This is a genomic window from Actinomadura gamaensis (assembly GCF_042652125.1).
GTDB classification, from domain to species: Bacteria; Actinomycetota; Actinomycetes; order Streptosporangiales; family Streptosporangiaceae; genus Spirillospora; species Spirillospora gamaensis.
Genome location: NZ_JBHSIT010000010.1, coordinates 280,920 through 337,614, shown reverse-complemented (window position 1 = coordinate 337,614; position 56,695 = coordinate 280,920). Strand labels below are relative to the sequence as shown.

Sequence of the window (56,695 nt, the reverse complement as noted above, 5' to 3'; positions counted from 1 at the left end):
TGGACGGCCCGTCGGCGTGCTCGACCAGCAGCCCGTGCGCGATCAGCTCGGTGACCCGCGCGGCGACCGCCGGGCGGGACAGCCCGGTGACGCGGGCCAGCTCGGCGCGGGTGGCGACGCCGTCCTCGCGGACGAGGCGCAGCACGTCGCCGCAGGTGGCGGGGCGCCGCGCGGGCGGGTAGACGGGCCGGTGGGGCATTCGGTCATCCAAGCATGCGGACGGGGCCGGGGCGAGCGGACGGACAGACGGACGGGCCGACGGACGGGCCGACGGACAGACGGACGGGCCGACGGACGGACGGACGGATGAGCCGCCGGGAAGGTTCGCGGCCCGGCCGGGCGGCCGGCGCCGGTTACGGCGTCGAGTTGGCTCTAGCGGGGAAACTTCTGTAAAGATTACTGCGTAAGTCTGATGACTCGGATGACCTATCCCCGCTAAGTTGCGTCTGTCGATGTCCGTCCCCTCGGCCTGGAGTCTCACATGAGCGCCTCCCCGCACCCCGTCGTCGCACGGGTCACCGAGCGGATCGCCGCACGCAGCGCCGACCGCCGCGCCGCCTACCTGCGCCGCGTCGCCGATGCCCGCACGCAGGGCCCCGCCCGCGGCGGCCTCGGCTGCGCCAACCTTGCGCACGGCTTCGCCGCCTGCGCCCCCGACGTGAAGCTCCAGCTCCGCGGGGACGTGGCGCCCAACATCGCGATCGTGTCGTCCTACAACGACATGCTGTCCGCGCACGCGCCGCTGAAGGACTACCCCGACCTGCTCAAGGCCGCCGTCGCCGAGGCGGGCGGCACCGCGCAGTTCGCCGGCGGCGTCCCCGCGATGTGCGACGGCATCACGCAGGGCCGCGCCGGGATGGAGCTGTCGCTGTTCAGCCGGGACGTGATCGCGATGGCGACCGCCGTCGCGCTGTCCCACGACATGTTCGACGGCGCGCTGCTGCTCGGCGTCTGCGACAAGATCGTCCCCGGCCTGGTGATCGGCGCGCTGTCGTTCGGGCACCTGCCCGCGATCCTCGTCCCGGCCGGGCCGATGGCGTCCGGGCTGCCGAACGCGCAGAAGGCCGCGATCCGCAAGCGGTACGCGGCCGGGGAGATCGGCCGGGACGAGCTGCTCGCCGCCGAGGCGCAGTCGTACCACTCGCCCGGCACCTGCACCTTCTACGGGACGGCGAACTCCAACCAGCTGCTCATGGAGGTCATGGGCCTGCACCTGCCGGGAGCGAGCTTCGTCCCGCCGCACACCGAGCTGCGCGACGCGTTCACCCGCGCCGCCGGGCGCCGCGTCGTCGAGCTCACCGACCTGCGCGGGTCGCGCGGCGAGGGGACCTACACGCCGATCGGCGAGCTGCTGGACGAGCGCGCGTTCGTCAACGGCGTCGTCGCGCTGCTCGCGACCGGCGGCTCCACCAACCACACGCTGCACCTGGTCGCGATGGCCGCCGCCGCGGGCATCGACCTGACCTGGGACGACTTCGACGAGCTGTCCCGGATCACGCCGCTGCTGACCCGGCTGTACCCGAACGGCACCGCCGACGTGAACCACTTCCACGCGGCGGGCGGCACCGGCTTCCTCATCCGCGAGCTGGTCGGCGCGGGCCTCGTGCACGCCGACGCCCGGACGGTCGGCGGCGCGTCCCTGGCCGAGTACGCCGCCGTCCCCGCGCTGGCGGACGGCGAGCTGACCTGGACGGACGCGCCCGCCGAGTCCGGCGACGCGACCGTGCTGCGGCCGGTCGCCGACCCGTTCGACGAGCACGGCGGCCTGCACACCGTCGACGGCAACCTCGGCCGCGCGGTCGTCAAGGTGTCGGCCGTCGCGCCCGAGCGCCGCACGATCGAGGCGCCCGCGCGCGTGTTCGGCTCGCAGGACGAGCTCCAGGCCGCGTTCGCCGCCGGCGAGCTGGACGGCCGGGACGTCGTCGCGGTCGTCCGGTTCCAGGGGCCGAGCGCGAACGGGATGCCGGAGCTGCACAAGCTCACCCCGCCGCTCGGCGTCCTCCAGGACCGCGGGCACCGCGTGGCGCTCGTCACGGACGGACGGATGTCCGGTGCGTCCGGCTCTGTACCTGCGGCGATCCACGTCTCCCCGGAGGCCGCGATGGGCGGTCCGCTCGCGCGCGTGCGCGACGGGGACGTGATACGGCTGGATGCCGACAAGGGGCTCCTGGAGGTCCTGGTCCCCGACGACGAGTTCGCCGCGCGCGAGCCCGCCGCCATGCCGTCCGAGACGGTGCACGGGACGGGCCGGGAGCTGTTCGGGGCGTTCCGGCGGGCCGTCGGGCCCGCAGAGCGCGGCGCGGGCGTGTTCGGCTGAGCCGTCCGCAGTGCGAGGAGGAAGACTGATGACGACGCCGTGGCTGGTCGCCGACGTGGGCGGCACCAACGCGCGGTTCGCGCTGGTGGACGGCCCGGACGGCACGCCCGAGCGGGTGGTCGCGCTGCCCACCCGGGACTACTCGGGTCTGGCCGAGGCCGCGGCCGCCTACCTGGCCGAGCACGCCGGGGGAGTGCGGCCCGGGGCGGCCTGCCTGGCGATCGCCGGGCCGGTCGTGGACGGCCGGATCCACCTGACGAACGCGGGCTGGGCGACCGACACCGTCGAGCGCGCCCGCGCCCACCTCGGCATCGACCGCCTCACCGTCATCAACGACTTCGAGGCCCTGGCCTGGTCGCTGCCCGGACTCCGGGCGGACGACCTGATCGCCGTCGGCGGCGCCCTGCCGCCCGCCGACGGACCGCGCGCGGTACTGGGACCCGGCACCGGCATGGGGGTGGCGGGCCTGGTCCCAGTACCGGACGGCGCGGGCGGCGGCTGGGTTCCGGTCGCCGGCGAGGGCGGCCACGTGGACGTCCCGGCGGGCACCGACCGGGAGATCGAGATCATGCGGCTGCTGCGCGCCGAGCTCGGCGTCGCGAACGCCGAGTACCTGCTCTCCGGCAGCGGCCTCGCCCGGCTGTACCGGCTGCTCGCGATGCTGAACGGCGTCCCGGCGCAGCCGCTGGACGCCGCGGCGATCGTGGCGCGCCGGGACGAGCCCGCCTGCGCCGAGGCGCTCGCGGTGTTCTGCGGGCTGCTCGGCTCGTTCGCCGGGAACGTCGCGCTCACCCTGGGCGCGCGCGGCGGCGTCTACCTCGCGGGCGGCATCCTGCCGCGCATCACCGGCGTGCTGGAGGCGAGCGACTTCCGCCGCCGGTTCGAGGACAAGCCGCCGGTCACCGACTACCTCAAGGCGATCCCGACCGCCCTGATCGTCCACCCCTACCCGGCGCTGGTCGGCGCGACCCTCCGCCTCGCCCAGGAACGCCCATGACTTCCCTCCCGGACGCCCCCGCCCCGGCGGTGCGGACGGACCCCTCGCAGCCGACGCCCGTGCGGCCGATCCCCGTGGAGATGGCATGAACGCCCGCGAACTGCTCGACCTCGCCCCGGTCGTCCCCGTCGTCGTGCTGGACGACGCGGACGCCGCCGTCCCGCTCGCCCGCGCCCTCGTGGCGGGCGGCCTGCGCGCGATCGAGGTGACGCTGCGCACGGACGCCGCGATCGCCGCCATCGAGCGCATCGCCGCCGAGGTGCCGGACGCCGTGGTCGGCGCGGGCACCGTGGTCGCGCCGACCGACGCGGAGCGGTCGCTGAAGGCGGGCGCGAAGTTCCTGGTCAGCCCCGGCTGCACGCCCGCCCTCCGGGACGCGATGACCGCGACGGGGCTGCCGTTCCTGCCCGGCGTGTCCAGCGCGTCCGAGGCGATCGCGCTGCTGGAGCACGGGATCACCGAGATGAAGTTCTTCCCCGCCGAGGCGGCCGGGGGCACGGCCTACCTGAAGTCGCTCGGCGGGCCGCTGCCGCAGGTCCGGTTCTGCCCGACCGGCGGGATCACGCCGGAGTCGGCCCCGCGCTACCTCGCGCTGCCGAACGTCGGCTGCGTCGGCGGGAGCTGGCTCACCCCGGCGGACGCCGTCCGCGCGGGCGACTGGGACCGTGTCGAGTCCCTCGCGAAGCAGGCCGCCGCGCCGGCGTCCTGACCCAAGGCTCGCGGCCTTCCCGTCCCATGGGGGTGAGGGCGGGAAGGCCGCGATATCACCCGCCGCTCCAGCAGCACGTGCCGGTCGAGCAGCAACCGCCGGTCCAACAGGACCTGCCGGTTTGGCGTCACCTGCGGGGTCAGCGCAGCGCCCTGCGGTGCCGCCGCGTGTGGACGAGCAGGGCGACGGCCCGCAGGATCCACAGCACCATCACCACGTGGAACACGGTGAGCAGCGCCGTGCCCACGCCCGCGGTCAGCGCCACCGCGCCGAACACGATCGCGAGCAGGGGGAAGACCGCCCGCCGCCGGGCGTGGTGATGCCGCCACGCCGGATGCCCCGCGCCCACCCACGCGGGCGGACGGCCCGGCACCCACAACGGCCCCGGCGCGTGTCGCCCGTGCGGGCCGAAGGCCGCCGGGATCGCGGCGGGCTCCCGCTCGGGGGCGGGGAGCCCGCTCGGTTCCGGCAGGTCGCGGACGACCTCGCGCAGGTCGCCGAGCGTCTTGGCGGCGAGCGCCGCGTCGAGCCGCTCGTCCAGCTCGGCGCGGTCGAGCCGGCCGGCGGCGAAGTGCTCGTGCAGCGCCAGCGCGACGGCGTCCCGCTCGCCGTCACCCACCCGCAGCGCCTCCCGGCCGCGCGCGGTGTCGCCCGCGTGCCATGCATCCGGGGCGCGTTCGGGGTGGCCGCCGCGCGATGCGGCGCGGTCGTCGGGGGTGGTCACGGTCACTCCTCGGGGTCGGTGGGGCCGGACGCGCCGGGGGCGTCCTCGGCCAGGATGCGGTACAGGTCGCGGCGCGCGGTCGCGAGCACCTCGACGGCGCGGTTGACGCCGTCGGGGCCGCCGGAGCGCAGCACCTCCATCGCCGCCGCGCCGGTGCCCGCGACGGCCTTGAACAGTTCCGGGACGCCCTCGCCGAACTCGGGGGCCATCCGCGCCCACGGCTCGCGCAGCTCGTCGGCGTGCTCCTCGGCGTACGCGCGGCCCTCGTCGGTCAGGCGGAAGACGCGCCGGCCGCCGTCCTCCTCGGACGCGACGAGGCCCTCGTCGGCGAGCTGCTGGAGCGCGGGGTAGACCGCGCCGGGGCTCGGCCGCCAGGCGCCGCCGCTGCGCTCGCCGATCTCCTGGATCACCTGGTAGCCGTTGCGCGGCTGCTCCGCGAGCAGCGCCAGGATCGCCGCCCGCACGTCGCCCTTGCGGGCGCGCCCGCCGGGACCGCCCCAGCCGCCGCGCTTCCAGGGCGGCCCGCCGGGCCCGAACGGCCCCCCGCCGCCCCAGAAGCCGGCGTTCCCCCAGGACCGGGGGTCGCCGCCGAACGGCCAGCCGCCGGGGCCGCCGCCCGGCCCGCCGTGGGTCCGGAAGCCGTGTCCCCATCCCATCTTCACCACCGCCTTCTGAGAGATCTCTTTGATCCCTCGCGATACGCCAACGATATATCGAAGACGTACGGCGGTCCAGCGCGGTTCCCGTTCCGGGGCCGCGGCAATGTATGTTGATGTCGAGATAAATTCCAGATAGCTTGATGTCGAGAGAAAATCGGCGGAAGTTGGGCGGCCCCGAGTCCCGAGCGGGTTCCGGGGTACGGCAGGATCGGGGAGGGGCGAACACCCGTCCGACCGGCCCGAAACCGGCCCCGGTCGCGCTCCACGACCGGCCGGCCGCCGGCCCGGCGGCCCCGCCCCACATGACGAACAGTGAATTCGCCGCGCAGTCGCGTCCCGGACCGGACGCGCGGCGGTGACGGAGGAGGAGTCCGTGTCCGCGAACAGCTTCGGCGCCCGCAGCGAGCTGAGGGTTGGCGAGAAGTCCTACGAGATCTACCGGCTGGACGCCGTCGAGGGCTCGGCCCGTCTCCCGTACAGCCTGAAGGTGCTGCTGGAGAACCTGCTGCGCACCGAGGACGGCGCCAACGTCACCGCCGACCACGTCCGCACGCTGGCCGGCTGGGACAGCAAGGCGCAGCCGAGCCACGAGATCCAGTTCACCCCGGCCCGCGTGATCATGCAGGACTTCACCGGCGTGCCCTGCGTGGTGGACCTGGCGACCATGCGCGAGGCCGTGCGCGACCTCGGCGGCGACCCGACCAAGATCAACCCGCTCGCGCCGGCCGAGATGGTCATCGACCACTCGGTCATCGTCGACTACTTCGGCAGCCCCGAGGCGTTCGAGCGCAACGTCCAGGTCGAGTACGAGCGCAACAAGGAGCGCTACCAGTTCCTGCGCTGGGGCCAGACCGCGTTCGACCAGTTCAAGGTCGTCCCGCCGGGCACCGGCATCGTGCACCAGGTGAACATCGAGCACCTGGCCCGCGTGGTGTTCGACAACGAGGGCGTCGCCTACCCCGACACCTGCGTCGGCACCGACTCGCACACCACGATGGAGAACGGCATCGGCGTCCTCGGCTGGGGCGTCGGCGGCATCGAGGCCGAGGCCGCGATGCTCGGCCAGCCGATCTCCATGCTGATCCCGCGGGTGGTCGGCTTCAAGCTGACCGGCCAGCTCCCGGCCGGCACCACGGCCACCGACCTGGTGCTGACCGTCACCGAGATGCTGCGCAAGCACGGCGTGGTCGGCAAGTTCGTCGAGTTCTACGGCGAGGGCGTGGCCGAGCTGCCGCTGGCCAACCGCGCCACGATCGGCAACATGAGCCCCGAGTTCGGCTCCACCTGCGCGATCTTCCCGATCGACGAGCAGACCCTGTCCTACCTGCGCCTGACCGGCCGCTCCGAGGAGCACATCGCGCTGGTCGAGGCGTACGCCAAGGAGCAGGGCATGTGGCTCGACCCGTCGGTCGAGCCGGAGTTCTCCGAGTACCTCGAGCTGGACCTGTCGACGGTCGTCCCGTCGCTGGCCGGCCCGAAGCGCCCGCAGGACCGCATCTCCCTGTCGGCCGCCAAGGACACCTGGCGCCGCGACGTGCAGAACTACGTCAAGCAGGCGGACGAGGCGGGCCTGGAGTCCTTCCCGGCGTCCGACGCCCCGGCCGAGCAGTCCAACGGCGACCGTCCGCACCGTCCGACGCACGTGCGGATGGACGACGGCAGCGAGTTCACCATCGACCACGGCGTCGTCGCGGTCGCGGCGATCACGTCCTGCACCAACACGTCCAACCCGTACGTGATGGTCGGCGCGGGCCTGCTCGCCAAGAAGGCCGTCGAGCGCGGCCTGACCCGCAAGCCGTGGGTCAAGACCTCGCTCGCCCCCGGCTCCCAGGCCGTCACCGACTACCTCGAGCGCGCGGGCCTGACCCCGTACCTCGACAAGATCGGCTACAACCTGGTCGGCTACGGCTGCACCACCTGCATCGGCAACACCGGGCCGCTCCAGCCGGAGATCTCCAAGGCGATCAACGACAACGACCTCGCGGTCACCGCGGTGCTGTCCGGCAACCGCAACTTCGAGGGCCGCATCAGCCCCGACGTGAAGATGAACTACCTGGCCTCGCCGCCGCTGGTCATCGCCTACGCGCTCGCCGGGACGATGGACATCGACATCCTCAACGACCCGATCGCCGAGGACGCCGAGGGCAAGCCGGTCTACCTGAAGGACATCTGGCCCTCCACCGAGGAGGTCGCCGAGATCGTCGAGTCGTCCATCGGCCAGGAGATGTACGTCCGCACCTACGCCGACGTCTTCAAGGGCGACGACCGCTGGCGCGGGCTCGACATCCCGACCGGCGGCACCTTCGAGTGGGACGCCGACTCCACCTACGTCCGCAAGGCGCCGTACTTCGACGGCATGGGCATGGAGCCGGCCCCGGTCACGGACATCTCCGGCGCGCGCGTGCTGGCCAAGCTGGGCGACTCGGTCACCACCGACCACATCTCCCCGGCGGGCTCGATCAAGGTCGGCACCCCCGCCGCGCAGTACCTCCAGGAGAACGGCGTCGAGGTCCGCGACTTCAACAGCTACGGCTCGCGCCGCGGCAACCACGAGGTCATGATCCGCGGCACGTTCGCCAACATCCGGCTGCGCAACCAGCTGCTGGACGGCGTGGAGGGCGGCTACACCCGCGACTTCACGCAGGAGGGCGCGCCGCAGGCGTTCATCTACGACGCGGCCCAGAACTACGCCGCGCAGGGCATCCCGCTCGTCGTGATCGCCGGCAAGGAGTACGGCTCCGGCTCGTCCCGCGACTGGGCGGCCAAGGGCACCGCGCTGCTCGGCGTCCGCGCCGTCATCGCCGAGTCCTACGAGCGCATCCACCGCTCGAACCTGATCGGCATGGGCGTGCTCCCGCTCCAGTTCGCCGAGGGCGAGTCCGCCGCGTCGCTGGGCCTGACCGGCACCGAGACCTTCGAGATCACCGGTGTGGAGAAGCTCAACGAGGGCGAGACCCCGCGCGAGGTGACCGTGAAGGCCACGGATCCGGCCGCGCACGGAGCCGGCAAGGAGTTCCGCGCCGTCGTCCGGATCGACACCCCGGGCGAGGCCGACTACTACCGCAACGGCGGCATCATGCAGTACGTGCTGCGCAACCTGCTGCGCAAGTAGCGCATCGCCGCCCCGTCGCTCCGCGAACGGGCCGTCCCCAGTCGGGGACGGCCCGTTCCGTTATTTTCGGACGCCCGTAACAGATGATTTTCCTTTGAGGTCAAACGAGGCGTATGTGGCCTCATAGGATGTATGTGGCTTTTGTTATGAGTGGGTGTCAGCGATGGAGGTGGCATGGCCCGCCATGCGAATCACGGTGCGAACCAGGCCCTCGGGTCGCCGTGGGGCGATGAGACGGCCGTGGTGGACGCGCTGCTGGACTGGGCGCGGAACCGGGTGGTGCGCTCCAGCGACCCGAAGACGACGGCCCGCCCCGCCTCCGAACTGCGCAACGCGGCCGGGAAGACCGTGACGCCGTCCGGGATCGGCGCCCGCGAGGCGATGCGCGTGGTCGAGGAGGTCCTGCTGCCCGCCACCCGCGCGATGGACGACCCGATGAACCTGGCCTACATCGCCGCCGCGCCGTCCCGGACGTCCATGGCCTTCGACTGCGTGGTCAGCGCCGCGAACGTCTTCGGCGGCATGTGGGAGACCGGCGCGGGCGCGATCCACGCCGAGAACGAGGCCCTCGCCTGGCTGGTGGAGCTGCTCGGCTGGCCCGGGACGGCGGGCGGGACGTTCGTCTCCGGCGGCACGACCGGCAACCTGTCGGCGCTCGCGACCGCCCGCGAGACCGCCCGGCGCCGGCTCGGCGGACGCCCCGAGGGCGGCTGGCGGCTCGCCTGCACCTCCGAGGCCCACTCGTCGATCAAGTCGGCCGTCCGGCTCCTGGACGCCGACGTCGTCGAGGTCCCGACCGTCCGGGGCCGCCTCACCGGCCCCGCGCTCCGCGAGGTCCTCCGGGCCGAGCGGGATGCCGGCCGGACCGTGTTCGCCGTCGTCGCCACCGCCGGGACGACCAACGGCGGCGTCATCGACGAGCTCGACGGCGTCGCCGACGCCTGCCGCGAGTTCGGCGCCTGGATGCACGTGGACGGCGCCTACGGCGGCGCCGGGCTCGCCGCCCCGTCCGTCCGGGACAGGTACCGCGGCATCGAGCGCGCCGACAGCTTCATCGTGGACCCGCACAAGTGGCTGTTCTCCACCTACGACTGCTGCGCGCTGATCTACCGCGAGCCGCACCACGCCCGCGCCGCGCACGCCCAGCACGCCGGCTACCTGGACGAGATCGACCGGGAGCAGTGGAACCCCGCCGACCTCGCCGTCCAGCTCACCCGCCGCGCCCGCGGCCTGCCGTTCTGGTTCGGCCTGGCCACGCACGGCACCGACCGGTACACCGAGGCGGTCGAGACGACGCTCGCGACCGCCCGGCGGGTCGCCGACCACATCCGCGCCGCCGACCACCTGCGGCTGCTCCAGGAGCCGGATCTGTCGGTCCTGCTGTTCGAGCGGCCCGGCTGGACCGAGGAGCAGTACTCCGCCTGGTCGCGCCGGAACTCGGCGGAGGGCGTGATCCTCTGCGTCCCGACGAAGTTCGAGGGGCGCAGCGTGCTGCGGCTGGCGTTCGTCAACCCGCTGACCCGCGCCGACAAGGTCATCCCGATCCTGGACACCCTCGCCTGACCCGTTCTCAGACCCGGCCGCCCGGCGGCTCCGGCGCTCCGGAGCCGTCCGGGACGCCCTGGATCCGGGTGCGGGACGCCGGGTTGCGGCGTCCGACCACGAAGTACAGGACGATCAGCGCGCTCAGCGCCAGCGCGCCGACCGGGCTGGCCAGGGCGACCAGCGCCGCGGCCAGGTAGCCGGCCGGGCCGAGCAGGGACTGCCGCCGCGCCCGGGCGGCCGTCCCGCGCGCCGCCTCGTGCATCAGCTCGGGATGGCGCGCCAGGTGGTGCCAGAACAGCGTGAACCAGGCCGACGTGGCCGCCATGGACAGCGCGTAGAACACCGCCGCGTCGGCGGCGTGCGGGCGGGTCAGGTGCTCGCCGAGGGTGGCCGTCGGCAGCGGCAGGAAGCTGACCGTCGCGAGCAGCCCGAGGTTGAGGAACAGCAGCGTCCGGTCCACCCGGGCGACGCGGTGGAACAGGTTGTGGTGGTGGATCCAGGCGATCCCGATCACCAGGAACGTCACCGCGTAGGAGTCGAGCGCGGGCCACTCGTGCCGCAGCGCCGACCACACGGGCTCGTCCCGTCCGGGGCGGTGGACGTCCAGGATCAGCAGGGTCGCGGCGATCGCGATCACCCCGTCGCTGAAGGCCTGGAGCCGGGCCGGGCTGATCGCCAGCTCGGCGCCGGCCCGCTCCGGGGGAGAGGTGACGGACTCGGACATGGGGGGCTCCCGGGAACAGACGAGTGCGGCCTTGGTTGGATCAAAATATGGCTGACTCGAAGAGAATCGGATCCCTGGACGTCTTTCCGCTGTCGCTGGGCGGCAACGTGTTCGGCTGGACGGCCGACCGGGACGCCTCGTTCGCCGTCCTCGACGCCTATCTCGACGGCGGCGGGAACTTCGTCGACACCGCCGACGGCTACTCCGCGTGGGCGCCCGGCAACCGCGGCGGCGAGTCCGAGACGATCATCGGTGAGTGGTTGTCCGCGCGGCGGAACCGGGACCGGGTCGTGGTGGCGACGAAGGTCGCCACGCATCCGGAGCACAAGGGGCTGGCGCCCGCCAACATCCGCGCCGCCGCCGAGGACTCGCTGCGCCGCCTCCAGACCGACCACATCGACCTCTACTACACGCACTTCGACGACGAGTCGGTGCCGGTGGAGGACATCGTCGGCGCCATGGACGCCCTGAAGCGCGAGGGCAAGGTGCGCGAGATCGCCGTCTCGAACATCTCGCCCGAGCGGCTGGAGGCGTCCCTCGCCGCCAGCGACCGGGACGGCCTCGCCAAGTACGTCGCGATCCAGCCGCACTACAACCTGGTCGTGCGCGACAAGTACGAGGGCCCGCGGATGGAGATCGCGCAGCGGCACGGGCTCGCCGCCGTCCCGTACTACGCGCTCGCGTCCGGGTTCCTGACCGGCAAGTACCGTCCCGGGCAGACGGTGGACAGCCCGCGCGCCGAGGGCGCGGCCAAGCACCTGGAGAGCGAGCGCGGGCAGAAGGTGCTCGCCGCGCTGGACGCGGTCGCCGCCGAGCGGAACGTGCCCCACGCCACGGTCGCGCTGGCCTGGCTGGCGGGCCGTCCGACGGTCGCCGCGCCGATCGCGAGCGCCCGCACGGTCGAGCAGCTCCCGGCCCTGCTGGGCGTCGCCGATCTGGTCCTGACCGACGAGGAGACCCGGCGGCTGGACGAGGCGTCCGCGTGAACCGGAACGCGTGAACCGGAACGCGTGAACCGGAGCGTGTGAGCCGGAGCGTGTGAGCCGGAACGCGTGGACCAGGCGCCTGAAGGGCGCCGAACCGGTGGCGCGTGGACCGGGGGAGCCGTAAACCGGACGCGCGGCGGATCTTGGTGGATGTAGCGTTCCAGACCGTGCTTCCGTCCACCCTGTTCCTCGTCGTCGGCGGCCTCGCCGTGCTCGTCGGGGCGATCGTGCAGAGCAGCATCGGGTTCGGGGTCGGCGTGGTCGCGACGCCCGTCGTCGCGCTGCTGTTCCCGGACCTGATGCCCGGCGCGCTGCTCGTCGCGGCCACCGTCACGCCGATGTTCACGCTCGTCCGCGAGGTCCGGCACGCCGACCTCGGCGGGCTCGGCTGGGCCTTCGCCGGACGGCTCGCCGGGACGCCGCTCGGCGTGTGGGTCGTGGCCGTCCTGTCGGCGCGCGGGATGGGCCTCGCGGCGGGCTCGCTGGTGCTCGTCGCGCTCGCGGTGACCGTTTCGTCCGGTTCTGTCCCGCGCAATCCGGCCACGCTCGCCGCCGCCGGGGTCTTCGCCGGGCTCGGCGGCACCGCGACCGCGATCGGCGGGCCGCCGATCGCGCTGCTGTACCAGCGCGAGAGCGGGCCGAGGGTGCGCGGCACCCTCGCGATCTTCTTCACCGTCGGGACGCTGATCTCCTTGATCACCCTGGTCGCCGTCCACCAGATGCCGGGGCGGCAGCTCGTCGCCGGGCTCGCGCTCACCCCGTTCGTGACCGCCGGGTTCTTCGCCGCCGGGCCGCTGCGCCGCTACCTCGACGGCGGCCGGACGCGCCTGGCCGTGCTGGGCCTGGTCGCGGTGTCCGCGGCCGTCCTGATCGTCCGCAACCTGATCTGACCCGCATGATCCGATCCGGATCGTGCATAACCTGATCTGATGCCGAAGTCCCCGTCCCCCCGTCCCACGAAGGCCGACCTGGAGGCCGCCCGCGACCGGCTGATCCCGGACGTCCTGCCGCCCGAAGGCGTCCCGCTCCGGGTGCTGTTCACCGGGATCAACCCCGGCCTGTACTCGGGCGCGACCGGCCACCATTTCGCCCGGCCCGGAAACCGCTTCTGGCCCGCGCTGCACCGGTCCGGCTTCACCCCGCGCCTGCTGCACCCGTCCGAGCAGGACGAGCTGGGCGCGCTCGGCCTCGGCATCACCAACCTCGCGCCCCGCACCACCGCCCGCGCGGACGAGCTCACCGCCGAGGAGCTGCGCGCCGGGGGCCTGCGCCTCACCGAACTGGTCGAGCGCCGCCGTCCGCGCTTCCTCGCCGTCCAGGGCGTCACCGCGTACCGCACCGCGTTCGGCCACCCGAAGGCCCAGATCGGCCTCCAGGACGATACGCTCGGCCCGGCCCGGATCTGGGTCCTCCCGAACCCGAGCGGTCTCAACGCGAGCTGGCCCATCGACCGCATCGCGGCCGAGCTGGCGCGACTCCGCGAGGCCGTCGAGGCCGCGCAAGCCGCCGAGGCCGTCGAAGCCGTCGAAGCCGCCGAGGCTGCGGAAGCCGCCGAGTCCGCCGGAGCCTGACCGCATCCGGACGCCTCACCATGCGAAACAGGCTTATCCGCCCCCGCTCGCATAGGTGACAATCCCTCCGGGGGTACGACGAGTAACGGGGGGCGGCCATGGCCGACATGGTGTTCTTCACCGACAACTACCAGGACCACTCGACCAACGAGGGCTACCAGTTCGAGTTCTTCTGCGAGCGCTGCGGCAACGGCTACAGCTCGCCGTTCCAGCACTCGGTCACCGGCTTCGGCGGACGGCTGCTGCAACTCGGCGGGGAGCTCGTCGGCGGCGAGGCCGGGGACAAGGCGTCCCGGCTCGGCTTCGACGCGCAGTGGCTGCGCTCGTCCACGCGCGGCCGGACCCGCGACCGGGCGCTCGCCAAGGCCGTCGAGCAGATGGCGTCGAACTTCGTGCAGTGCCACCGCTGCGGCGACTGGTCCTGCAAGGCGATCTGCTGGAACGACGAGCGCGGCCTGTGCACGCGCTGCGCGCCCAAGCTCGACCAGGAGATCGCCGGAATGCAGGCGGCGGCGCAGATCGACCAGCTCGACGACCGGATCCGGCAGCAGGACTGGACGGCCGGGGTCGAGTACCGGCAGCAGGTGACCGCGCGCTGCCCGTCCTGCGGGGGCGACACGGGCGGCGGGAAGTTCTGCCGCGAGTGCGGGCACGCGCTGGCCGCCGCGTCCGCCGAGCACAAGAAGTTCTGCACGAACTGCGGCACCGACCTCGGCACTGCGAAGTTCTGCGGCGGCTGCGGCTGGCCCGCCGGCTGACCCCCGGTCAGCCGGGGCTGGGGCTGGGCGCGGGGGACGCGAGCATCGTGCGCACCTCGGTCACCAGGGTCGCGGACGGCTCCCAGAGGCCGACCTTGCCGAGCGCCACCACCGGACGGGGGAGCGGGGTCACGCCCGTCAGCCGCCAGTGGTAGGCCTCGGCGCCGGCCCACGGGCCGCAGTCGCACGCCCCGCCCGCGACGGCGGCGTCGCAGACGTCGTCGAGGCCGGCGACCGCGATGACCGCGCCGACGGTGGCGAGCGGGTCGCCCGGATCCCAGCCGGCGGCGAGGATCAGCGGGGAGTCGCACGCGCCGAGGTCCACCCGGAGCGAGGCGTAGACGAGCACCGGGCCCCGGTAGGCCGTGGGGGAGCCCTGGTTGAACACGTCCTTGCCGCCTCGCGCCATCGCGAACGCCCAGGGCTGCTGGACGCTGATCGCCCTCACTCAGGTCACCTCCCGTGCCCGCCCCGCCCGGGTCCTTCCGGCGGAAGCGGCGGACGTCGTGTGTGGTCGCCGCGAGTACCCGTCCTCGCCGAAGGTATCCGAACCGGCGCGGCAGGCGTGGGTGTCCACCGGGACAGCGGTTGCCGCCGTCCGGTCAACGATCGGGAGGGGCGGATGGTTCAGCTCTCCACCAGCCGCGTGTAGGCGATGACGTTGTCGACGTAGTGACCGGTGTCACTGTCGAAGTCGCCGCCGCAGGTCACCAGGCGCAGGGCCGCGTAGTCCAGGTCCTCCGCGTAGATCTTCTCACCCGGGAAGGCGGACTTGGCGACCCGCTCCACCCGCTGGACGGCGAACACGGCGGTCCTGCCGTCCCGGCGGACGACTTCCACCCGATCGCCCTCGCGCAGGTCCTCGAGCCGGTTGAACACCGCGGCCTTGCCGCGCGCGTCCACGTGCCCGAGGATCACCGACGGCCCCCTCTCGCCGGGCGTCGGGCCGTCCTTCCACCAGCCCGCGAGGTTGGGCCGGTCGAGCGGCGGGACCTCGATCGTGCCGTCCGGCTTGAGCCCGAGGCCGGTGACCGGCGCGCTCACGCGGAGCTTCGGGATCCTGATCGTCGCGGGTTCGGACCGCGGCAGCGAGGACGTCGCGTACCGCACGGGTCCGGCCGTGCCGGCCTGCTGCCGCGCGCCGGGATCGGTCGGCCCGTCCGCGTACGTCCCGTCACCGCCGCACCCGCCCACCAGCACCGCGACGAGCAGCACCGCCACGACCGCCACGACCGACCGCCCGCGCCCAAAGCGCCCATGCTTCAAGCGCCCGCGCGTGAAGGGGCCGCGCGTGAAGCCTCCGCGCGCAAAGCGCCCGCGCGCAAAGCCGCCGTGCGTACAGTGCCCGTGCGTGGAGCGGCCGTGCGCTGAGCGCTCGTGCGTGGAGCGGCCATGGGGCGAGCGCCCGTTCGCCACGAGGCCGGGCGTGGAGCGGCCGGGCGCGGGCGAGGACGGGAGGGGGCGGGGGCCGGTCAGGGCCGGGCCTTCGTCGCGCGGCGGCGCAGGGCGTAGCCGGCGCCCGCGAGGGCGACCGCGGCGGCGCCGGTGCCGACCAGGGGCGCCCGGTCGGCGTGCCGTCCCGCGGCGGTGCTGCCGTCGCCGGTCTCGGGCGCGCCCTTCGGGATCTGCGGGCCGGGCGACACCTCGTCCTTGCCCGGACGGGTGCTGAAGACGACGTGGCCGTAGTCGGCGCAGGTGATCGTCACGCGGACGATCGAGGGCAGCGACTTCTCGAACGTCGCCGTCGCCTCCCAGATGTCCTCGCCGGTCTCCTTGAACCGCGGGTCCGTGACGAAGGACGAGGAGGTCGCGGTCACCTCGGTCGGGCAGTGCACCTTCATGCCGAGCGTCCCGCCGGGCACGACCGTCCGGGTGGAGAGGTCCACGTCGTCGAAGCCGAAGTGGAACCCGCCGTCGCCGCCGTGCCCCTTGCCGGGCGGGGGCGGCGGGGACGGCGTGGTGGTCTTCTCCGGGACGGTCACGAAGAGCGTGAGCGTGCGCAGCCCGGTCGCCGTCGCGCACCGGAACTTGGTGATGTAGGAGTTGCCCGGCTTCAGGCTCGGCAGCGTCGAGGCGATCCCGCTCCACGACGCGGCGCCGGTCTTGTCGAAGTGCGCCGGGTCGCCCTTGACGAACGTCTCGTTCTGGTCGCCCACGGACGGCTCGGTCACGCAGCCGTTGATCAGCACCGTGACGTTGTCGCCGGGCGTGAACCGCTTCGGCCGGATCGTCACCGAGGGCGCCCCTGGCGCGGGCGCCGCCGCGGGGACCGCTGCCGGAACCGCCGCGGGTGCCGCCGCGGGTGCCGCCGCCGTGGGCGAGGCCGCCGCGGGCGCGGATGCCGCCGCCAGCGTTCCGATCAGGACGGCCCCGGAGGCGGTTCCGGCGGCCGCGATGCGTCGGACGGTGCTGCTGCCCATGGGTCCCCCTTGATGGAACGGCGTGGTCGGACGGCCGAGTGCCCCAAAGCGGCTCGTACCGGGGCAGTGTAGAGATCGAGATCACTCCTGTGCGGTCCCTCACAGAAGTGATCACTTATTGACCGGATGTGGCCACCTTCCTTGTCACTGCCTGCCAACGGAACCGCCGCCTCCAACGGAACCGCTGCCTGCCAACGGATCTCCCGCTCGGTCAGCCCTTGAGGGCCCCAGCCATGAGGCCTCGCATGAAGAACCGTCCGAGCAGCAGGTAGACCAGCAGCGTCGGCAGCGACGCGAGCAGCGCCTCGGCCATCTGCTGGCTGTAGTTCACCGCCGCCGCGCCCGACCCGGCCGTGTTGTTCAGCAGCACCGTCACCGGCCAGCTGTCCGGGGCGCCGAGGAACACCGCGAACAGGAAGTCGTTCCACATCGAGGTGAACTGCCAGATCAGCACGACCGCGAACGCCGGGCCGGACACCGGGCGCACGATCGACCAGTAGGTGCGCAGCATGCCCGCGCCGTCCACCCGGGCCGCCTCGATCAGCTCGCCCGGGATCGTGACGTAGTAGTTCCGGAAGATCAGCGTGCAGATCGGGATGCCGTACACGACGTGCGCGAGCACCAGGCCCCGGATCGTCCCGACCAGCTCCATGTGCGTGAGCAGCCCGGCGAGCGGGATCATCACCGCCTGGTACGGGATGAACATCCCGAACAGGAACAGCGTGAAGACCGCGTCCGCGCCGGGGAAGCGCCACTTGCTCAGCACGTAGCCGTTCAGCGAGCCCAGCACCGCCGAGATGACCGACCCGGACACCGCGATCTTGACGCTGTTCTCCAGGCCCGGCCGCAGCGACGTCCAGGCCGCCCGCCAGCCGCCAAGCCCCCAGTGCTTCGGCAGGTTCCACGCGGTGGACGGGTCGGCCTCCGACAGCGACTTGAAGCTCGTCACCACCAGCACGTACACGGGCATCAGGAACAGCGCGACGAACGCCAGCAGCACGGCGAACCGGAGCACGCGCACCGCGCGCGCCCCGGTCGAGCGGGACCGCGGCGCGCGCGTGACCGCTCCGGCAGTAGCACTCATCGGTTCCGCTCCGTCCGCACCGACCAGACCAGGTAGGGGATGACCAGCACCGCGACCGCCAGCAGCAGGTACGTCGCGATCGTCGCGCCGTTCGCCGGGTCGTGCCGGTCGAACACCTCGACATAGGTCGCGATCGCCGGGACGTAGGTGATGATCTGCTTGCCCGCGATCGCCATGATCAGGTCGAACACCTTCAGCGAGATGTGCCCGAGGATGATCAGCGCGGACAGCGTCACCGGCCGCAGCTGCGGGAACACCACGTACCGGTACACCTGCCACTCCGACGCGCCGTCCACCCGGGCCGCCTCGCGCAGGTCGTCGGAGACGCTGCGGAACCCGGCGAGGTACAGCGCCATGACGTACCCGGTCATCTGCCAGATCGCGGGGATCGCCATCGCGGCCATGCCCCACGTCTTGTCCTGCCACCACGAGTTCGCCAGGCCACCGAGCCCCGCCTTGTGGAAGAGCTGGTTGAGCCCCACCGCGCGGTCGGCCGGCGCGGGGTTCATCAGCCACCGCCACACCACGCCGGACGCGATGAACGAGATGGCCATCGGGAACAGGTAGATGATCCGGAACCCGGCCTCGCCCCTGATGCCCTTCTCCATCAGGAACGCCAGGAACGCGCCGAGCAGCAGCGCGCCGCCGACGAACACGACGGTGAACAGCAGCGCGTGCCGCACCGCCCCCGGCCAGGACGGCTCGTGCCACAGGTCGACGAAGTTCTTGCCCTTGTCGAACTTGTACGGCGACACCTCGTCGTGCTTGCCGCTCACCGCGACCCGCGTGTTCCAGAAGATCAGCCCGTACACGAACAGGCCGATCGCGACGATGGACGGCGAGACCAGCAGCAGTCCCGGCAGCCAGCCCGCCCGGCGGAGCCTGCGCAGCGCGCCCGGCGGACCGTCCTTCGGACGGGTCCGCCGGTCCGCGCCGCGCGTCGCGACTCGGGTCACTGCGCGTCGTTCTTGGCCGCGTCCGCCAGCGCCTTCTGGAGCTTGCCGGCGTCCTTGTTCTGGAGGAACAGGCCCACGGCGGTGTCGATGTCGGTGTGCCACTTGTTGTTGGCGACCACGCCGTGCCACATCGACCCGGCCAGCTTGGTGGACGGGCTGTTCCACTGCTGGAACGCGTACGCCAGGTAGCCGGTGTAGAGGCTCTTGTCGGCGTCCGTGCGGGCCGGGACCGAGCCCTTCTTCGGGTTGAACAGGTCCTGGCCCTGCTTGCTGCCGGCCTCCTTCAGCCACGCCAGCGCGCCCGCCCGGTGCGGCGCGCCCTTGGGCAGCGTGAAGCTGTCCGACAGCCACAGGTAGGTGCCGTCCGTGCCCGGCGAGGGCGCGTAGTTGAAGTCGGTGCCGAGCTTCTTGCCGAGGCCGTTCGGCGCGCTGCCGATGAAGTAGCCGTAGGCCCAGTCGCCCATGACGTTGAACGCGGCCTTGCCGTCCACCACGGCCTTCGCGGCGCCCTGCCAGTCGGTCGAGGCCGCCTCCACCGAGGTGTACTTCACGATCTCGGCGTAGTCGGTGAGCGCCTTGGTCACCTGCGGGCCGGACCAGTCCGCGCCCGGCTTCCACAGCGCGTTGTAGCCGTCGGTGCCGAGGTCGCCCAGCAGGACGCTCTCCAGCAGGTGGTCCGCGGTCCACTGCGCGCCGAGCGACAGCGGCACCTTCTTGGTCTTCGACTGGACCTGCTTCAGGTCGGTGACGAACTCGGCGACCGTCTTCGGCGGCCCGGAGATCCCGGCCTCCTTCAGCACGGCCGGGTTGTACCAGAGCATGTTGGACCGGTGGATGTTCACCGGCACCGAGTAGATCTTCCCGTTGTAGCTGATCTGGTCCAGCAGCTGCTTCGGGTAGACCTTGGTCATCCCGTTCTCGTCGTAGAACGAGTTGAGCGGCTCGATCTGCCCGGCCTTGATGTAGTCCTGCAGCTCGGCGCCCGCGTGCCCCTGGAAGGAGTCCGGCGGCTTGCGGTTCTGCAGGCGGCTGGCGAGCACGGCCTTGGCCTGGGTGCCCGAACCGCCCGCGATGGCCGCGTTGACGAACTGCGTGCCGGGGTTGTTCTTCTCGAAGTCGGCCTTCATCGCGGCCAGGCCGTCCGCCTCGCCGGGACCGGTCCACCAGGAGAAGACCTCGACCTTGGACTTGTCCGTGGATCCCTTGTTCTTGCTCCCGCCGCCGCAGCCGGCGAGGGCCAGCGCCCCGCAGAGCGTGACGGCCGTCATCGCGGTGAGACCGCCGCGCCCGCGGGCGCGGTGCCTGCGCACCCCTGATCCCAGCATCGCTCGTCCCTTCGGTTACCCGAGGAACAAGCGTCCGTTCAACGGTGTGATCAGGTCAACACTCTGCCCCGAATAGTGATCTTCCGGTGATCTGGGTCACCGGCGGCGAATCAGGAGGTCCCGGTCACCATGCGAGGGCCGGAGGGAGGCCGCCGGTGCCCGCGTCCGGCCAGTCGGGCGGCGCGCCGAGCGGCGCCAGCTCGGCCATCTGGAGCCGGTACCAGGGGGACGACTCGGGCCGGTCCGCCAGGGCGAGGCACTGCGCCCACGTCCACCACTCGGCGTCCTCGACCTCCGAGGGGTCCGGGGCGGTCGAGACGTCCGACACCGTCGCCCGGACGACCGGGCAGCGCTCGTGCTCGACCGTCCCGTCCGCGGCGACCGCCCGGTACCGGAACCCCGGCAGCACGGAGGTGATCGAGTCGGCGGTCAGGCCGAGCTCGCTGCCCAGCCGCCGCCGCACCGCGGCGCGCAGCCCCTCCCGCGGGGCCGGGTGCCCGCAGCAGCTCCCCGTCCAGACGCCCGGGAACGTCTTCTTCGCCAGCGCCCGCCGGGTGATCAGCACCCGGCCGTCCGGGCCCACGACGTAGCAGGAGAAGGCCAGGTGGTACGGGGTGTCCCGGTGGTGGCTGGCGATCTTGGGCGCGGTCCCGATCGCCTCGTCGGCGGTGTTCAGCAGCACGATCTCCTCGGTGTGCACGGACACGCGGTTCCTTTCGTCGACGGTGGTGACCCCGGTCGGATGTAGTGGCCCGATAGGCGGTTGTGGCGATTCGGTGCGGAAATCGTCCCAGGCCGCCGCCCGGGGCGCCGGGTCGGTCAAGCCGCACTAAACTCGGAACGGCCCGACGACCGGGGGCCCGGGACGGTCCCTGATGGAGGAGTTGACGAGCGTGACCCTGCTGGAGTCGATCAAGGGTCCGGAGGACCTCAAACGACTGGACGCCACGCTGCTGCCCCGCCTGGCCGGGGAGATCCGGGAGTTCCTGGTGGACGCGGTGTCCAAGACGGGCGGGCACCTCGGGCCGAACCTCGGCGCCGTCGAGCTGACCATCGCCCTGCACCGCGTCTTCGACTCGCCCCGCGACCGCGTCCTGTTCGACACCGGTCACCAGGCGTACGTGCACAAGCTGCTGACCGGGCGGCACGACTTCTCCGGCCTGAAGCGCCGCGGCGGCATCTCCGGCTACCCGAGCCAGGCCGAGTCCGAGCACGACGTCATCGAGAACTCGCACGCCTCCACGGCGCTGTCCTACGCCGACGGCCTCGCCAAGGCGTTCCAGCTGCGCGGCGAGACCGACCGCTCCGTGGTCGCCGTGGTCGGCGACGGCGCGCTCACCGGCGGCATGTGCTGGGAGGCGCTGAACAACATCGCCGGCGCGAAGGACCGTCCGGTCATCATCGTCGTCAACGACAACGGCCGCTCCTACTCGCCGACGATCGGCGGCCTCGCCAGCCACCTCGCCGACCTGCGCGTCACCCAGGGCTACGAGCGCGCGCTCGACCTCATCAAGCGGACGGTGCCGAGGGCCCCCGTGGTCGGGCACGTCGCCTACGAGGCGCTGCACGGCATGAAGAAGGGCCTCAAGGACGTCCTCCAGCCGCAGGCCATGTTCGAGGACCTCGGCATGAAGTACGTCGGCCCGATCGACGGCCACGACACCGAGGCCATGGAGCACGCGCTGCGCAGGGCCCGCTCGTTCGGCCGCCCGGTGATCGTGCACGCGATCACCCGCAAGGGCCAGGGCTACGCCCCCGCGCTGTCCAACGACGAGGACCACATGCACGGCGCGGGCGCGTTCGACCCCGCCACCGGCAAGTCCCCGAGCAAGCCCGGCGCGGCCCCCGGCTGGACGAAGGTGTTCGGCGAGGAGATGGTCGCCATCGGCGCCGAGCGTCCCGACGTGGTCGCGATCACCGCCGCGATGCTGTACCCGACCGGCCTCGCCCCGTTCGCCGAGGCGTACCCGGACCGCACCTACGACGTCGGCATCGCCGAGCAGCACGCCGCGACCTCCGCGGCCGGGCTCGCGCTCGGCGGGCTGCACCCGGTCTTCGCGGTCTACGCGACGTTCCTGAACCGCGCCTTCGACCAGGTCCTGATGGACGTGGCGCTGCACCGGCTGCCCGTGACGTTCGCGCTGGACCGGTCCGGAGTGACGGGCGACGACGGCGCGTCCCACAACGGCATGTGGGACCTGTCGATCCTGTCGCTCGTGCCGGGCATGCGGGTGGCCGTCCCGCGCGACGGCGCGCGGCTGCGCGAGCTGCTGCGCGAGTGCGTCGCCATCGAGGACGGGCCGTCCGCGATCCGCTACCCGAAGGGCGCGGTCGCGCCGGACGTCGAGGCGGTCGGCACGGTCGGCGGCATGGACGTCCTCGCCCGGCACGCCGGCGCGAACGGCACCCGCGTGCTGCTCGTGGTCGCCGGATCGCTGGCCGGCACCGCGCTGGAGGCCGCCGAGCTGGTCGCCGCGCAGGGCATCGGCGTCACCGTCGTCGACCCGCGCTGGGTGAAGCCGCTCGACCCGGCGCTGCCCGGGCTCGCCGCCGAGCACACCCTGGTCGCGGTCGTGGAGGACAACGGCCGCACCGGCGGCGTCGGCGACGCGGTGGCCCGCGACCTGCGCGACCACGCCGTGGACGTCCCGGTCCGCACCTACGGGATCGAGCAGGAGTTCCTGGAGCACGCCTCCCGCGAGCAGATCCTCGCCGACCTCGGCCTCACCCCGCAGGACCTGGCCCGCGAGATCACCGCCGCGACCGCCCGCGTCGCCGGGCACGGCGACGCGGCGGCGGCCGAGCACCACGCCGAGGCGGCCACCGACTGAGCCGCGCCGGCCGGGGGCGCTCACACGCCCTCGGCCGACAGGAGCTGCCAGAAGTGGTCGATGGACGCGGCGGCGGAGCCGAGCTCGCGGCCGGAGTAGGTCCATCGGCCGCGTAGGCGCCAGCGGCGCCCGGCCCCGTCGGAGACGAACACCTGGAGCGGGAAGGTCGCGTCGTGCGCGCGGATCAGCCCGGCCGGGTCGACGGTGGCGAGCAGCTCGGGTTCGCCCTCGCACCGCACGCCCATGACCCGCGTGCCCGCGTCCTGGCGGAGCAGCCCCTGCGTCAGGTCGTAGACGAGCACCGAGACGTAGTCGGGGCCGAGCCACCGCAGGTCGGGCAGCGAGGCTGGTGGGGGGAATCCGAACAGCTCTGGACCACCGGTCACACGACGCACGGTAGCCGCTCGATCACCGGCCCGCCATCGATTCGCCGCCGCATGTCGGGGCGCCGCAACCGTTTCGCCGGTTCTCGCCCGAGATGTTCGCCCGATTCGGAGGGCCGGAAGCCGCCTTTCCGGACTGCCGTGATCCGGTTCCGGTCAGGGCGCCGGACGGATTCGGTCCGGAACGGCGGCGCGAAGGCGGATCAGGTGCCCCGGCAGGCGGCGCGCATCGCGTCCCAGCGGGCCAGCTTGACCCGCTCGCCGCGGCCGAGCGACCGGGCGAGGGCGATCTCGGCGGCGTCCAGGTGGAGCCAGTCGGCGTACCGGACGGCGGGCAGCTCGCGCTTCTCCAGCAGCTCCTCGATCGTCCCGGCGGGCTCGGCTCGGCCCCCGTCCGGGCCGCCGCGGTCGTCGAGGTCGGTGCGGTCGCCGAGGTCGGCGAGCAGGTTGCGGACGGTCTCGGCGGCGTCGGACTTGTTCGTCCCGACGACGCCCGTCGGGCCGCGCTTGACCCAGCCCGCCACGTACTCGCGGGGGAGCGGCGACCCGTCCGGGCCGAGCACCCGGCCGCCGTCGTTCGGCACGACCTTGGTCCGCTCGTCGAACGGGAGCCCGGCCAGCGGGACGCTCTGGTAGCCGACCGAGCGCAGCACCATCCCGGCCGGGATGTCCTCGAACTCGCCGGTGCCGGTGACGCGCCCGTTCCCGTCCAGCCGGGTGCGCTCGACGCGCAGCCCCTCGACCCGGTCCGAGCCGAGGATCTCGACGGGCGCGCGCCAGAACCGGACGTCGATGCGGCGCGGACGCCCACCGGGGGAGTCGGTCCAGCCAGCCATGACCTTGATGTTGCCGCGCACGTGCCGGTCGTCCTCGGCGAGCGCCGCGCTCGCCGCGTCCAGGTCCATGTCCTCGGGCCGGACGTGCACCGACGCCGCGGCCAGCGTGCCCAGCTCGCGCAGCTCCTTGGTGGTGAACTTGGCGTGCGCCGGGCCGCGCCGCCCGATCATGTGGACGCGCCTCACCCGGCTGCGCGCCAGCGCGTCCAGCACCTGCTCGGGGACGTCGGTCGCGCGCAGCTCGTCCACCGTCCGGGAGAGGATGCGGACGACGTCCACCGCGACGTTCCCGACGCCGATGACCGCGACCTCCTCGGCGTCCAGCGCGAACTCGTGGTCGGCGGCGTCCGGGTGGCCGCAGTACCAGTTGACGAAGTCGGTCGCGGCGAAGCTGCCGGGCAGGTCCTCGCCCGGGACGTCCAGGTGCCGGTCGACCATCGCGCCGGTCGCGTAGACGACCGCGTCGTAGCGTTCGAGCAGCTCGGCGCGCGACACGTCCCGGCCGAGCTCGACGCAGCCGAAGAACCGCACGCCCGGCCGCTCCAGGACGCCCTGGAGGTACCGCGCGATCGACTTGATGGACGGGTGGTCCGGCGCGACGCCGTAGCGCACGAGCCCGTAGGGGGACGGGAGCCGGTCGAACACGTCCACCCGCGTCCCGTCCCCGGCCTGCTTCAGCAGCGCCTCGGCCGTGTACAGCCCGGCCGGACCCGAACCGACGACCGCGACCCGCAGGTGTCCCGTCATGCGGGCCATTGTGCCCACGGCGCCGCCGCGAAGGACAGCGTGAGGGCGGTCACACCTCCGTGCGCACCCGTACCAGCCGCGAGTGCGTCCGGCCGTAGGTGAAGTACAGGACGGCGCCGATCACCATCCACGCGAGGAACCGGTACCAGGTCTCCACCGGCAGGTTCAGCATGACGAACAGGCAGGCCAGGACGGACAGGATCGGCACGTACGGCACGAACGGCGTCCGGAACGCGCGCGGCAGGTCCGGACGGGTGCGGCGGAGCAGCACCACCCCGATGGAGACGACCAGGAACGCGAACAGCGTGCCGATGTTCACCAGCTCGGCGAGCTTGGCCAGCGGGATCAGCCCGGCGAGGACGGCGACGATGCATCCCATGATCAGCGTGGACCGGTACGGCGTGCCGAACCGCGGGTGGACGGCCGCCAGCCAGCCCGGCAGCAGGCCGTCCCGGCTCATCGCGAAGAACACCCGGCTCTGCCCGAGCAGCAGGATCAGCACGACGGTGGTGAGGCCCGCGACCGCGCCGATGCTGATGACCGTCGCGAACGCCGGATGCCCCACGGCCTTGAACGCGTCCGCGAGCGGCGCCTTGTCGCTGAGCTCGGTGTAGTGCTGCATGCCGACCACCACGAGCGACACCGCCGCGTACAGCACGGCCGTGATGACGAGCGAGCCGATCAGCCCGATCGGCAGGTCGCGCTGCGGGCGCCGCGCCTCCTCGGCCGCCGTCGCCACGATGTCGAACCCGATGTAGGCGAAGAAGACGATCGCGACGGCGGCGAATATGCCGAGCCAGCCGTAGGACACCGGGGTGATGCCGAACAGCACCTGCATCAGCGGCGCCGCCGCGCCCCCGACCGACGCGTTCGACTTCGACTCCGGGATGAACGGGTGGTAGTTGCCGCCCTTGACGAAGAACAGCCCCGCGACGATCACCAGCAGCACGATCGCGACCTTGATGGTGACGACCACCGCGTTCACCCGCGAGGACACCTTCACGCCCGCGACGAGCAGCCCGGTCACCGCGAGGACGATCAGCACCGCGGGGAAGTTCACCACGCCGCCGTTCTCGCCCGGCGGGTTCAGGACCGCGTTCGGCAGATGGAGCCCCGCGCTGGACAGTAGCGAGTCCAGGTAGCCCGACCAGCCGACCGCCACCACGGCCGCGCCGAGCGCCAGCTCAAGGATGAGGTCCCAGCCGATGATCCAGGCCGGGAACTCGCCGAGCGTCGCGTAGGAGAAGGTGTACGCCGAGCCCGCGACCGGGACGGTCGAGGAGAACTCGGCGTAGCACAGCGCGGCGAGCCCGCACACGACGGCGGCGAGCACGAACGAGATCGCGACCGCGGGTCCGGCCTTCTCCTTGGCGACCTGCCCGGTGAGCACGAAGATGCCGGTCCCGACGATCACGCCGACACCGAAGATCACCAGGTCCAGGGCGCTCAGATCGCGGCGCAGCCGGTGCTCCGGCTCCTCGGTGTCGCGGATCGACTGCTCGACCGTTTTGGTGCGGAACAGTTCCACCTGTGGTCCTCCCTGACAGTGACGGCGCTGTTACTGAGGGTTGCGGGCCTATAGAGGGTTTTCGCAGGTCCCGGCCCGCCGAAACCTGACCCGACCGGGATGCCCACTTAAAACGCGAAAATGCCGTCCCGAACTCTCGGGACGGCATTTCCGAAATCCGCCGGACCTGCCGTTAAGGGCAGGCACGCCCCGCCTGGCGGGCAGGGGCGGCCCGCCTGGCGGCCGGGAAGGCGTCGCCAGGCGGGCCGGGATGCGTAGTTAGGCGGGCAGGGATGCGTAGTTAGGCGGGCAGGGAGGCGACCCCCGGCTCCAGGAACCGGCGGCCGGTCACCTGCTCGGCGATGCCGCTGCGGTCCAGGTACGGCGTGATGCCGCCCAGGTGGAACGGCCAGCCCGCGCCGAGGATCATGCACAGGTCGATGTCCTCGGGCGCGGCCACGACGCCCTCGTCCAGCATGAGGCGGATCTCCTCGGCCAGCGCCTTGAGCGCCCGCGCGAGCACCTGCTCCTCGGTGGACGGGCTGTCGCCGCCGCCGAAGATCTCCACCGCCTCCGGGTCGAGGGTGAAGTCGGGCAGGTAGACGCCCCGCTTCCCCTCGGCGACGAACTTGGCGAACTTCTCCGACAGCGGGAACCGGTCCGGGAACGCGCCGTGCAGCGTCTCGTTGACGTGCAGCGCGATCGCCGGGCCGACCAGGCCCATCAGCACGAACGGCGGCATCGGCAGTCCCAGCGGCGCGGCGGCGCGCTCGGCCACCTCGATCGGGGTGCCCTCGTCCACGGTCTGGATGATCTCCGCCATCAGGCGCAGCAGGATCCGGTTGACCACGAACGCCGGGGCGTCCTTGACCAGCACGCAGGACTTCTTCAGCTGCCTGCCGACCGCGAACGCCGTCGCGAGCGCCGCGTCGTCCGTCTTCTCGCCCCGGACGATCTCCAGCAGCGGCAGCACCGCGACCGGGTTGAAGAAGTGGAAGCCGACGACCCGCTCCGGGTGCTTCAGCCCGCTCGCCATCTCCGACACCGACAGCGAGGAGGTGTTGGTCGCGAGGATCGCCTCGGGCGAGACGTGCTCCTCGACCTCGGCGAACACCTTCTGCTTGACCGACATCTCCTCGAACACGGCCTCGATCACGAAGTCCGCGTCGGCGAAGGCGTCCTTGGTCAGCGAGCCGGTGATCAGCGCCTTCAGCCCGTTGGCCTTGTCGGCGGAGATCCGGCCCTTGCCGAGCAGCTTGTCGATCTCGGCGTGCGCGTAGCCGACGCCCTTGTCCAGGCGCTCCTGGTCCAGGTCGGTCAGCACGACCGGGACCTCCAGGCGGCGCGCGAACAGCAGCGCGAGCTGCGAGGCCATCAGGCCCGCGCCGACGACGCCAACCTTGGTGACCTTGCGGGCCAGGGCCTTGTCGGGCGCGCCCGCCGGCCGCTTGGCGCGCTTCTGCACCAGGTCGAACGCGTACAGCCCGGCGCGCAGCTCGTCGCTCATGATGAGGTCGGCGAGCGCCTCGTCCTCGGCGGCGAAGCCCTCGTCGCGGCTGCGGTCCTTCGCGGCGGCGACCAGGTCCAGCGCGCGGACGTAGGACGGGGCCGCGCCGTGCAGCTTGCCCTCGATCGTCCAGCGGGCCATGTTGACGGCGTCGTCCCAGGCCTTGCCCTTGTCGACCTCGGGACGCCTGACCTCGATCTCGCCCTTGAGGACGCGGGCGGTCCAGGCCAGCGACTCCTCCAGGAAGTCGGCCGCGTCGAAGATCGCGTCGGCGATGCCGAGGTCGTACGCCTGCTGGCCTTTGAGCTGCTTGTTCTGGGCGAGCGGGTTGTCGATGACGACCTTGAGCGCCTTCTCCGCGCCGATCAGGTTCGGCAGCAGGTAGGTGCCGCCCCAGCCGGGGACGAGGCCGAGGAACGCCTCGGGCAGGCTCAGCGCCGGGACGCCGCGGGAGATCGTCCGGTAGGTGCAGTGCAGGCCGATCTCGACGCCGCCGCCCATCGCCGCGCCGTTGTAGTACGCGAACGACGGCACCTTCAGCTCGCCGAGGCGGCGGAACGCGTCGTGGCCGAGCTTGCCGATGGCGAGCGCGTCCTCGCGCTTCCGGATCAGCGGGACGCCCTTGAGGTCCGCGCCGACCGCGAAGATGAACGGCTTGCCGGTGACGCCGACGGCGACGATGTCGTCGCGCTTGGCGATCTCGTCCAGCGCGGCGTTCAGCTCGGTCAGGCCCGCCGGGCCGAACGTGCTCGGCTTGGTGTGGTCGTGCCCGTTGTCCAGCGTGATCAGCGCGAGCGTGCCCGCGCCGAACGGAAGCCGGACGTCGCGGACGCGGACGTGCGTGACGACCTCGTCCTTGAAGATCTCGGTGATGTCAGCGCTCACTTGGCGCCCTCCCAGTTCACGTTCTCCCACAGCACCGTTCCGCCCATGCCCATGCCGACGCACATCGTGGTCAGGCCGTAGCGGACGTCGGTCCGCTCCTCGAACAGCCGCGAGAGCTGGTTCATCAGCCGGACGCCGGACGAGGCGAGCGGGTGGCCGAGGGCGATCGCGCCGCCCCACGGGTTCACGCGCGGGTCGTCGTCGGCGATCTTGAAGTGCTCCAGGAACGCCAGGACCTGCACGGCGAACGCCTCGTTGATCTCGATGAGGCCGATGTCGTCCATGGTCAGCGAGTTGCGGGCGAGCAGCTTCTCGGTGGCCGGGACCGGCCCGACGCCCATCACCTCGGGCTCGACGCCGGCGAAGGAGAAGTCGATCAGCCGCATCCGCGGGGTCAGGCCGAGCTCGCGGGCCACGTCCTCGGCGGCGAGCAGGCAGGCCGTCGCGCCGTCGTTCAGGCCCGCCGCGTTGCCGGCGGTCACGTTGCCGTGCACCCGGAACGGGGTCTTGAGCTTGGCGAGGTCGTCCAGGGTGGTGCCCGGGCGCGGCGGCTCGTCCTCGGTGGCGAGGCCCCAGCCCTTCTCCACCGAGCGGATCGCGGTCGGCACCAGGTCGGGCTGGATCTTCCCGGCCGCGTAGGCGGCGGCGACCTTCTCCTGGCTGCGCACGGCGTAGGCGTCCGCGCGCTCCTTGGTGATCTGCGGGAACCGGTCGTGCAGGTTCTCCGCGGTCGAGCCCATGACCAGCGCGGACGGGTCGACGAGCTTGTCGGCCAGGAAGCGCGGGTTCGGGTCGACGCCCTCGCCCATCGGGTGCCGGCCCATGTGCTCGACGCCGCCCGCGACGACCACGTCGTAGGAGCCGAAGGAGATCCCGGCGGCGGTGGTGGTGACGGCCGTCATCGCGCCCGCGCACATCCGGTCGATGGCGTAGCCGGGGACGCTCTTGGGCAGGCCCGCGAGCACGGCGGCGCTGCGGCCGATGGTCAGGCCCTGGTCGCCGGTCTGGGTGGTGGCGGCGACGGCGACCTCGTCCACCCGCTCCGGCGGCAGGGACGGGTTGCGCCGCATCAGCTCGCGGATCGCGCGGACGACCAGGTCGTCCGCGCGGGTCTCCGCGTACAGGCCCTTGGGGCCCGCCTTGCCGAACGGCGTGCGGACGCCGTCCACGAACACGACGTCACGTGCGGTACGAGGCACGGGTCGCCCTCCCTGTCACGGTGGTACTGACGGTGGTTACTCACTGGTAACTCGCCATCTTACTCGCCGGTAATGGGCGTCCGGGTCATCGGCGCCGCCGCGCGGCCGCGATCGTGTCCGGGATCTCACTCCGCGCCGGGCGCGCGGGCGCGAAGAGGATCAGTCGCGGACGGCCACGCGCGGGACGATGCGGTCGAGGCCCCACGTCAGCGCGTACCAGCCCGCTCCGGCGACCGCCGCCCCGAGCAGCAGCCCCACGGCCACGTCGTGCGGGTAGTGGACGCCGATGTACACGCGCGAGCAGGCGATGAGGAGGGCGTTGGCCACGGCGACGGCCCCGAGGACGCGTCCGGCGGCCAGCCACACCGCGATCGCCGCCGCTCCGGCGAGGACGGCGTGGTTGCTCGGGAACGAGTAGTCGGCCGTCCCCGGGCAGGACACGGCGATGTGCACCGAGGGCATGGCGCGGCACGGCCGCTGCTCGGCGACCATCAGCTTCAGGACGCTGCTCACCGCGAACGCGACGACCATCGCCGTGGGCACCCACAGCGCGCCGACCGCCGCCCGGAGCCCCCGCTCCCTGACGTGCCACCAGGCGAACGCGGCGAGGACGACGAACAGGGCGAGCCCGTAGTCGCTCCACCAGTTCACCAGGCCGTTCAGCCAGCCGGTATGGCGGGCCACGCCCACCACGTCCCGGTACAGCCCCGCGTCGAACGCCTGCCCGCCGGCGAGCCTCGCCGCCGCCACCTCGATCACTCGGCCCCTCGTTCCCTGACGTTCCCCGGACGTTCACCGCCGTCCGGCCGAATCAAAATCTACAACTATGTAGAATTTGGTCGCTGTCAGGGTAGTCGAGAAGTCCGCCGACCCGGGTCAGTCCGCGGCCTGCGCGTGCTCGACCAGCTCGTGCAGGTCGACCACCGCGTCCTGGGCGGCGAGCAGGGACGTCACGACCAGCGCGGCCATGGCCGCGACCAGCAGCGGACGCCGCGCGGGCGGCGGTTCCAGCAGCGCCTTGACCCGCCGCGGCAGCGGCCCCGTCCGCCGGAACCGCGCCAGTACCTGCCGCCGCGCGAGGCCGTGCGCCCGGCCGGAGTCGTGGGCGACGCCCAGGGCGGCGGGCTGGGCCAGGCGGGGACGCCGGTTGTGCGCGAGAGCGGCGCGTCCGATCGCCTGCGCGGTCTGCGCCCGGTCGTCGATGCTCGCCGCGGCCCGCTCGTCCGCCCAGCGCTCGGTGGCGAACGCGACCGCGCCGCGCAGCGGCCAGAGCAGCGGGTTCGCCGCGACCGCGACGGCGGTGAGGGCGCGGAAAAGATGGTGCCGGTCGGCGAGGTGCGCGCGCTCGTGCGCGATCAGCGCGTCCCGCTGGGCCGGGGTGAGGACGTCCAGCATGCCGGTGGTCACGACGACGCGTCCGGGACGGCCGGGGAGCGCGAACGCCTCGGCCTCCGCGTCGTCCACCAGGGCGATGAGGCCGTGCCCGGGCAGGGCCCGCGCCGTCCGGGCGGACGTCACGAGCCGGTACCCCTGCCGGACGGCCACGCAGAGCGCCGAGACCAGGCACGTCAGGAGCAGGACGGTCGCGACGGCGCCGACGACCGGATCCGTCTGCGGCGCGTGCCGCAGGACGCGCTCGGACATGTGCCCGACCGCCGCGACCGGCGGCAGGCGCAGCGCGCTGCCCATCGCGGACACCGCGAGCGTCGCGAGGCTCGCGACGGCGAGCCCGACGGCCGTCCCGGTCAGCAGCCACGTCGCGGCGCGCGGCGCGAGCCGCCCGGACAGCGGCCGCGCGGCGAGGGCGGCCACGGCCGCGAGGACGAGCGCGAGGTAGGTGTCCGGATCCCTGGTCATACCGCACCCCCGGCCCTGCCGCTGCCGTCGCCCTCGCTGCCGATCATGCCGCCCGCCGCTCCGCCGTCCCTCCGGTTCGCGCCGTCCCTCCGGTCTTCGCCGCTCCGCGGGTCATTCGGAACGTCCTTCCAGGAGGTCGCGGAGGAGGCGCTCGTCGTGGTCGGAGAGGGTGTCGACGAAGCGGGCGAGCACCATGTCCCGGTCGGCGCGCTCCTGGAGCGCCTGGTGCATCCGGCGCGCGACCAGGCCGGGCTCGTCGCTGACCGGCGTGTACCGGAACGCCCGCCCGGCCTTCTCCCTGACCAGCAGGCCCTTGTCGTGCATGCGGCCGAGGATCGTGACGACGGTCGAGTAGGCGAGCTCGTCGGCCAGCAGCCGCTGGACCTCGGCCGTGGACAGCGGCCGTCCGGCCCGCTGGAGCACCGACATGATCTCGGTCTCCAGCGCCCCCGACGCGCGCCGTCCGTCCGCACCCGCCACCGCGGCCACCTCCCGGGATCGCCTCGCCGCCCTGTCGATCCAGTTTGCCATGCGGTCCGAGGTGCGGTCCGAGGTGCGGTTCCGGGCGCGGTTCCGGGTGCGGTCCCCGGGTGCGGGATCAGGTGCGGTTGCGGGCGCGGGGTCAGGCGTAGGAGCCCGCTTGCAGGTCGGTCACGGCGTCCGGGCGGGACGGGCGCCAGCCGAGCCGGTCGCGGGCCTGCCCGGCGCTGACGGACTGGTCGAGCGCGAGCGCCTGCGCGAACGGCTCGCCCAGCTCGGCGGCGGCCTTCTCCAGCGGCCAGACGGACGGCTCGCCCGTGACGCCCGCCGCCCGCGCCGCGGCGCCGGCGAGATCACCGACCGGGACGGCCGGCTCGGTGACGCCGTGCCAGACCGTCCCGGCGGGGGCGTCCGCGAGCACGGCGGCGTACAGGTCGGCCAGGTCGTCCACGTGCACCATCGGCCAGCGGACGGCCGGGTCGGCGACGACGCGGGGCGCGCCGTCCGCGCGGGCCCAGCCGACGAGCATCCCGGGGATGCCGCCGCCCCGTCCGTGCACGATGCCCGGTCGGACGACGGTCGCGCGCACGCCGTCCTCGGCGGCGGCCAGCACCCGCCGCTCGATTTCCGGCCGGTAGCCCACGATCGGGATCGGGTCGGTCGGGCTCGCCTCGTCCGCGGTCGCCGCGCCGGTGGCCCCGAGCACCCAGACGCCGCTGGTGTACACGAAGGCGCGCCCGGTGCCGCGCAGGGGAGCGGTGAGCGCGTCGATCGCGGCGGCGTCGGCCTCCGCGTCCCCGCTCGGCGGACCCGCGTGGACGACGGCGTCGATGTCGGGCGTCACGGCGGCCGTGAGCGCGGCCGGGTCGGCGAGGTCGCCCGTGCGGACCTCGGCGGCCCCGGCGACGGCCGTCCGGCCGGGACGCGCCAGCGCCACGACCTCGTGCCCCGCGTCCGCAAGCCGCTCCGCCAGCGCCGACCCGACGTAGCCGGTCGCGCCGATCACCAGAACACGCATCTCTACCTCCATCAAAAATTTCGACGTCGAAAAGTTAGACCTGAAGGGCTCGGTGCGTCAAACTTTCGACGTCGAAGCGTTAGCCTGGTGTCCGCACCCTCACCCGCCCCGAGGAGCCACCAGTGCCCGAACCAGCCCCCGCCCCCGCCGACGGCCTCGCGCGTGACGGGGTGGACGCGATCCTCGACCAGTGGAAGGCGGCCCGTCCCGACCTGGACTGCGCGCCCATGGGGATCGTCGGACGGCTGTCCCGCGCGTCCCGCCTGCTCGAACGCGCCCTCAAGGACGAGTTCGCCCGGCACGGGCTGGAGCCGTGGGAGTTCGACGTCCTGGCCACCCTGCTGCGCTCGGGCCCGCCGCACACGCTGTGCGCGGGCGACCTCAGCGCCGCCGCGATGGTCAGCTCCGCCGCCCTGACCAACCGCGTGGACCGGCTGGTCGGCAAGGGCCTGGTCGAGCGCGGCGTGGACCCGACGCACCGGCGGCGCGTCCTGATCACGCTCACGGACGAGGGCCTGCGGGTGACGAACGAGGTCCTGGAGGCGCACGTGGCCAACGAGCGCGCGCTGCTCGCCGCGCTGTCCGGTGACCGCCGGGATCAGCTCGCGGGCCTGCTGCGCGAACTGCTCCTCTCCCTCGGCGACACCGCCCCCGAGTGAGCCCCCTCGGCACGGCCGTCCATCGCGGCGCCGCCTCTTGTTCACCTCAACCCCCGTAGGTACCTTGACGGGGACGCACCGAGGAGGACGCCGGTGACGCACGCGAGGCCCGCCTACCGCCCCGGTCTGCGCCGCAGACTCGGGCACGCGCGCGACCTCACCGGCCTGCTGCTGCGCACCGGCCTGGTCGCCGGGCCGCCGAACCGCGTGATCGCCCAGATCGGCGCGCTCCGCACCTGGGGGACGACCCTCGCCGGACTGCTCGTCGCCGCCGCCGCGCGCGTCCCCGGCCGGGTCGCCCTGGAGGACGACGAGGGCACGCTCACCTTCGCCGAGCTGGACGACTGGTCGGCGCGCCTCGCCGAGGGCCTGCCGATCGCGGGGCCGCGCCCGCGCGTGGGGCTCCTCTGCCGCAACCACCGGGGCCTGGTGCTGTCGCTGGTCGCGTGCAGCCGCCGCGGGGCGGAGGTCGTCCCGCTGAACACCGGCTTCGGAACGGGCCAACTGCGCGCCGTCCTGTCCGAGCTGCGCATGGACCTGATCATCGCGGACGCCGAGTTCGTGCCGCTGCTGTCGGCGCTCCCGGTCACGCTGCGGCGCCGCGTCATCTGGTCCGACCACGTCCCGTCCGACCCGCTGCGCGGCAACAGCCTGCCGCCCGGCGTCGAACCCCTCTCCGCCCCCGTCCCGGCCGACGTCGCGCCGCTTCGTGCCCCGCCACCCCACGTCCCGCCGCCGACGCGGGTGGGCGGTCTGGCGACGACGCCCGCGGCCACCCTCGGACGGATCATCGCGGCGACCGGGTCCCGGCCGTCGGCGCCGCCGCAGGTGCAGAGCCGGACGATCATGCTCAGCTCCGGCACGACGGGACGGCCCCGGGGAGCGCGCCGTCCGCCCCGGCCCGGCCTGTGGCCGCTCGCGTCCATGGCGTCCCGGATACCGCTGCGGTCGCGGCAGACCATGGTCGTCGAGGCCCCGCTGTTCCACGTCTGGGGCTACGCGGGCCTTCAGATGGCCTGGGCCCTGCACGCGCCGGTCGTCCTGCACCGCCGCTTCGACCCCGAGCGGACCCTCGCGGCCGTCGCCGAGCACCGCGACGCCGCGGTCTTCGCCGTCCCGGTCATGCTCCAGCGCATCCTGGACCTGCCCGCCCCGGTCCGCGACCGGTACGACACCTCCGGCCTGCGGATCGTCGCGGTCAGCGGCTCGGCCCTGCCCGGCGACCTCGCCACCCGCTTCATGGACGCGTTCGGCGACCGCCTCTACAACGTGTACGGCTCGACCGAGACGTCCTGGGTGTCCATCGCGACCCCGCGCGACCTGCGGCTCGACCCGCGCACGGCGGGCCGTCCACCCGCCGGGACGTCCCTGTCGATCCTCGGCCCGGACGGCCGGACCGTGCCGCGCGGCGAGATCGGCCACATCCACGCCGCCAACGAGCTGATGTTCGAGGGCTACACCGGCGGCGAGCCGCTGCCCGTCCGCGACGGCCTGCTCGCCACCGGCGACCTCGGCCGCGTCGACCGCCGCGGCCTGCTGTTCGTCGCCGGACGCGCCGACGGCGTCATCGTCTCCGGCGGCGAGAACGTCGTCCCCCGCGACGTCGAGGACGCCCTGCTCCGCATGCCCGAGATCCGCGAGGTCGCCGTCGTCGGCGTCCCCGACCCCGAATGGGGCCAGCGCGTCGCCGCCTACATCGTCCCCCGGCCCGGCGCCCGCATCGACGCCGCCGCCGTCCGCGCCCACGTGCACGCCGAGGTCGCCCGCTACGCCGTCCCCCGCGACGTCCACCTCGTCCCCGACCTCCCCCGCAACGCCACCGGCAAGGTCGTCCCGAACCGCCTCACCCCACCCACACCCCCCGACCGCGCCGGCTACGCCTGACCGGAGCCGGAACCCGGCGGCTGGCCGTATCAGGCCAAGCCGTCGCGTCCCCGGCGACACAGGGTTACGGTTCCGGAATCGCCCGTCAGGGGCAGGGGGCGGGCCGACCGGGTCGGGTTCGGATGGCCATCACTGAGGAGCGGCGGCGCCTGCGCGGACGCCCGGACCGCGACCGCGAGCCGACCCGCGCCACGCGCGATCTCGCGCTGCTGGCGCACCTGCATCCCCGGGGCACCTTCGCCCTGCTCACCCGGCACGACGGCCGGACCGCCCGCGACGAGGACGACGAACGTCCGCTCGGGGACGACCTGGTCGGCTGGGTCTGGCGCGAGATCGTGCGCCGGACGGACCGGCACATCCCGCCGTCCTTCGGCTTCGACCTGGCCTGCGTCGTGGACCACTGCGCCCGGGCACGCCGCGACCGGATCGTCCGGGATTTCGGGCTCCTCCTCGTGCTGGCCGGGACGCTGATCCTGGCCCCGGCCGCGGTGCTGGTCTGGGGCGTCGTCGCCGGGGTCACGGCCTGGCTGGCGGGGCACCGGCGCCCGCTGGTCCGCGCTCTCTCGGCCGTTCCGGCGCTGCTGATGGCTGCGCTCCTGCTGGGCGTCCTGCCGCGCTTCCGGCTCACCGCGGAGCAGCGGCTCGAACTCGTCCTGCCATGGCAGCGGTGCTCGCCGTCCTGCTGGTGCGGCGGATCGTCGCGTGGATCCGGATCCACGCGCTGCTCACCGGCCGCGCCTACGCGCCGCCGACGCTCCGGTTCCGGTCCCCGGCCCTCCGGCGCTGGCTCCGCGCGTACGAGCGCGGGCTCGCCCGCCAGGGCCGTCCGGGCGAGCCGATGGTCCAGGTCAACTCCGAGGACCCGGAGAGCACCGAGCCGCGCCGCCTGAGCAGCGGCCCCGGACGGTTCGTCGGCGCCGGCGCGCCGGTCGTCGCCAGCTTCATCGCGATCAGCGTCGACAAGGCGGACGGCAAGGCCGACCTGATCCCGTTCACCGGCGGCGGCCTCCTCGACGCCATCGAGGCGGCGCTGCGCCGGCTCGGCTCGGCCGACCTCTCCACCCACGGCATCGGCGACCTCCAGATCGACCGCATCGTGGGTGCCACCGCCGAAGAGCTGGCCCGCCAGGCACCGGCCGCGTCCGCTCGGAACGGCTCGTCCGCCCGGGTCTTCCCGAACGGCTCAGGCGCCGTCGAGCCGTCCCGGAACGGCTCGTCCCGCAATGGCTCGTCCCGCAACGGCGCAGGGCGCAATGGCTCGTCGCGCAATGGTGACTCGGCGCACAATGGCTCGTGGCGCGACGGTTCGGCGCAGATGAGGGCCTTCGGCGCGGCGGACGGTGAGGACGCGGCGGTGCTGGAGGAGCGGGAGGCCTTCCGCCGCCTCGCGGACGCGGCGAGTGGCGGAAGCCCGCGCCGTCCGCACCTGCGGGCCCGCGTCGAGACCTGGAGCGGCGAGGTCGTCGCCTCCGTGTTCGTCAACGTCGCCCTGGAAGGACGGTCGCTTCGCCTGGGCATGCGCCCGTTCGTCCTCGAACCCGTCCTGGACGAGCTGGACCGCGCCGCGCTCCCCGCCGTCCGGCCGGGTGCCGTCGCGGCCGTCCGGTACGCGGCCGGGGCCCTCCTCAACGCGCTCGCCGAGGCGTGCCTGGACCTGTGGACGGTCGCGGTCGGCGGCCCGCGGGGCCTGTCCCGCGCCCGCCCCGACGCGAAGCGGCTCGTGTCGCGGCGGCGCAAGCGGCTCGTCCGGCGCCTGCTGAGCGTCCGCGAGCTGTGCGCCCGCCGGGACGGCTCGTCCATGAACCAGGAGGACGACTACGGGCGGCAGATCACCGTGATCCGCGAGCGCGTCCTCGGCACCACCGAGGACTTCCTGGACGCCCACCATGTGGACCTCACCGAGTACCGCGCCCAGGCGCGATTGATCATCATGAACAGCGTGATCGTGGGTGGTCACCAGTTCGGGCAGGTGCAGAACATCCAGGGGCAGGCCAACACCGCCACCGCCCAGAGCGGCGGCACCGGCGCGAACGGCGGGGCCGCCGCGGATGGCGGTGCCGCGGCGAACGGCGCCACCGGCGCGGACGGCGGAAGCGGCGGCCCCGCAACCCAGGGAGGCGCGTCATGACCGAGCATCCGGACGTCGAGCACAGCGTCATCGTCAGAGGCTCCAACGAGGGAATCATCCAGAACGTCCCGGGCGGCGGTAACACCGTGTCCGCCGAGATGTCGGTCGCCTCGCAGCCGATCCCGGACGGCCTGGCCGACGAGCTCGCCCGGCTGGCCGCCGCGATGCGCGAGCGCGCGGACGGCCTCGACCAGGACCGGGCCGTCGTCGCGGTCGGGGAGGCGGCGGAGGCCGCCCGCCGGGGCGACGCGGCCGGCGTCGCCGCGCGGCTGCGGTCGGCGGGTCGCTGGGCGTGGGAGGTGGCGCGCGCCATCGGCGCCGAACTCGCCGCCGCGGTCATCGTCGAGCGGCTCTGACGGGCCACTGGCAACACGATGGCGGGGGCGGGCATGATTGGGGTGGTCGGGGGGTCCGGCCGTCCTCGTGTCGCGGGAAGGGTCTGACGCCGTCATGCCGTTGCCGGGTCCGCTGCGCCGGCGCTGCCGGGAGTTCCTCGGCGGCGGGGCGGAGATCCGCTACGTGTTCCCCGCGCTGAGCCGGGGCGGCGGCGCGGGCTTCCTGTTCGTCGTGACCGACGACCGGATCACCGTGCTGTACGCCGGGGCGCTGAGCCGGACGCGTCCGCGCAGCGTGTGGGGGAGCTACCCGCGCGAGCGCCGGATCGGGCCGGTGGAGACGGGCGCGGGCGCGAGCTTCGAGTTCGCCGGGGCCTCCTTCGAGGTGGACGACGAGTACGTCCCGGTGATCAACGCCGCGGACGCCGAGGTGTTCGACCCCGGCAGCCTGCCCCGCGACCCGCTGCCCGACCTCTAGCCGGCCCGGACGCCGGCCCGCCCGGAGGCTAAGCCGACGCCGTGGACTTGGAGGCGGGCTGGGGCCGGGCCTTCTTCGGCGCGCCCTGCGGACGCAGGAAGAAGAACATCACCACGACCAGGTAGATCGCCCACATCACGAGCTGGACGGCGGTGATCTGCGGCGTCACGTTCAGCACGCCCTGGAAGGCGGTCTGGAGCCAGTCGCCCGCCGAGCCGAACTTGGCGAAGAACTCGTGCGGCTCCAGCCAGACGGTGTGCAGGCCGGGCAGGACGTCCGCCTCCTGGAGGTCGTGGAAGCCGTAGCCGAACACGCCCGCCGCGACGACGATCAGCGCGCCGCCCGTCCAGGTGAAGAAGCGCTTGAGGTTGAGCTTCAGCCCGCCCCGGTAGAGCAGGTAGCCGAGGACCACCGCGCAGGCCAGGCCGAGGAACGCGCCGAGGATCGGCTGCGTCGAGCCCTCGGACGAGCTGGTGATGTTCGTCCACAGGAACAGCGCGGTCTCCAGGCCCTCGCGGCCGACCGCGAGGAACGCGACCGTGGCGAGCGCGATCGGGCCCACGTCCAGGGCCCCGGCGAGCTTGCCCTCCAGCTCCTTCTTCATGAACCGGGAGGTGCGCCGCATCCAGAACACCATCCAGGTGACCAGGCCGACCGCGATGATCGACAGCACCCCGCCGAACAGCTCCTGGGTCTTGAACTGCATCTCCGAGGACGCGGCGGTGAGCGCCAGCCCGAACCCGACGGCCAGCGCGACCGCGAGCCCGATGCCGATCCACACCGGCAGCAGCGCCTCCCGCCGCCCGGTCTTCACCAGGTAGGCGATGAGGATGCTCACCACGAGGGCCGCTTCGAGCCCCTCCCGCAGTCCGATGAGGAAGTTGCCCAGTAGCATCGCCACGCTCCTCGGGGGTCGGGCCACGGGACGGTTCCCGGCGGCGGAAAAGGGACGCTTAGGCAAAGCTAACCTAAACCGCCCCGTGCCCCAACAGGGAGCCCCTGTGATGTGCGACGGGGAGTGCCGGTGATGTGGCCCTACAGTTCGCTCCACGCGCGGGCGAGCGGCGGCACGACTAGGCCGATCTGCCACTCCCGCGCGCCGAGGCCGCGCAGCGCGTCCGCGAGCGCCTCCGCCGAGACCGCCCCGGAAGCGGCCCCGGACGCCGCCCCGGACCCGGACGCTGGCCCGGACGGGGGCGACCACGACAGGCGGCGCACCGCGTCCGGCTGCATGAGGTTCTCCGCCGGGACCTTGAGCTGCTCCGACAGCGTCGTCACGACCGCGCGGGCCGCGGTCAGCCGCGCGGCGGCGGCCGGGTCGCGCTCGGCCCAGCGGTGCGCGGGCGGCGGGCCGTCCCCGGGGATGTTCGCCTCGGGCAGGCCGCGCTCCGGCAGGCCCCGCGCCCGCGTCACCGCGCGCAGCCACGCCGACTGGTGGCGCCGCGCGCCGCGGCCCCGCATCGTCGGCAGCGCGAGCAGCTCGGCGGGCGTCTTCGGCGCGTTCATCGCCAGCTCGACGATCGCCGAGTCCTGCAGGACGCGGCCGGGGGACAGGTCCCGCTCCTGCGCGATCCGGTCGCGGGTCTCCCACAGCTCCCGGACGATCGCCAGCGCGCGCCGGTTCCGCACCCGGTGGATGCCGGACGTCCGCCGCCACGGGTCGGCGCGCGGCGCCTTCGGCGGGGTCGCCAGGATCGCGGCGAACTCCTCCAGCGCCCACTCCAGCTTGCCCGTGCGCTCCAGCTCGGCGTGCAGCGCGTCGCGCAGCTCCACCAGCAGCTCGACGTCCAGCGCCGCGTACTTCAGCCAGTCCTCCGGCAGCGGGCGCGTCGACCAGTCGGCCGCCGAATGGCCCTTCTCCAGCGCGTACCCGAGGACGGTCTCCACGATCGAGCCGAGCCCGACCCGCGGGTAGCCGAGCAGCCGCCCGGCGAGCTCGGTGTCGAACAGCGACGTCGGGACGAGCCCGACCTCCGCCAGGCAGGGCAGGTCCTGGTTGGCGGCGTGCAGGACCATCTCCACGCCGTCCAGCGCCGCGTTCAGCCCGGTCAGGTCGGGGCACTCGATCGGGTCGATCAGCGCCGTCCCCGCGCCGGCCCGGCGCAGCTGGATCAGGTACGCGCGCTGCCCGTACCGGTAGCCGGACGCGCGCTCGGCGTCCACCGCCACCGGCCCGGTGCCCTGCGCGAACGCCCGCACGACCCGCTCCAGCTCGGCCGCGCTCGCCACCACGGGCGGCACGCCCTCGCGAGGCTCCAGCAGCGGCTCCGCCACCGGCGCCTCCCCATCCTCACTGCTCGCGCTAGCAGCGCCACCGGCCCCGGCCGCCCCACTCACGCTCACGGCCCCCCTCACGCCGGCGGTGCCGCTCGCGCTGGCAGGGCCGCTCGCGCTCACGGCGCCGGCCGCGCTGGCACCGCTGCTCGCGCTGGCAGGGCCGCTCGCGCTGGTGGCGCCGCTCGCGCTGGTGGCGCCGCTCGCGTTGGTGGCGCCGCTCGCGCCGGCGGTGCCGCTCGCGCTGGCAGGGCCGCTCGCGCTTACGGAGCCCGTCGCGGTGGCGCCGCTGCTCGCGCTGGCGGTGCTGCCGGCGCCGGTCGCGCCGGTCGGGCCGGGTGCGCTGGTGGCGCCGTTCTCGGCGGACGCGGGGGGCGGCGGGTCGGTGGCGGGGTCGGTCTCGGGCGTGCCCGCGGCCTGGCTCGTGCCCGTCCGCGTGGCGGTCTGCGGTGTCTCGGACGGTCCCACGGTCTCGGTTGTCTCCCCGGCGGTCTCGGTCCCCGGCGCTGTGCTTCCCACGCCACCTACCGTACGTCGCTCAGCGGGTCGTGCCGCCGGAGCCGTCCGGCAACGCGGTCACCCCGGCGGGCGGGAGGCCCGCGGTGGCGCTCATGACCTCGCACCAGGCGGCCACGTGCCCGGCCATGTCGATGCCCGAACCGGCGTCGGTCGGCGACCAGGACGCGCGCAGTTCCAGCTCGGTCGTGGACGGCTCGTCGCTCTTGTCGCCGAAGCTCTCCGACACCGCGCGGGTGATCGTCCCGGACACGGCGGTGTACCCGGCGGGCTCCAGCGCCTCCAGCAGCCAGCTCCAGGCGACCGAGCCGATCAGCTCGTCGGCGGCGAACTCCGGCTCCAGATCGGCGCGGACGTAGGCGACGACGCGGAAGCCGCCCGCCCATCCGTCCCGTCCGGCGGGGTCGTAGAGGACGATCAGCCGCCCGGACGCCACCTCGGTGTCGTCGTCGCGGTAGACCGAGCCCGACAGCGCGGCCGCGTAGGGGGCCAGGCGCTGGGGGGCGGGCATGTCCTCGAGGTCGAGTTCGGGGCGCGGGGACGGGCCGTCCAGCACCGCGCGCAGCGCGTCGCGGGCGCGCTGGAACGGGGCCGGCAGCAGCTCGGCGGCGGCGGGGTCGCGGTCGTCGGTCACGGGCGCACCGGGGAGTCCGCCGGTCGTGGCGAGCGGCGGGGAGAGCGGGGATGGGGGCACAGCACAGGTCTCGTCTTCGGGGCGGCGCGGTCAGGCCACGGCGCGCACGGTGGCGGGCGCCGTGCGGTCGGACCCGCCGGACGCGGGGTCGGAGGGCATGGACGGGGGAGCGGAGGCACCCGATCCGGCCGCGGGCGCGGCGGATCCGGCCGCGGATCCGGCCCCGGACGCGGCGGGTTCCGCCGCGGGGGCAGGGGATCCAGGCGCGGAAGGGGTGGATTCGGACGGGACGGAAGGGGCGTTTTCGGGCATAGCGGGAGGAGTGGGCGCCGTCGCGGCGGTGGTCGCCGGATTCGCGGCCCCGGAAGCGTGGGGAAGGCCGGTCTCCTCGTCACCCGCGGTGGCGTCCGGCCCGACGACCACCGCCGCGCCGCACTCGACGCAGGCGCGCTCGGGGCAGTCGGGGCCGTGCCCGTCGAGGCACGGCGTCCGCTCGAACCGGCGTTCGTCGCCGCAGGTGGAGCAGTACACGGGGGACCTCCTCGGCTATGACGCGAATCACGTTCGCACGTGGCGGTGACAGAATGCGGGACTTCGCTCGGCGTGTCCGGAACTTCATCCCGGCGCGGATCGTTCGCGAACGGTCCGTGTCCGGCTCGGAACCCACCGCGCCCGAGTGCCGCTCGGTCGTCACCGCCGTCCGTTCCGCTCGCCGCGGGCGCGCCGGAACCCGGATGGGGATCGGCGCGGACGGGGGTTCGGCGTGCACGACAGTGTGCACCGTCCGGCGGGATGCTCGGTCGTGTCCGGACGGCGACCCTGCGCACGCGTTCCGGGGGAGTCGTGGGACGATCGGGGACGTGGCTGAAGACGACGTTGTCCCACCGAAGGCCGATGCGCGCGCCGCGTCCGCACCCGCGTCCGCGTCCGCACGCGCGTCCGCGTCCGTACGCGCGTCCGCGCCCGCGCTCGCCGAGAGTCCGTTCCTGCTGGCGTGCCGCCGCAAGCCCGTGCCGCACACTCCGGTGTGGTTCATGCGGCAGGCCGGACGGTCGCTGCCCGAGTACCTGCGGGTGCGCGAGGGCGTCCCGATGCTGGAGGCCTGCGCCCGCCCGGACATGATCGTCGAGATCACGATGCAGCCGGTGCGCCGCTACTCGATCGACGCCGCGATCTTCTTCAGCGACATCGTGGTCCCGCTCAAGGCGGTCGGCGTCGACGTGGACCTCAAGCCGGGCGTCGGCCCGGTCATCGCCGACCCGATCCGGGACGTGTCGGGCGTGGACGCGATCCGCGAGCTGACCCCCGACGACGTGCCGTACGTCACCGAGGCCGTCCAGGGCCTGGTCGGCGAGCTCGGCAGCACGCCGCTGATCGGCTTCGCGGGCGCGCCGTTCACCCTCGCGGCCTACCTGATCGAGGGCGGGCCGTCCAAGAACCACGACCACACCAAGGCCATGATGTACGGCGAGCCGGAGCTGTGGAACCGGCTCATGGAGCGCCTGACCGACCTCACCATCGCCTACCTGAAGGTGCAGGTCGAGGCCGGGGCGAGCGCGATCCAGCTGTTCGACTCGTGGGTCGGCGCGGTCGCGCCGCAGGACTACCGCGACTCGGTCCTCCCGCACACCGGCCGCATCTTCCGCGAGATCGAGGCGCTGGGCGTGCCGCGCATCCACTTCGGCGTCGGCACCGGCGAGCTGCTCGGCCTGATGGGCGAGGCCGGGGCGGACGTCGTGGGCGTCGACTGGCGCGTCCCGCTGGACGAGGCCGTCCGGCGCGTCCCGCCGGGCAAGGCGCTCCAGGGCAACCTCGACCCCGCGGTCCTGTTCGCGCCGTGGGAGACCGTGCGCGGGCGCGCGAAGGACGTCATCGACCGCGGCCGGACGGCCGAGGGCCACATCTTCAACCTCGGCCACGGCGTCCTGCCGTCCACGAACCCGGACGTCCTGGCCCGCCTGGCGGACTACGTCCACGAAGCGTCCGCCAACTACGCCTGACGCCGAACACCCGACGCCGAGCGCCTGACGCCGAGCGCCTGACGCCGAGCGCCTGACGCCGAGCGCCTGACGCCGAGCGCCTGACGCCGAGCGCCTGACGCCGAGCGCCTGACGCCCGACGTCTCCTGTCCTGCTAGGTGCCGCGTCCGTCATTCGGGGCCTGGACGTCCCGGAGCGGCGGACGCGGCGACCGGGCCGGAGCCGCCGCCCGGGCGCGTCCGGCGGCCGAGGACGCGTCGGCTGATCATCAGCGCGGGCACGCCGACCAGCGCCAACGCGCCCACGAACGGCAGCGCCCAGCCGAGGATCGTCAGCAGCACCGAGACGACGGCGACCAGCCCGTGCCAGCCGGTCTTCAGGCCGCCGACGAACCCGTGCGGCCCGCTCTTGGCCTTGGCCTTGGCCACACGCGCGACCGGCGGCGTCTCCAGGCCGACGGTGACCGTGCCGTAGGACGTGCTCTCGTCCAGGCTCTTCTGCCGCGACTGAAGTGCCTCCAGGTCGGATTCGCGGCGGGAGATCTCCTGCTCGACGTTCATCACGTCGTCCATCGATCCGGCGCGGTCCAGGAGCTTGCGGAACGAGGCGAGCGTGGCCTGCGCCGACCGGACGCGGCTGGCGACGTCGGCCACCTCGCCGGTCTGGTCCTGCGCCTGCTGCCGCAGCGAGAGCCGCGTGCCGAGCTGGGACGCGAGCTGGTCCAGCGTCGGCGCGAACTTCGCGGACGGGATCTTCAGCACGAGCGTCTCGGACGGCACCGGCTCGGACGTCCCGTTCTCGGAGTCGACGTAGCCGCCCACGGACGCGGCGAGCTGCTTGGCGCGGGACGCGGCGGCGTTCACGTCCGGCGTCCGGACGCGGAGGTCGGCGGTGAAGACCACGGCGCGGGCCTGGGCCGCCTGCTTCGGAGCGGCGGCGGCGCCGTTGCCCTGCGCCCGCCCCGGCGAGCCGGCCTGGGGCGCGCCGGCCTGGGGCGCGCCGGCGGCACGGCCGCGGGAGGCGTTCGAGCCGCCCGCCCCCGAGCAGGCGGCCAGCAGGAACAGGAGGATCGCGCAGATCACGAGTCGTGGGGTCTTCGTCGTGCGTGCGAGAGATCTCATATGACTGGGATGGTGTGATCTGTCGCACTGTTCCGCCCGCCCGATAGCGATACCGACACAGTCCGGACGCGCCCGCATCACGGCCGCCCGCGCGTGCCCCAGGCGGACCGCACACGCCCGCGTCTTGGCCGTCCGCGCGGCCCCCGCACGCGGCGGCAAAGGCCACCCCTGGGACGGATCTCCGGGGGCGTCTGGGAAAGTGGAGGCATGAGCGCCAACCCCACCACCCCACGCGTGGCGGTCGTCGGCGGCGGAGTCGCGGGACTGGTGGCCGCGCTGCGGCTGGCTCAGGGGGGCGCGCGCGTCACCCTGCTGGAGGGCTCGCCGAAGATCGGCGGCAAGCTCCAGGTCAGCGAGGTCGCCGGGCTGCCGGTGGACGAGGGCGCGGAGGCGATGCTGGCCCGCCGTCCCGAGGCCGTGGACCTGGTCCGCGAGCTCGGCCACGGCGGCGCGCTGGTGCATCCCGGCACGACCTCGGCCGCGATCCTGAGCCACGGCGCGCTGCGCCCGCTGCCGTCCGGGCAGGTCATGGGCGTCCCGTCGGACCTGCGCGCGCTCGCCGCGGCGCAGGTGCTGTCGCCGGCCGGGCTCGCCCGCGTGCCGCTCGACCTCGTCCTGCCGGCGACGCCGCGCGGGGACGACGTGTCGGTCGCCGACTTCATCGGCGCGCGGATGGGCGCCGAGGTCGTGGACCGCCTGGTCGAGCCGCTGCTCGGCGGCGTCTACGCCGGACGCGCCGACCGCCTGTCGTTCGAGTCAACGCTGCCCGCCGTCGCCGCCGCCGCGCGCGGCCACCGCTCGCTGATCAACGCCGTGCGGGGGATCCGCGCCAAGGCGCCCGCCGACCCCGGCCCGGTCTTCGCGACCCTCAACACCGGCCTCGGCACCCTTCCGCACCTGATCGCGGACGCCGTGACCGCCGCGGGCGGCGAGATCCGCACCGCCGCGACCGTCCGCGAGCTGCGCCGCACGACCCGCGGCTGGCGGCTCACGATCGGCTCGGCCCGCGACCCCGAGGCGCTGGACGCCGACGCGGTCGTGATCGCCTGCCCCGCCCCGCCCGCCGCGCGGCTGCTGGCCGGCGAGGTCCCGGCCGCGGCGCGCGAGCTGGAGCGGATCGAGACCGCGTCCATGGCGATCGTCACGCTCGCCTACCCGGCCACGGCGTTCCGCCGCGTCCCGCACGGCAGCGGCTACCTCGTCCCGGCCGTCGAGGAGCGGCAGGTCAAGGCCGTCACGTTCAGCTCGGTGAAGTGGCCGCACCTGCGCGAGCGCGATCCCGGGACCATCGTCGCGCGGGCGTCCATCGGACGGATCGGCGAGGAGCACGCGCTCCAGCGGTCCGACGACGAGCTGAAGGCCGCCGCGATGACCGAGCTGTCGGTGACCTGCGGCGTCGCCGAGCTGCCCGTGGACGCGCGGATCACCCGCTGGGGCGGGGCGCTGCCGCAGTACGACGTGGGACACGCCGACCGGGTGGCGCGGATCCGCTCGGCCGTCGCGGCGCAGCCGGGACTGGCCGTGGCGGGCGCCGCCTACGACGGCCTCGGCGTCCCGGCGGTCATCGCGAACGCGCGGTCCGCCGCCGGACGCATACTGGAGTATCTGGAGAGTCGGGGAGAGACCAATGACGGACAAGCCCGCGAAGCCGAAGGCGCGCGACCTTAACCAGGTGATCCGGTACACCATGTGGTCGGTGTTCCGGGTGTCCCGGCCGGGCGAGGTGGCCGAGAAGGACGCGGTCGAGGTGCAGGACCTGCTCGACCAGGCCGCCGAGAAGGACGTGGTGACCCGCGGCCTGTACGACGTGGCCGGGCTGCGCGCGGACGCCGACTACATGTTCTGGTGGCACGCGCCGTCCTCCGACGACCTGCAGGAGGTCTACTCCCGGTTCCGGCGCACCGCGCTCGGCCGCGCCAGCGAGCCGGTCTGGTCGCAGATGGCGCTGCACCGGCCCGCCGAGTTCAACAAGAGCCACATCCCGGCGTTCCTCGCCGAGGAGGAGGCGCGCGCGTACGTCTGCGTGTACCCGTTCGTCCGGTCCTACGAGTGGTACCTGCTTCCGGACGAGGAGCGCCGCGCGATGCTCGCCGAGCACGGCCGCATGGCGCGCGGCTACCCGGACGTCCGCGCCAACACGGTGTCGTCGTTCGCGCTCGGCGACTACGAGTGGATGCTGGCGTTCGAGGCGGACGAGCTGCACCGCATCGTCGACCTGATGCGCCACCTGCGCGGCGCGGAGGCCCGCCGCCACACCCGCGAGGAGGTCCCGTTCTACACGGGCCGCCGCAAGCCGGTCACCGAACTCATCGCGGCCCTCCCGTAGCCGGGAGTTCGTCCCTGCCCTGCCACATGCGTCCGGCCCGTCCTTCGGGACGGGCCGGACGATGCTTTGCGCGCCGGGGCGCTGAGGCCTATTCGGCGGGCTCCAGCGTGAGGCTGATCGAGTTGATGCAGTAGCGGTCGTCCGTCGGCGTGTCGTAGCCCTCGCCGTGGAAGACGTGCCCGAGGTGCGAGTCGCAGGTCGCGCAGCGCACCTCGACGCGGACCATGCCGAGCGAGCGGTCCTCGGTGAGCGTCACGGCGTCGCTGTCCGCGGGCGCGAAGAACGACGGCCAGCCGCAGTGCGAGTCGAACTTCGTCTCGGAGCGGAACAGCTCGGCCCCGCAGGCGCGGCAGCGGTAGACCCCGACGGTCTTGGTGTCGGTGTACTCGCCGGTGAACGGGGCCTCGGTGCCCGCCTCGCGGAGCACCCGGAACTCCTCGGGCTTGAGGACGGCCCGCCACTCGTCCTCGGACTTGCGGATCTTCTCCATACCCCGACGTTACCTCGCGTCCGCGCCCGTGCTGAGGGCGCGGGGGACGTCCCGGTCACACCGGGGACCGGGCGAGTTCGGCGGCGACGAACGCGCGGCTTCGGTGTCCCGCCTTCGGGACGTCCACGGCCCGGACGATGTTCGCAGCCGAACGCGACCCGCGGGTAGGACATCGCGAGGCATCGACGCACGTGGTCGCCGACGATCGTCTTCTGGGGCAGATGGACGCGTTGATCGCGGGCCCCGGCAGCGGCAGAACTGTCGCAGGCCCTGAGTAGCGTCCGTGAACGAGGCTGTCGGGATTCGAGGAGGCGTCGAGAGTGGCCACATATGTGCTGATACCGGGCGCCGCGTCCGCGCCGGGTTACTGGCATTTGCTTGAGGACGAACTCCGCGCACGGGGGCAGGACGTCGTCGCGGTCGATCTGCCGTGTGAGGACGACTCGGCGGGCCTGGCCGAATACGCGCAGGCGGCCGTGGACGCCATCGGGGATCGGCGCGACCTGATCGTGGTGGCGCATTCCCTCGGTGGCTTCACGGCGACCCTGTTGTGCGAGCGCGTCCCGGTCGATCTGCTGGTCCTGCTCCAGGCGATGATCCCGAAGCCGGGCGAGGCCCCGGGCGAGTGGTGGGCCAACACCGGCTACGAGCAGGCACGGCGCGAGCAGGACGAGCGCGACGGCCGAGAACCCGGCGACGCCGTGGATCTCTTCTACAACGACACCCCGCCCGAGGTGGTCGCCGAGGCCGCGAAGTACGAACGAGGCCAGTCGGGCACCCCGATGGAGAAACCGTGGCCCCTGCCTGCTCTGCCGGACGTCCCGACCCGCTTCCTGCTCACCCGCGACGACCTGTTCTTCCCGGCCGAGTTCATGCGCCGCGTCGTCCGTGAGCGCCTGGGCATCGTCCCGGACGAGATGCCCGGCGACCACATGCCGATGCTCGGCCACCCGAAGGAACTCGCCGATCGCCTGGAGGCCTATCGAGCCGAGCTGTGAGCCGCGTTCAGCGCGGATTCCGAGCCCGTTCGCCCTGGGCGGACGGCGTACTTCGCGTGTCATCGGGACAATCAGCCCGGCCCTGGGACGCGTCCGAGGATCGTTGAGGAACGCGGCGATCAGAGCCGCCTCCCGCCTCCGCGACGCGTCGAACGGCCACGGCCGCCCGATCAGCGTGATCATGAACCGCCGCTGCGCCAGCATGGCCGAGACCAGCGCGGCCGGCACCGGATGCCGTTCCCGATACTCCCGATGCCGGATGACCAGCGAGTCTCTTCCACCGACGGACGCCCCAACGGGCAGCTCGTCCGGTTCACTGACCGTGACGATCATACCGCGCCGCACCCGAGGATGGTCGAGAAGCGCCTCCAAGGCCTCCGCCGCGTCCGGCATGAACGAGGGCTCGGACGGCACGGCGTAGACGAAGATCTGCGGCAGGTAGTCGGCGGGGTTGCTCGAGGAGGTGTCGAGCGGCAGGCACCCGGCCACCCCGAGGACGTAAGCCGGCGGATCGATGCGCATCATCGCGTGGTGATCCCGTCCGCTAGCGGGGGATGAGGGCGCTGACCCACTTGCCGTGGGGTTCGGTGGCGCGAATCTCCTGGGCGACGGAAAGGGATTGGACGATGCCGAGCCCCCACCGCCGATGAGGTCGTCGCAGGGGAGTTCGTCGAGGTCGTCGAGGGAGTGGATCACCTCACACCCCCTTCCGCGCCAGCCCCACCGACACCTCCTCCGGCGCCAGCGACTCATCGAACAAGAAAGCGGCGCGAACACTCGAAACCGGACCCATGTGCTCTCCTGACGAGGAAGGATGTGCCGAGAGTCACAGGTTGACCCCGCAGGGTGTGCGTTGACCAGGTGAACTCACCAGATTCACAGCGGCGTCGGAAGGAGACGAGATGCCCACATCCGGTCGCGCTCTCGACCCTGACCACGACATGTTCGACTGGGCGGCCCTTGACCTGCTGCAATTCAGGACGGTGCGTGGAGCCTCGACCCGCGAGGTGGCGGAGCTCATCGGGAAGCACCGTTCCTTGATCTCGAAAATCGAGGCCGGTGAATCCAGGCTTCAGTTGGAGGACGCGAAGAAGATCGACAGAGCGTGGGAGACGAGTGGCCACTTTACGCGGATCATCAAGCTGGCCAGGTCACGCCACAAATCAGAGTGGGGAGCCGAGCGGGACGCGACTGAGTTCACCGCGCTTCACATCCGCGTCTGGTCACTTGGATGGGTGCCCGTGCTGGCCCAGACAGAGGCCTACGCCCGCGCAGCGCTCGCTGAGGCGGGACGGCAGGACGTGGCGGAAGCCGTCCAGGCGCGGATGAAGCGCCAGGAGACTTTGAAGCGCGCAACGCCGCCGCTTGTGTGGGCGCTTATCGACCAAGACGCGCTGGAGCATCAAGTGGGCGACCGAGAGGTTCACAGGGCTCAGCTTGCGCATCTGCTGAAACTGGCGTCTTCACCCACCTGGGTGATCCGCACAGTACCGCGTACGGCCGGAGGCCATGTGGGGCGAGATGGTTCGTTTGATCTGTATACAGTGGGAGGCGAGGTCGTGCCATACACGGAGACAGTGGGACCCGGGCGGCTCATAACGGATCCTTCGGAGATCGGCCAGTATGAAGTATGGTTTCGCCGGATTGGTGACGTGGCCGAGTCGAAGCAGGCCACGTTGCATCGCCTCCGCGGGACCCTGAAGGAGTTCTGATGGCTCGTTGGCGGAAGAGCAGCTATAGCGAAGGCAGCGTCAACGGCGCATGCGTGGAACTCGGCGTCCTTGAGGCCGGCGTTCTGGGCATCCGCGACAGCAAGGCACCCCGCGCGGGGCACCTCACCGTCCCCGCCGATGGGCTGAGGGCGCTGCTGGCGCGCATCCGGGGTGACAGCATGAACATCGCCCGTGTCTGACGGCGGAGGGCAAGTGTTGTTTGCTTGGCGCAGGTCCTCCTACAGCGATGCTGGTGGCGCTAACTGTGTCGAACTAGCCGAGCTGGGGATGAGCAGGGTTGGTCTCCGGGACAGCAAGGCCCCCGCTGCCGGGTACCTCAGCGTCCCGGTGGCTGAGCTGAAGTTCCTGCTGGGTCATATCCGGCGAGACGACATGGATGCGGTCACCCGCTGACGACGGGAGGCCAAGTGATGATCACTTGGCGTAAGAGCGACCACAGCAACGACTACGAAGGTTCCTGCGTCGAGCTAGGGGCCCTCGACCGTGGCGAAGTCGGTGTTCGAGACAGCAAGGCTCCCGGGGACGGTCACCTCACCATCACGGCGTCCGAGTTCGCTGTGCTGGTGGATCTGGTCCGGCACCGCGTTGATCCTTCGGGGGTTGGCGTGGCTTCCAGCGCATCGGGGCGGGCGGTGGTGTGACTCCTGCCGGGCCTGCCGACACGCGGCCGGAGCACCGGGCCGGGCACCGAAGATTCCCAAGCGGAGGTCCTTCCCGCGGCAGCATCGCGCCCACGAGGGACTCGGGCTATTCCAGCACCGCGCGGAAGGTGCGCTCGCCGATGCCGCGCATCAGCGGGTTATCCGCTGAGCGCGTCAGGAAGACCAGGGACAGGGCGAGCGCCCACCCGCGGGCCCGCTCCCATGTCGCGTCGTCCGCGTGGCCGTACGCCTGTCGCAGGGCAATGCGCTGCTGCGCCGTGAACAGCATCCAGGCTACGGAAAGGTCGGTGGCGGGATCGCCGCGGGTGAGGTCGCCGAAGTCGATCACGGCGCTGATGCGGCCTCGGTGGACCAGAATGTTGGCCGGGTGCAGATCCCCGTGCAGCCACACCGGCGGCCCGTCCCAAGCGGGCGTGGCGACAGCCGTCTTCCAGACCCGCAGCGCGGCGGCGCGGTCAGCCGGGGCGACGTGCGCCAGTGCCTTCAGGACACCCTCGGCGCGTCCGGCAAGCGGAATCCCGCGAAACGGATTGACCGGCGCCTGCGAAGGAGCCGGGGTGTGCAGCGCGTCCAGGAAAGTACCGAGAGTCGCCGCGGCCGACCAGAGGTCGTCGGGCTCTGACCGCGTCGCGATCCGGCCCGGCAGAAACGGCACCACGCTCCAAGACCACGGGTACTGAGCCGTCGGCCGTCCGACACGCACCGGTGCGGGCACGGGCAACGGCAGGCGGTCGGCCAACTGCGGCAACCATTGCTGCTCATGTGCGACGAGCTCGGCCGCCACGGCACGCCGCGGCAACCGGACGAGGAACTCCGGGCCGAGCCGGCACACGAGGTTGTCCCAGCCGCTGGCCAGAACCTCGACCGGCAGGTTCGCCAGATCGGGGTGCTGCTCATCGAGCAGACGCCGTACCAGCCCAACGGAGACTGAAACCTCTGCGGCGGGCATGCGGTGACCTGTCACAGCCGACACCCTACGGCCGACCACCGGGGGGAAGCCGCAGAGGGAACGGCCGGGCCGCACAAGGCGACCACATGACCCGCCGGACACGGCCTAGTGCTGGAAGAGCACTTCCGGGTTTTCGGGCGAAGGCCCGTCCAGCAAGGTGCTGTGAGTTCCCTTCAGAGTCTGGTCGAAGAACGCCGTCACGTACTCGCGCGTGAGGGCGATGCCGCGTTTCGGGGCCAGGGGCGGCGTCGGGAACCCGGCCTCCTTCAGGAGCACGGGCAGGTCGCTGAAGCTGAAGTGGTCGGCGCCGGCGACCGTCAGCCACTTCTTGTAGCCGCCGAGGGCGGCCCATGTCTGCTCCCACGTGGTGTCGTGGCCGCCGGACGGGTGGTTGCCGGCCGCGCCCAGCATGAGGAACGGCCGGTTGAGCTGGCCGGGCCTCGGGGCCGGGTGGAAGGAGCCGTCCATGTTCACTCCGGCCCGTACTCGCGGGTCGGTGATCATCGTGGCGGCGGCCGCCGCTCCGCCGAGGGAGTGTCCGGCCATGCCGATCTCGTGCTTGTCGATGAGGTGGGCCAGGCGCCACGCGGTAGTGCCGTGCGTCAACCGGTCGATCACGAAGGACACGTCCAGCGCGCGGCCGGCGGCGACGGAGTCGAAGTCGAGCGCCGGGTCATCGCAGATCGCGCACGGCGGCGTCCGACCGTCCGCCAGCGTCTCGCCGCTGTCCTCGTAAGTGTGGCCGACGAGCGCGACGACGTAGCCGTGACTGGCCAGGTCGGTCGCGAGCGAGGTGAGCACCATGCGCGGGTTCTCGTACGCGGGTGACAGGACCACCAGCGGATACTTGCCGCGCTGCGGCCGCGCGCCGTCGAAGGCGTGAGTGGTGACGCTGGAAAGGTTCTGCGCGGTGACGCCGGAGCTCGCCGGCAACTTCCGGTGCTGGATGGATCCGGCCGCCTCGGCGAGAGTCATGTAAGGGGCCGGAGTCCCGGTCCCGGGGACGGCCGGGTAGACCATCGTGACGGTCAGTTGGCGGGGGCCGGATGACGGCACCCACGGGTCGGGACGGCTCGCGTCGGTGAGGTGGATGACGTCCTCCCCGGCGGCGTACGGGCCGGTCGGCGCGGGGAGCGAGCCTTGGAAGGATCGCGTGGGCGCGGTGGCCGTGAACGGTGCGGTGTCGAACGCGTGCGTGGCCGACGGGGTGGCCGTGGCGGCGAACCCGGTGCCGGTTCCGGTGGCGAGGGCGGCGAGCGCCAGCGCCGCGACAGCGCTGATACGGCGATTGCGTTTCATGGGAGCGACGCTAGATTCCGCGGCTCCGTTGCGAATCGGCTCGTGGATGTAAGACGTGCTGGTGCCGTTCGTAGCCCCCCGGAGGTACCGAAGTAATCCGCCGAGAGTATGCGCGGTTGGCGATGATGCGGGGTGTGTCGCCTATGAGCCTCTATGATCCCGTGGCGGGTGGTCTCTGCCGAGGAGAGCGGGCTATGGAGACGTTGCGTCCAGAGGATCCGCAGGTCGTGGGTCGCTACACGCTGTCAGGCAGGCTCGGCAGCGGTGGCATGGGCGAGGTCTTCTTCGGACGGTCGCCCGGCGGACGCGCCGTGGCCGTCAAGCTGATCCATCCCGGCCACGCCGCCGATCCGGAGTTCCGGCGGCGGTTCCGGCAGGAGGTCGAGTCGGCCCAGCGGGTCGGGGGCTTCCACACCGCGCCCGTCGTCGACGCCGACCCCGACGCCGAAACCCCCTGGCTGGTGACGGCCTACGTGCCCGGCCCGTCACTGGGCGCGGCGATCGCCGCCCACGGACCGCTGCCCCCGGGCTCCCTGCGGGTGCTCGGCGCTGGCCTGGCCGAGGCGCTGGAGGCCATCCACGCCGCCGGAGTGATCCACCGCGACCTCAAACCCACCAACATCCTGCTCGCCGACGACGGGCCGCGGGTCATCGACTTCGGCATCGCCCGCGCCGCCGACGCGTCCGCCGCCACCGCACGGGTCGGCACCCCCGGCTTCATGGCCCCCGAACAGCTCGTCGGCGCCTCCATCACGTCCGCTTGCGACGTCTTCGCCTTCGGCATGGTCATGGCCCAGGCCGCGGGCGTGCGTCCCTTCGGTGAAGGCCCGGTCGAGGCGCTGACCTACCGGATCGTCCACGAGCAGCCCGACCTCAGTGCCCTCGACCCGTCCCTGCGCCCTCTCATCACCGCCTGCCTGTCGAAAGATCCCGCCCGACGCCCCACCCCGCCGCAGTTGCTCGCCGCCCTCGCCGACGCCGGAGGCTCCTGGCCGCCGCCCAACGTGCAGACCATGATCACCGAACGCGCGGTGCCGTCCCCTTCCGGTGATCCGGCCCGTCCTCCCTCCCTCGGGACGCTGCCGCCTCCACAAGCGGCCAGCACCCACCCGGCCCCCGGCGCACCGGCCGGCCCTCCGGTCCACGGCGCCGCACTGCCCGCCCCGTTCGCCGCGCCGAGGCCGTCGATCGAGCGTTACCCGCCGCAAGTGAAGGCCGCCGTCAACCGCTTCCAAGCGGCCTCCATCACGCTCGGCGTCTTCTCCGGCTGGTGGTTGCTGATACTCCTCGTCATCAATATCTACCTGGCCCTGATCCTGCTGATCCCGATGTTGGTGTGTTACGTGTTCTACCTGCGGGCGGCCTTCACCCTCCGGCGCCGGGCGGGCTGGTCGGCCGGGCTCCTGACCTTCGCGGCCTGCGGAATCATCCCGCTGGTGCCCTTCGCCGTCCTTCCGGTTGTCCTCCGCGCCACCCGCCGCACGGTCCCGCCCGCACTCTGACCCGCAGTGCCGGGTCTCGTCGCGGCTCGCCGACTTGCGAGCCGACCCGTCTTGACCGGCGAAGCCCCGGCCCGACCGGAATCGGTTCGTGCGCTCCGGCCGAAACGGTAGTTACGGGAACCGTCCATCGCGCTCGTGGCCCTGGGCTTGCGCGGTTGATGTGGTCATGAGTGCGCGCGGTCGGGTAGGAGGGGGCGCATGAAGGTGCGGCGGTAGCGGATGACGCAGCCGCTCTCGTCGCGGATCCGGTCGGCGGCGATGAAGTCGGGGTCGGAGCCGAACAGGGACCGGTACTGCTCGTAGGCCGCGAGGCTGTCGAAGCTGAACAGCGCGCGGGCCTCGTCGCTGGCGCCCTCGGCCGGCAGGAAGTACCCGTGGTGGACGCCGCCGTGCCGTTCCACCAGTTCCATCCAGGCTTGGGCGAAGCGCTCGAAATCCTCGATCTTGCTCGGGTCGATCTGGTAGTCGACGACGCAGGTGATCATGTTTGCAGGCTAGGGGAGAACCAGGAGCGCGGTCGGCGCGGGCACGACTAACGGGCCCGGCGGTCGAAGGCGCTGGGCGGACGCTGTTCACGCGGTCACCAAGGCATGCTCTCCGGCCGTCTCGAGGCCGACATGCTCATCAGCGACGCCGGGACGCTGTCGAAGTTCGGCATGTCCGGATGCCCGCCCTCCTTCAGGGCAGCCGAACGTTGTGCATCTCCTCGTTGCCGTCACCGCACGAGTGCCGGATGTCGACATCATGCTCGCGCGGTCTCGTCTCAGGGTCGTGCTACCTCGGCTGGGAGCGATGCAACTGCGGTAGCTGTGACGTCTTACGCCGCACACAGTAGTCAACCTGCAATACCTATAGGTAAATCACAGAGCGTGCCGGGCTGAAAACTACGATAGTGGAGGCACTGTTGTTGGTTTTTTACCTTGCCAGAGCAGATGTGGCAGATCGCGCTGTTTGACTGTTCTGTGACCAGACGGCGAGGCTTGCCGAGCGGAGGGAAAGTGGTTCCTGTGCGAGGGGGCGCAGTGCTGTCGCCGACCTGGCGTCAATGCCCTACCCGGCGTCGCTCGGTACATGTACGGTCATGACAGTCTCTATGACCGGACAAAGCCGCTCCCAGGTTCACCTGGCGATGCCGTGACCCTGCAGCCATGCAGAACGTTTTGGTCAGGCTACTGCACGTGTTCCCTGATATCCCTAGGCTTCAACCTGTCGGTAGGGCAGTCTAGAGTCTCGAGTACGTAGAACAAACGTTCGAGTAAGCAGGGGTGGATCTTGGATCGCGAGAGAAGTAGCCCGTATCCTGGAGACGTGCCTGTCGGTGACCTTGAAGAAACGACTGCTCTGGTGGCTCTCCTCCAGACCCAGCCGGACGGCGTGAGCTGGCAGGAGATCACGGCCAAGGTGCTGGAAGCCGGAAGTGCTGTCCGGGTCTGGCAGGACCTGGTGCCGGCGACGCTCGTGGACGCTCCGGGGCATGATGATCCTCTACAGAGTGCTGCGGCGGACTTCCGATCGTGGCTGGATCAAGGCATACGAATAATCACGGTACTGGACCACGATTATCCGAAGAGGTTGAGGAGCATCCACCAGG

The 56,695-nt window shown here is 72.8% G+C and carries 54 protein-coding genes (2 of these 54 only partly in view); 25 read left to right on the top strand and 29 right to left on the bottom strand.

The annotated features are described in order from the left end of the window. Positions 1-199 carry the 5' end (the start) of an ROK family transcriptional regulator gene (locus tag ACFPCY_RS31775; protein WP_378261314.1) on the bottom strand. 935 nt of this gene lie to the left of the window's left edge, so only the first 199 of its 1,134 coding nucleotides appear in the window; its start codon is at positions 197-199; the stop codon falls past the left edge of the window. A gap of 282 nt (positions 200-481) precedes the next feature. On the opposite strand from ACFPCY_RS31775, the gene edd reads away from it, so the two are divergent. The 3 genes from edd (at position 482) to eda (ending at position 4,023) form a co-directional block, all read left to right on the top strand. After that, on the top strand, positions 482-2,317 hold the full coding sequence (gene edd / locus ACFPCY_RS31770) for a phosphogluconate dehydratase (RefSeq protein WP_378261312.1): 1,836 nt from the start codon (positions 482-484) through the stop codon (positions 2,315-2,317). Between the two features lie 28 nt (positions 2,318-2,345). Then, positions 2,346-3,314, top strand: coding sequence for a glucokinase (glk, locus tag ACFPCY_RS31765; RefSeq protein WP_378261310.1), 969 nt, complete (start codon positions 2,346-2,348; stop codon positions 3,312-3,314). An 85-nt stretch (positions 3,315-3,399) separates the two neighbouring features. Next, entirely contained in the window at positions 3,400-4,023 is a 624-nt protein-coding gene (gene eda, locus ACFPCY_RS31760; protein WP_378261308.1) for a bifunctional 4-hydroxy-2-oxoglutarate aldolase/2-dehydro-3-deoxy-phosphogluconate aldolase, read from the top strand. A 139-nt stretch (positions 4,024-4,162) separates the two neighbouring features. On the opposite strand, the gene ACFPCY_RS31755 is transcribed toward eda, so the two are convergent. Next, on the bottom strand, positions 4,163-4,747 hold the full coding sequence (locus ACFPCY_RS31755; RefSeq protein ID WP_378261306.1) for a DUF1707 SHOCT-like domain-containing protein: 585 nt from the start codon (positions 4,745-4,747) through the stop codon (positions 4,163-4,165). A gap of 2 nt (positions 4,748-4,749) precedes the next feature. Further along, complete coding sequence (locus tag ACFPCY_RS31750; RefSeq protein ID WP_378261304.1) at positions 4,750-5,403, bottom strand: PadR family transcriptional regulator; 654 nt, start codon at positions 5,401-5,403, stop codon at positions 4,750-4,752. 376 nt (positions 5,404-5,779) lie between these two features. Here ACFPCY_RS31750 and acnA point away from each other — a divergent pair, with 376 nt between their 5' ends. Beyond that, positions 5,780-8,518, top strand: coding sequence for an aconitate hydratase AcnA (gene acnA, locus ACFPCY_RS31745; protein WP_378261302.1), 2,739 nt, complete (start codon positions 5,780-5,782; stop codon positions 8,516-8,518). Between the two features lie 174 nt (positions 8,519-8,692). Continuing rightward, complete coding sequence (locus ACFPCY_RS31740; RefSeq protein WP_378261300.1) at positions 8,693-10,081, top strand: pyridoxal phosphate-dependent decarboxylase family protein; 1,389 nt, start codon at positions 8,693-8,695, stop codon at positions 10,079-10,081. A 7-nt stretch (positions 10,082-10,088) separates the two neighbouring features. Here the strand turns inward: ACFPCY_RS31740 and ACFPCY_RS31735 are convergent, their stop codons facing one another. Next, positions 10,089-10,787, bottom strand: coding sequence for a TMEM175 family protein (locus tag ACFPCY_RS31735; RefSeq protein ID WP_378261298.1), 699 nt, complete (start codon positions 10,785-10,787; stop codon positions 10,089-10,091). A 47-nt stretch (positions 10,788-10,834) separates the two neighbouring features. Between ACFPCY_RS31735 and ACFPCY_RS31730 the strand changes: the two genes are divergently transcribed. The 4 genes from ACFPCY_RS31730 (at position 10,835) to ACFPCY_RS31715 (ending at position 14,102) form a co-directional block, all read left to right on the top strand. Continuing rightward, positions 10,835-11,773 (top strand): aldo/keto reductase, encoded by a 939-nt coding sequence (locus ACFPCY_RS31730; RefSeq protein WP_378261296.1) that lies wholly within the window; start codon positions 10,835-10,837, stop codon positions 11,771-11,773. A gap of 167 nt (positions 11,774-11,940) precedes the next feature. Beyond that, positions 11,941-12,663 (top strand): sulfite exporter TauE/SafE family protein, encoded by a 723-nt coding sequence (locus tag ACFPCY_RS31725; protein ID WP_378261294.1) that lies wholly within the window; start codon positions 11,941-11,943, stop codon positions 12,661-12,663. A 39-nt stretch (positions 12,664-12,702) separates the two neighbouring features. Then, positions 12,703-13,344: a G/U mismatch-specific DNA glycosylase gene (mug, locus tag ACFPCY_RS31720; RefSeq protein WP_378261292.1), complete on the top strand. Its 642-nt coding sequence runs from the start codon at positions 12,703-12,705 to the stop codon at positions 13,342-13,344. Between the two features lie 98 nt (positions 13,345-13,442). Continuing rightward, positions 13,443-14,102 (top strand): hypothetical protein, encoded by a 660-nt coding sequence (locus ACFPCY_RS31715; RefSeq protein ID WP_378261290.1) that lies wholly within the window; start codon positions 13,443-13,445, stop codon positions 14,100-14,102. A gap of 7 nt (positions 14,103-14,109) precedes the next feature. Here the strand turns inward: ACFPCY_RS31715 and ACFPCY_RS31710 are convergent, their stop codons facing one another. The 7 genes from ACFPCY_RS31710 to idi all read right to left on the bottom strand — a co-directional run bounded on the left by ACFPCY_RS31710 (position 14,110) and on the right by idi (position 20,587). Then, positions 14,110-14,550 (bottom strand): ASCH domain-containing protein, encoded by a 441-nt coding sequence (locus ACFPCY_RS31710; protein WP_378261288.1) that lies wholly within the window; start codon positions 14,548-14,550, stop codon positions 14,110-14,112. Between the two features lie 179 nt (positions 14,551-14,729). Beyond that, positions 14,730-15,332: a class F sortase gene (locus ACFPCY_RS31705; RefSeq protein WP_378261286.1), complete on the bottom strand. Its 603-nt coding sequence runs from the start codon at positions 15,330-15,332 to the stop codon at positions 14,730-14,732. Between the two features lie 242 nt (positions 15,333-15,574). Beyond that, a complete protein-coding gene (locus ACFPCY_RS31700) occupies positions 15,575-16,522 on the bottom strand; it encodes a hypothetical protein (RefSeq protein ID WP_378261284.1) in 948 nt (315 codons plus the stop codon). Between the two features lie 211 nt (positions 16,523-16,733). Next, on the bottom strand, positions 16,734-17,606 hold the full coding sequence (locus tag ACFPCY_RS31695; RefSeq protein WP_378261282.1) for a carbohydrate ABC transporter permease: 873 nt from the start codon (positions 17,604-17,606) through the stop codon (positions 16,734-16,736). Next, complete coding sequence (locus tag ACFPCY_RS31690) at positions 17,603-18,562, bottom strand: carbohydrate ABC transporter permease (protein ID WP_378261280.1); 960 nt, start codon at positions 18,560-18,562, stop codon at positions 17,603-17,605. Before ACFPCY_RS31690 ends, ACFPCY_RS31695 begins: the two co-directional genes overlap by 4 nt. Then, entirely contained in the window at positions 18,559-19,887 is a 1,329-nt protein-coding gene (locus ACFPCY_RS31685; RefSeq protein WP_378261277.1) for an ABC transporter substrate-binding protein, read from the bottom strand. Before ACFPCY_RS31685 ends, ACFPCY_RS31690 begins: the two co-directional genes overlap by 4 nt. Positions 19,888-20,011: 124 nt before the next feature. Then, positions 20,012-20,587: an isopentenyl-diphosphate Delta-isomerase gene (idi, locus tag ACFPCY_RS31680; protein WP_378261470.1), complete on the bottom strand. Its 576-nt coding sequence runs from the start codon at positions 20,585-20,587 to the stop codon at positions 20,012-20,014. Between the two features lie 193 nt (positions 20,588-20,780). Between idi and dxs the strand changes: the two genes are divergently transcribed. After that, complete coding sequence (dxs, locus tag ACFPCY_RS31675) at positions 20,781-22,718, top strand: 1-deoxy-D-xylulose-5-phosphate synthase (RefSeq protein ID WP_378261275.1); 1,938 nt, start codon at positions 20,781-20,783, stop codon at positions 22,716-22,718. A gap of 20 nt (positions 22,719-22,738) precedes the next feature. Here dxs and ACFPCY_RS31670 read toward each other — a convergent pair whose 3' ends face one another. The 9 genes from ACFPCY_RS31670 to ACFPCY_RS31630 form a co-directional block, all read right to left on the bottom strand. Beyond that, positions 22,739-23,104 (bottom strand): hypothetical protein, encoded by a 366-nt coding sequence (locus ACFPCY_RS31670; RefSeq protein WP_378261273.1) that lies wholly within the window; start codon positions 23,102-23,104, stop codon positions 22,739-22,741. 200 nt (positions 23,105-23,304) lie between these two features. Next, positions 23,305-24,684 carry an FAD-dependent oxidoreductase gene (locus ACFPCY_RS31665; RefSeq protein WP_378261271.1) on the bottom strand — a complete coding sequence of 460 codons (1,380 nt, stop codon included), beginning with the start codon at positions 24,682-24,684 and terminating at the stop codon, positions 23,305-23,307. A 49-nt stretch (positions 24,685-24,733) separates the two neighbouring features. Next, on the bottom strand, positions 24,734-26,212 hold the full coding sequence (locus tag ACFPCY_RS31660) for an amino acid permease (protein WP_378261269.1): 1,479 nt from the start codon (positions 26,210-26,212) through the stop codon (positions 24,734-24,736). A 280-nt stretch (positions 26,213-26,492) separates the two neighbouring features. Beyond that, positions 26,493-28,583: a 3-hydroxyacyl-CoA dehydrogenase NAD-binding domain-containing protein gene (locus tag ACFPCY_RS31655; protein ID WP_378261267.1), complete on the bottom strand. Its 2,091-nt coding sequence runs from the start codon at positions 28,581-28,583 to the stop codon at positions 26,493-26,495. Beyond that, a complete protein-coding gene (locus ACFPCY_RS31650) occupies positions 28,580-29,782 on the bottom strand; it encodes a thiolase family protein (protein ID WP_378261265.1) in 1,203 nt (400 codons plus the stop codon). The genes ACFPCY_RS31655 and ACFPCY_RS31650 overlap by 4 nt, the downstream gene beginning before the upstream one ends. Positions 29,783-29,941: 159 nt before the next feature. Beyond that, positions 29,942-30,541 carry a phosphatase PAP2 family protein gene (locus ACFPCY_RS31645; protein WP_378261263.1) on the bottom strand — a complete coding sequence of 200 codons (600 nt, stop codon included), beginning with the start codon at positions 30,539-30,541 and terminating at the stop codon, positions 29,942-29,944. Between the two features lie 117 nt (positions 30,542-30,658). Beyond that, positions 30,659-31,639: a M56 family metallopeptidase gene (locus tag ACFPCY_RS31640; RefSeq protein WP_378261261.1), complete on the bottom strand. Its 981-nt coding sequence runs from the start codon at positions 31,637-31,639 to the stop codon at positions 30,659-30,661. Positions 31,640-31,750: 111 nt separating this feature from the next. Beyond that, positions 31,751-32,119, bottom strand: a complete 369-nt coding sequence (locus ACFPCY_RS31635) for a BlaI/MecI/CopY family transcriptional regulator (RefSeq protein WP_378261259.1) — start codon at positions 32,117-32,119, stop codon at positions 31,751-31,753. A 142-nt stretch (positions 32,120-32,261) separates the two neighbouring features. Continuing rightward, positions 32,262-33,137, bottom strand: coding sequence for an NAD-dependent epimerase/dehydratase family protein (locus tag ACFPCY_RS31630; RefSeq protein ID WP_378261257.1), 876 nt, complete (start codon positions 33,135-33,137; stop codon positions 32,262-32,264). A gap of 122 nt (positions 33,138-33,259) precedes the next feature. Between ACFPCY_RS31630 and ACFPCY_RS31625 the strand changes: the two genes are divergently transcribed. From ACFPCY_RS31625 to ACFPCY_RS31605, 5 genes are all read left to right on the top strand, one after another. Then, positions 33,260-33,796, top strand: coding sequence for a MarR family winged helix-turn-helix transcriptional regulator (locus tag ACFPCY_RS31625; RefSeq protein WP_378261255.1), 537 nt, complete (start codon positions 33,260-33,262; stop codon positions 33,794-33,796). A gap of 93 nt (positions 33,797-33,889) precedes the next feature. Continuing rightward, positions 33,890-35,680 carry an AMP-binding protein gene (locus ACFPCY_RS31620; protein ID WP_378261253.1) on the top strand — a complete coding sequence of 597 codons (1,791 nt, stop codon included), beginning with the start codon at positions 33,890-33,892 and terminating at the stop codon, positions 35,678-35,680. A 658-nt stretch (positions 35,681-36,338) separates the two neighbouring features. Next, a complete protein-coding gene (locus tag ACFPCY_RS31615) occupies positions 36,339-37,808 on the top strand; it encodes a hypothetical protein (RefSeq protein WP_378261251.1) in 1,470 nt (489 codons plus the stop codon). Continuing rightward, positions 37,805-38,164: a hypothetical protein gene (locus tag ACFPCY_RS31610; RefSeq protein ID WP_378261249.1), complete on the top strand. Its 360-nt coding sequence runs from the start codon at positions 37,805-37,807 to the stop codon at positions 38,162-38,164. Before ACFPCY_RS31615 ends, ACFPCY_RS31610 begins: the two co-directional genes overlap by 4 nt. A gap of 94 nt (positions 38,165-38,258) precedes the next feature. Next, the gene (locus tag ACFPCY_RS31605) at positions 38,259-38,621 is read left to right on the top strand and encodes a hypothetical protein (protein WP_378261247.1); all 363 of its coding nucleotides are present in this window, start codon (positions 38,259-38,261) and stop codon (positions 38,619-38,621) included. Positions 38,622-38,649: 28 nt separating this feature from the next. Here the strand turns inward: ACFPCY_RS31605 and efeU are convergent, their stop codons facing one another. The 4 genes from efeU to ACFPCY_RS31585 form a co-directional block, all read right to left on the bottom strand. Then, complete coding sequence (efeU, locus tag ACFPCY_RS31600) at positions 38,650-39,516, bottom strand: iron uptake transporter permease EfeU (RefSeq protein WP_378261245.1); 867 nt, start codon at positions 39,514-39,516, stop codon at positions 38,650-38,652. A 140-nt stretch (positions 39,517-39,656) separates the two neighbouring features. Then, the gene (locus ACFPCY_RS31595) at positions 39,657-40,895 is read right to left on the bottom strand and encodes an HRDC domain-containing protein (protein WP_378261242.1); all 1,239 of its coding nucleotides are present in this window, start codon (positions 40,893-40,895) and stop codon (positions 39,657-39,659) included. Between the two features lie 538 nt (positions 40,896-41,433). Then, positions 41,434-42,045, bottom strand: a complete 612-nt coding sequence (locus tag ACFPCY_RS31590; protein WP_378261240.1) for a DUF3000 domain-containing protein — start codon at positions 42,043-42,045, stop codon at positions 41,434-41,436. A gap of 90 nt (positions 42,046-42,135) precedes the next feature. Then, a complete protein-coding gene (locus ACFPCY_RS31585) occupies positions 42,136-42,576 on the bottom strand; it encodes a hypothetical protein (protein WP_378261238.1) in 441 nt (146 codons plus the stop codon). Between the two features lie 458 nt (positions 42,577-43,034). Here ACFPCY_RS31585 and hemE point away from each other — a divergent pair, with 458 nt between their 5' ends. Then, a complete protein-coding gene (gene hemE / locus ACFPCY_RS31580) occupies positions 43,035-44,045 on the top strand; it encodes a uroporphyrinogen decarboxylase (protein WP_378261468.1) in 1,011 nt (336 codons plus the stop codon). Positions 44,046-44,194: 149 nt separating this feature from the next. Here hemE and ACFPCY_RS31575 read toward each other — a convergent pair whose 3' ends face one another. Further along, the gene (locus tag ACFPCY_RS31575) at positions 44,195-45,145 is read right to left on the bottom strand and encodes a DUF4349 domain-containing protein (protein WP_378261236.1); all 951 of its coding nucleotides are present in this window, start codon (positions 45,143-45,145) and stop codon (positions 44,195-44,197) included. A gap of 207 nt (positions 45,146-45,352) precedes the next feature. Here ACFPCY_RS31575 and hemG point away from each other — a divergent pair, with 207 nt between their 5' ends. Together hemG and hemQ are read left to right on the top strand one after the other, a co-directional pair. Then, positions 45,353-46,813, top strand: coding sequence for a protoporphyrinogen oxidase (gene hemG, locus ACFPCY_RS31570; protein ID WP_378261234.1), 1,461 nt, complete (start codon positions 45,353-45,355; stop codon positions 46,811-46,813). Then, positions 46,773-47,471, top strand: coding sequence for a hydrogen peroxide-dependent heme synthase (hemQ, locus tag ACFPCY_RS31565; protein ID WP_378261232.1), 699 nt, complete (start codon positions 46,773-46,775; stop codon positions 47,469-47,471). Before hemG ends, hemQ begins: the two co-directional genes overlap by 41 nt. A gap of 88 nt (positions 47,472-47,559) precedes the next feature. Here the strand turns inward: hemQ and msrB are convergent, their stop codons facing one another. After that, entirely contained in the window at positions 47,560-47,961 is a 402-nt protein-coding gene (gene msrB, locus ACFPCY_RS31560) for a peptide-methionine (R)-S-oxide reductase MsrB (protein ID WP_378261230.1), read from the bottom strand. A 320-nt stretch (positions 47,962-48,281) separates the two neighbouring features. On the opposite strand from msrB, the gene ACFPCY_RS31555 reads away from it, so the two are divergent. The 5 genes from ACFPCY_RS31555 to ACFPCY_RS31535 all read left to right on the top strand — a co-directional run bounded on the left by ACFPCY_RS31555 (position 48,282) and on the right by ACFPCY_RS31535 (position 51,333). Then, positions 48,282-48,959 carry an alpha/beta hydrolase gene (locus ACFPCY_RS31555; RefSeq protein ID WP_378261228.1) on the top strand — a complete coding sequence of 226 codons (678 nt, stop codon included), beginning with the start codon at positions 48,282-48,284 and terminating at the stop codon, positions 48,957-48,959. Between the two features lie 902 nt (positions 48,960-49,861). Continuing rightward, the gene (locus ACFPCY_RS31550) at positions 49,862-50,671 is read left to right on the top strand and encodes a helix-turn-helix domain-containing protein (RefSeq protein ID WP_378261226.1); all 810 of its coding nucleotides are present in this window, start codon (positions 49,862-49,864) and stop codon (positions 50,669-50,671) included. After that, positions 50,671-50,871, top strand: coding sequence for a DUF397 domain-containing protein (locus ACFPCY_RS31545; RefSeq protein ID WP_378261224.1), 201 nt, complete (start codon positions 50,671-50,673; stop codon positions 50,869-50,871). Before ACFPCY_RS31550 ends, ACFPCY_RS31545 begins: the two co-directional genes overlap by 1 nt. After that, a complete protein-coding gene (locus ACFPCY_RS31540) occupies positions 50,864-51,085 on the top strand; it encodes a DUF397 domain-containing protein (RefSeq protein ID WP_378261222.1) in 222 nt (73 codons plus the stop codon). The genes ACFPCY_RS31545 and ACFPCY_RS31540 overlap by 8 nt, the downstream gene beginning before the upstream one ends. Before the next feature lie 17 nt (positions 51,086-51,102). Continuing rightward, complete coding sequence (locus ACFPCY_RS31535) at positions 51,103-51,333, top strand: DUF397 domain-containing protein (RefSeq protein WP_378261220.1); 231 nt, start codon at positions 51,103-51,105, stop codon at positions 51,331-51,333. Between the two features lie 106 nt (positions 51,334-51,439). Here ACFPCY_RS31535 and ACFPCY_RS31530 read toward each other — a convergent pair whose 3' ends face one another. Both ACFPCY_RS31530 and ACFPCY_RS31525 read right to left on the bottom strand, forming a co-directional pair. Beyond that, positions 51,440-52,303, bottom strand: coding sequence for an aminoglycoside phosphotransferase family protein (locus ACFPCY_RS31530; protein WP_378261218.1), 864 nt, complete (start codon positions 52,301-52,303; stop codon positions 51,440-51,442). A 105-nt stretch (positions 52,304-52,408) separates the two neighbouring features. Then, positions 52,409-53,602: an alpha/beta hydrolase family protein gene (locus ACFPCY_RS31525; protein WP_378261215.1), complete on the bottom strand. Its 1,194-nt coding sequence runs from the start codon at positions 53,600-53,602 to the stop codon at positions 52,409-52,411. Between the two features lie 194 nt (positions 53,603-53,796). On the opposite strand from ACFPCY_RS31525, the gene ACFPCY_RS31520 reads away from it, so the two are divergent. Further along, positions 53,797-55,104, top strand: a complete 1,308-nt coding sequence (locus ACFPCY_RS31520) for a serine/threonine-protein kinase (protein ID WP_378261213.1) — start codon at positions 53,797-53,799, stop codon at positions 55,102-55,104. A 164-nt stretch (positions 55,105-55,268) separates the two neighbouring features. Here the strand turns inward: ACFPCY_RS31520 and ACFPCY_RS31515 are convergent, their stop codons facing one another. Then, positions 55,269-55,589, bottom strand: a complete 321-nt coding sequence (locus ACFPCY_RS31515) for an NIPSNAP family protein (protein WP_378261211.1) — start codon at positions 55,587-55,589, stop codon at positions 55,269-55,271. Positions 55,590-56,412: 823 nt separating this feature from the next. Between ACFPCY_RS31515 and ACFPCY_RS31510 the strand changes: the two genes are divergently transcribed. After that, a protein-coding gene (locus ACFPCY_RS31510; RefSeq protein ID WP_378261209.1) for a DNA-processing protein DprA crosses the window boundary here: on the top strand, positions 56,413-56,695 show its 5' portion. Its footprint extends 629 nt past the window's final position; 283 of the gene's 912 nt are visible here — the first part of the coding sequence; the start codon lies at positions 56,413-56,415; its stop codon lies off the right edge, out of view.

Excerpts from the sequence above, each read along its gene's own strand:
- msrB (WP_378261230.1), bottom strand. The coding sequence starts at position 47,961 with ATGGAGAAGATCCGCAAGTCCGAGGACGAGTGGCGGGCCGTCCTCAAG.
- hemQ (WP_378261232.1), top strand. The coding sequence starts at position 46,773 with ATGACGGACAAGCCCGCGAAGCCGAAGGCGCGCGACCTTAACCAGGTG.
- edd (WP_378261312.1), top strand. The coding sequence starts at position 482 with ATGAGCGCCTCCCCGCACCCCGTCGTCGCACGGGTCACCGAGCGGATC.
- mug (WP_378261292.1), top strand. The coding sequence starts at position 12,703 with ATGCCGAAGTCCCCGTCCCCCCGTCCCACGAAGGCCGACCTGGAGGCC.
- ACFPCY_RS31735 (WP_378261298.1), bottom strand. The coding sequence starts at position 10,787 with ATGTCCGAGTCCGTCACCTCTCCCCCGGAGCGGGCCGGCGCCGAGCTG.
- ACFPCY_RS31640 (WP_378261261.1), bottom strand. The coding sequence starts at position 31,639 with ATGACCAGGGATCCGGACACCTACCTCGCGCTCGTCCTCGCGGCCGTG.
- ACFPCY_RS31605 (WP_378261247.1), top strand. The coding sequence starts at position 38,259 with ATGCCGTTGCCGGGTCCGCTGCGCCGGCGCTGCCGGGAGTTCCTCGGC.
- ACFPCY_RS31715 (WP_378261290.1), top strand. The coding sequence starts at position 13,443 with ATGGCCGACATGGTGTTCTTCACCGACAACTACCAGGACCACTCGACC.
- ACFPCY_RS31750 (WP_378261304.1), bottom strand. The coding sequence starts at position 5,403 with ATGGGATGGGGACACGGCTTCCGGACCCACGGCGGGCCGGGCGGCGGC.
- ACFPCY_RS31730 (WP_378261296.1), top strand. The coding sequence starts at position 10,835 with ATGGCTGACTCGAAGAGAATCGGATCCCTGGACGTCTTTCCGCTGTCG.
- ACFPCY_RS31525 (WP_378261215.1), bottom strand. The coding sequence starts at position 53,602 with ATGAAACGCAATCGCCGTATCAGCGCTGTCGCGGCGCTGGCGCTCGCC.
- efeU (WP_378261245.1), bottom strand. The coding sequence starts at position 39,516 with ATGCTACTGGGCAACTTCCTCATCGGACTGCGGGAGGGGCTCGAAGCG.
- ACFPCY_RS31535 (WP_378261220.1), top strand. The coding sequence starts at position 51,103 with ATGATCACTTGGCGTAAGAGCGACCACAGCAACGACTACGAAGGTTCC.
- glk (WP_378261310.1), top strand. The coding sequence starts at position 2,346 with ATGACGACGCCGTGGCTGGTCGCCGACGTGGGCGGCACCAACGCGCGG.
- ACFPCY_RS31515 (WP_378261211.1), bottom strand. The coding sequence starts at position 55,589 with ATGATCACCTGCGTCGTCGACTACCAGATCGACCCGAGCAAGATCGAG.
- ACFPCY_RS31685 (WP_378261277.1), bottom strand. The coding sequence starts at position 19,887 with ATGCTGGGATCAGGGGTGCGCAGGCACCGCGCCCGCGGGCGCGGCGGT.
- ACFPCY_RS31575 (WP_378261236.1), bottom strand. The coding sequence starts at position 45,145 with ATGAGATCTCTCGCACGCACGACGAAGACCCCACGACTCGTGATCTGC.
- ACFPCY_RS31630 (WP_378261257.1), bottom strand. The coding sequence starts at position 33,137 with ATGCGTGTTCTGGTGATCGGCGCGACCGGCTACGTCGGGTCGGCGCTG.
- ACFPCY_RS31530 (WP_378261218.1), bottom strand. The coding sequence starts at position 52,303 with ATGCCCGCCGCAGAGGTTTCAGTCTCCGTTGGGCTGGTACGGCGTCTG.
- eda (WP_378261308.1), top strand. The coding sequence starts at position 3,400 with ATGAACGCCCGCGAACTGCTCGACCTCGCCCCGGTCGTCCCCGTCGTC.
- ACFPCY_RS31700 (WP_378261284.1), bottom strand. The coding sequence starts at position 16,522 with ATGGGCAGCAGCACCGTCCGACGCATCGCGGCCGCCGGAACCGCCTCC.
- ACFPCY_RS31610 (WP_378261249.1), top strand. The coding sequence starts at position 37,805 with ATGACCGAGCATCCGGACGTCGAGCACAGCGTCATCGTCAGAGGCTCC.
- ACFPCY_RS31740 (WP_378261300.1), top strand. The coding sequence starts at position 8,693 with ATGGCCCGCCATGCGAATCACGGTGCGAACCAGGCCCTCGGGTCGCCG.
- ACFPCY_RS31520 (WP_378261213.1), top strand. The coding sequence starts at position 53,797 with ATGGAGACGTTGCGTCCAGAGGATCCGCAGGTCGTGGGTCGCTACACG.
- ACFPCY_RS31665 (WP_378261271.1), bottom strand. The coding sequence starts at position 24,684 with ATGACGGGACACCTGCGGGTCGCGGTCGTCGGTTCGGGTCCGGCCGGG.
- hemG (WP_378261234.1), top strand. The coding sequence starts at position 45,353 with ATGAGCGCCAACCCCACCACCCCACGCGTGGCGGTCGTCGGCGGCGGA.
- ACFPCY_RS31615 (WP_378261251.1), top strand. The coding sequence starts at position 36,339 with ATGGCAGCGGTGCTCGCCGTCCTGCTGGTGCGGCGGATCGTCGCGTGG.
- ACFPCY_RS31545 (WP_378261224.1), top strand. The coding sequence starts at position 50,671 with ATGGCTCGTTGGCGGAAGAGCAGCTATAGCGAAGGCAGCGTCAACGGC.
- ACFPCY_RS31695 (WP_378261282.1), bottom strand. The coding sequence starts at position 17,606 with ATGAGTGCTACTGCCGGAGCGGTCACGCGCGCGCCGCGGTCCCGCTCG.
- ACFPCY_RS31550 (WP_378261226.1), top strand. The coding sequence starts at position 49,862 with ATGCCCACATCCGGTCGCGCTCTCGACCCTGACCACGACATGTTCGAC.